This is a genomic window from Thalassobaculum litoreum DSM 18839 (assembly GCF_900102465.1).
GTDB lineage: Bacteria > Pseudomonadota > Alphaproteobacteria > Thalassobaculales > Thalassobaculaceae > Thalassobaculum > Thalassobaculum litoreum.
In genome coordinates, this window is sequence record NZ_FNBW01000012.1 from 1 (window position 1) to 57,299 (window position 57,299).

Annotated in this window: 50 protein-coding genes (1 of these 50 running past the window's edge); 19 read left to right on the forward strand and 31 right to left on the reverse strand. The window is 66.4% G+C overall.

The annotated features are described in order from the left end of the window. The coding region (locus BLS34_RS18060) for a transposase (RefSeq protein WP_139189384.1) at positions 1-325 on the forward strand (325 nt) is incomplete at its 5' end. 167 nt (positions 326-492) lie between these two features. On the opposite strand, the gene BLS34_RS18065 is transcribed toward BLS34_RS18060, so the two are convergent. From BLS34_RS18065 to goxA, 6 genes are all read right to left on the reverse strand, one after another. Beyond that, positions 493-2,508, reverse strand: a complete 2,016-nt coding sequence (locus BLS34_RS18065) for an ATP-binding protein (protein WP_028795816.1) — start codon at positions 2,506-2,508, stop codon at positions 493-495. Positions 2,509-3,289: 781 nt separating this feature from the next. Next, positions 3,290-4,885, reverse strand: coding sequence for a flavin monoamine oxidase family protein (locus tag BLS34_RS18070; protein WP_093152561.1), 1,596 nt, complete (start codon positions 4,883-4,885; stop codon positions 3,290-3,292). A 31-nt stretch (positions 4,886-4,916) separates the two neighbouring features. After that, the gene (locus BLS34_RS18075) at positions 4,917-7,670 is read right to left on the reverse strand and encodes a multicopper oxidase domain-containing protein (protein ID WP_139189386.1); all 2,754 of its coding nucleotides are present in this window, start codon (positions 7,668-7,670) and stop codon (positions 4,917-4,919) included. A 363-nt stretch (positions 7,671-8,033) separates the two neighbouring features. Then, complete coding sequence (locus BLS34_RS18080) at positions 8,034-8,510, reverse strand: RidA family protein (RefSeq protein ID WP_215906155.1); 477 nt, start codon at positions 8,508-8,510, stop codon at positions 8,034-8,036. Position 8,511: 1 nt separating this feature from the next. Then, positions 8,512-9,687, reverse strand: coding sequence for a glycine oxidase maturase GoxB (gene goxB, locus BLS34_RS18085; RefSeq protein WP_175474289.1), 1,176 nt, complete (start codon positions 9,685-9,687; stop codon positions 8,512-8,514). Further along, the gene (gene goxA, locus BLS34_RS18090) at positions 9,684-11,717 is read right to left on the reverse strand and encodes a CTQ-dependent glycine oxidase GoxA (protein WP_093152568.1); all 2,034 of its coding nucleotides are present in this window, start codon (positions 11,715-11,717) and stop codon (positions 9,684-9,686) included. The genes goxB and goxA overlap by 4 nt, the downstream gene beginning before the upstream one ends. Positions 11,718-12,068: 351 nt before the next feature. On the opposite strand from goxA, the gene BLS34_RS18095 reads away from it, so the two are divergent. Beyond that, a complete protein-coding gene (locus tag BLS34_RS18095) occupies positions 12,069-13,142 on the forward strand; it encodes a helix-turn-helix domain-containing protein (RefSeq protein WP_093152571.1) in 1,074 nt (357 codons plus the stop codon). A 258-nt stretch (positions 13,143-13,400) separates the two neighbouring features. On the opposite strand, the gene BLS34_RS25535 is transcribed toward BLS34_RS18095, so the two are convergent. Together BLS34_RS25535 and BLS34_RS25540 are read right to left on the reverse strand one after the other, a co-directional pair. Then, positions 13,401-14,156: a phytanoyl-CoA dioxygenase family protein gene (locus BLS34_RS25535; RefSeq protein ID WP_139189387.1), complete on the reverse strand. Its 756-nt coding sequence runs from the start codon at positions 14,154-14,156 to the stop codon at positions 13,401-13,403. A 270-nt stretch (positions 14,157-14,426) separates the two neighbouring features. Then, the gene (locus BLS34_RS25540; protein WP_139189388.1) at positions 14,427-15,323 is read right to left on the reverse strand and encodes an FkbM family methyltransferase; all 897 of its coding nucleotides are present in this window, start codon (positions 15,321-15,323) and stop codon (positions 14,427-14,429) included. A 342-nt stretch (positions 15,324-15,665) separates the two neighbouring features. On the opposite strand from BLS34_RS25540, the gene betC reads away from it, so the two are divergent. Together betC and betB are read left to right on the forward strand one after the other, a co-directional pair. Beyond that, entirely contained in the window at positions 15,666-17,174 is a 1,509-nt protein-coding gene (betC, locus tag BLS34_RS18100; RefSeq protein WP_093152573.1) for a choline-sulfatase, read from the forward strand. A 10-nt stretch (positions 17,175-17,184) separates the two neighbouring features. Further along, positions 17,185-18,645, forward strand: coding sequence for a betaine-aldehyde dehydrogenase (gene betB / locus BLS34_RS18105; protein ID WP_093152575.1), 1,461 nt, complete (start codon positions 17,185-17,187; stop codon positions 18,643-18,645). Positions 18,646-18,992: 347 nt separating this feature from the next. On the opposite strand, the gene metK is transcribed toward betB, so the two are convergent. After that, entirely contained in the window at positions 18,993-20,174 is a 1,182-nt protein-coding gene (gene metK / locus BLS34_RS18110; RefSeq protein ID WP_028795808.1) for a methionine adenosyltransferase, read from the reverse strand. Positions 20,175-20,266: 92 nt separating this feature from the next. Then, positions 20,267-21,961 (reverse strand): glycine/sarcosine N-methyltransferase, encoded by a 1,695-nt coding sequence (locus BLS34_RS18115; RefSeq protein ID WP_093152577.1) that lies wholly within the window; start codon positions 21,959-21,961, stop codon positions 20,267-20,269. Between the two features lie 633 nt (positions 21,962-22,594). Here BLS34_RS18115 and BLS34_RS26695 point away from each other — a divergent pair. The 6 genes from BLS34_RS26695 (at position 22,595) to BLS34_RS18140 (ending at position 26,374) form a co-directional block, all read left to right on the forward strand. After that, on the forward strand, positions 22,595-22,723 hold the full coding sequence (locus BLS34_RS26695) for a hypothetical protein (RefSeq protein ID WP_281169189.1): 129 nt from the start codon (positions 22,595-22,597) through the stop codon (positions 22,721-22,723). Next, positions 22,720-23,508 (forward strand): MotA/TolQ/ExbB proton channel family protein, encoded by a 789-nt coding sequence (locus tag BLS34_RS18120; protein ID WP_175474290.1) that lies wholly within the window; start codon positions 22,720-22,722, stop codon positions 23,506-23,508. The genes BLS34_RS26695 and BLS34_RS18120 overlap by 4 nt, the downstream gene beginning before the upstream one ends. Further along, the gene (locus tag BLS34_RS18125) at positions 23,444-23,893 is read left to right on the forward strand and encodes an ExbD/TolR family protein (RefSeq protein ID WP_093152580.1); all 450 of its coding nucleotides are present in this window, start codon (positions 23,444-23,446) and stop codon (positions 23,891-23,893) included. Before BLS34_RS18120 ends, BLS34_RS18125 begins: the two co-directional genes overlap by 65 nt. 10 nt (positions 23,894-23,903) lie before the next feature. Continuing rightward, a complete protein-coding gene (locus BLS34_RS18130) occupies positions 23,904-24,341 on the forward strand; it encodes an ExbD/TolR family protein (RefSeq protein WP_093152582.1) in 438 nt (145 codons plus the stop codon). Beyond that, on the forward strand, positions 24,341-25,411 hold the full coding sequence (locus BLS34_RS18135) for an energy transducer TonB (RefSeq protein WP_093152584.1): 1,071 nt from the start codon (positions 24,341-24,343) through the stop codon (positions 25,409-25,411). The genes BLS34_RS18130 and BLS34_RS18135 overlap by 1 nt, the downstream gene beginning before the upstream one ends. Positions 25,412-25,489: 78 nt before the next feature. Then, complete coding sequence (locus BLS34_RS18140) at positions 25,490-26,374, forward strand: intradiol ring-cleavage dioxygenase (RefSeq protein WP_093152587.1); 885 nt, start codon at positions 25,490-25,492, stop codon at positions 26,372-26,374. Between the two features lie 66 nt (positions 26,375-26,440). On the opposite strand, the gene BLS34_RS18145 is transcribed toward BLS34_RS18140, so the two are convergent. The 7 genes from BLS34_RS18145 to BLS34_RS18175 form a co-directional block, all read right to left on the reverse strand. Further along, positions 26,441-27,943: a bifunctional metallophosphatase/5'-nucleotidase gene (locus BLS34_RS18145; protein ID WP_175474291.1), complete on the reverse strand. Its 1,503-nt coding sequence runs from the start codon at positions 27,941-27,943 to the stop codon at positions 26,441-26,443. A gap of 131 nt (positions 27,944-28,074) precedes the next feature. Continuing rightward, positions 28,075-28,770 carry a glutathione S-transferase N-terminal domain-containing protein gene (locus tag BLS34_RS18150; RefSeq protein WP_093152591.1) on the reverse strand — a complete coding sequence of 232 codons (696 nt, stop codon included), beginning with the start codon at positions 28,768-28,770 and terminating at the stop codon, positions 28,075-28,077. Continuing rightward, positions 28,767-29,972, reverse strand: a complete 1,206-nt coding sequence (locus tag BLS34_RS18155; RefSeq protein WP_093152593.1) for a CaiB/BaiF CoA transferase family protein — start codon at positions 29,970-29,972, stop codon at positions 28,767-28,769. Before BLS34_RS18155 ends, BLS34_RS18150 begins: the two co-directional genes overlap by 4 nt. Before the next feature lie 166 nt (positions 29,973-30,138). Next, complete coding sequence (modC, locus tag BLS34_RS18160; RefSeq protein WP_093152596.1) at positions 30,139-31,236, reverse strand: molybdenum ABC transporter ATP-binding protein; 1,098 nt, start codon at positions 31,234-31,236, stop codon at positions 30,139-30,141. Beyond that, on the reverse strand, positions 31,233-31,916 hold the full coding sequence (gene modB, locus BLS34_RS18165; protein ID WP_093152598.1) for a molybdate ABC transporter permease subunit: 684 nt from the start codon (positions 31,914-31,916) through the stop codon (positions 31,233-31,235). The genes modC and modB overlap by 4 nt, the downstream gene beginning before the upstream one ends. A gap of 12 nt (positions 31,917-31,928) precedes the next feature. Beyond that, positions 31,929-32,687, reverse strand: coding sequence for a molybdate ABC transporter substrate-binding protein (modA, locus tag BLS34_RS18170; RefSeq protein ID WP_093152600.1), 759 nt, complete (start codon positions 32,685-32,687; stop codon positions 31,929-31,931). Positions 32,688-32,787: 100 nt separating this feature from the next. Continuing rightward, positions 32,788-33,153, reverse strand: a complete 366-nt coding sequence (locus tag BLS34_RS18175; RefSeq protein WP_093152603.1) for a winged helix-turn-helix domain-containing protein — start codon at positions 33,151-33,153, stop codon at positions 32,788-32,790. A gap of 255 nt (positions 33,154-33,408) precedes the next feature. On the opposite strand from BLS34_RS18175, the gene BLS34_RS18180 reads away from it, so the two are divergent. The 7 genes from BLS34_RS18180 to BLS34_RS18210 all read left to right on the forward strand — a co-directional run bounded on the left by BLS34_RS18180 (position 33,409) and on the right by BLS34_RS18210 (position 40,772). Further along, positions 33,409-34,659, forward strand: coding sequence for an amino acid ABC transporter substrate-binding protein (locus BLS34_RS18180; protein ID WP_084619054.1), 1,251 nt, complete (start codon positions 33,409-33,411; stop codon positions 34,657-34,659). Positions 34,660-34,785: 126 nt separating this feature from the next. Next, on the forward strand, positions 34,786-35,685 hold the full coding sequence (locus tag BLS34_RS18185; protein ID WP_028795795.1) for a branched-chain amino acid ABC transporter permease: 900 nt from the start codon (positions 34,786-34,788) through the stop codon (positions 35,683-35,685). Further along, positions 35,682-36,746: a branched-chain amino acid ABC transporter permease gene (locus tag BLS34_RS18190; protein ID WP_028795794.1), complete on the forward strand. Its 1,065-nt coding sequence runs from the start codon at positions 35,682-35,684 to the stop codon at positions 36,744-36,746. The genes BLS34_RS18185 and BLS34_RS18190 overlap by 4 nt, the downstream gene beginning before the upstream one ends. Continuing rightward, complete coding sequence (locus BLS34_RS18195; RefSeq protein WP_093152605.1) at positions 36,743-37,501, forward strand: ABC transporter ATP-binding protein; 759 nt, start codon at positions 36,743-36,745, stop codon at positions 37,499-37,501. Before BLS34_RS18190 ends, BLS34_RS18195 begins: the two co-directional genes overlap by 4 nt. After that, the gene (locus tag BLS34_RS18200; protein WP_175474292.1) at positions 37,501-38,370 is read left to right on the forward strand and encodes an ABC transporter ATP-binding protein; all 870 of its coding nucleotides are present in this window, start codon (positions 37,501-37,503) and stop codon (positions 38,368-38,370) included. Before BLS34_RS18195 ends, BLS34_RS18200 begins: the two co-directional genes overlap by 1 nt. Positions 38,371-38,526: 156 nt before the next feature. Beyond that, the gene (gene tcuA / locus BLS34_RS18205; protein WP_093152607.1) at positions 38,527-40,029 is read left to right on the forward strand and encodes an FAD-dependent tricarballylate dehydrogenase TcuA; all 1,503 of its coding nucleotides are present in this window, start codon (positions 38,527-38,529) and stop codon (positions 40,027-40,029) included. Between the two features lie 14 nt (positions 40,030-40,043). Then, positions 40,044-40,772 carry a GntR family transcriptional regulator gene (locus BLS34_RS18210; protein ID WP_093152609.1) on the forward strand — a complete coding sequence of 243 codons (729 nt, stop codon included), beginning with the start codon at positions 40,044-40,046 and terminating at the stop codon, positions 40,770-40,772. Between the two features lie 105 nt (positions 40,773-40,877). Here the strand turns inward: BLS34_RS18210 and atpF are convergent, their stop codons facing one another. The 8 genes from atpF to BLS34_RS18250 form a co-directional block, all read right to left on the reverse strand. Continuing rightward, the gene (gene atpF, locus BLS34_RS18215) at positions 40,878-41,360 is read right to left on the reverse strand and encodes a F0F1 ATP synthase subunit B (protein WP_028795790.1); all 483 of its coding nucleotides are present in this window, start codon (positions 41,358-41,360) and stop codon (positions 40,878-40,880) included. Next, positions 41,360-41,968, reverse strand: a complete 609-nt coding sequence (locus tag BLS34_RS18220) for a F0F1 ATP synthase subunit B family protein (protein WP_051245062.1) — start codon at positions 41,966-41,968, stop codon at positions 41,360-41,362. The genes atpF and BLS34_RS18220 overlap by 1 nt, the downstream gene beginning before the upstream one ends. Positions 41,969-42,028: 60 nt before the next feature. Beyond that, positions 42,029-42,253, reverse strand: a complete 225-nt coding sequence (locus tag BLS34_RS18225; RefSeq protein WP_028795788.1) for an ATP synthase subunit C family protein — start codon at positions 42,251-42,253, stop codon at positions 42,029-42,031. A gap of 63 nt (positions 42,254-42,316) precedes the next feature. After that, entirely contained in the window at positions 42,317-43,042 is a 726-nt protein-coding gene (locus tag BLS34_RS18230; RefSeq protein WP_028795787.1) for a F0F1 ATP synthase subunit A, read from the reverse strand. A 3-nt stretch (positions 43,043-43,045) separates the two neighbouring features. Next, positions 43,046-43,441, reverse strand: coding sequence for an AtpZ/AtpI family protein (locus tag BLS34_RS18235; RefSeq protein ID WP_093152612.1), 396 nt, complete (start codon positions 43,439-43,441; stop codon positions 43,046-43,048). A gap of 202 nt (positions 43,442-43,643) precedes the next feature. Beyond that, the gene (locus tag BLS34_RS18240) at positions 43,644-47,111 is read right to left on the reverse strand and encodes an AAA family ATPase (RefSeq protein WP_093152614.1); all 3,468 of its coding nucleotides are present in this window, start codon (positions 47,109-47,111) and stop codon (positions 43,644-43,646) included. A gap of 24 nt (positions 47,112-47,135) precedes the next feature. Next, positions 47,136-47,699: a thioredoxin domain-containing protein gene (locus BLS34_RS18245; RefSeq protein WP_211228967.1), complete on the reverse strand. Its 564-nt coding sequence runs from the start codon at positions 47,697-47,699 to the stop codon at positions 47,136-47,138. Between the two features lie 166 nt (positions 47,700-47,865). Further along, positions 47,866-48,435, reverse strand: a complete 570-nt coding sequence (locus tag BLS34_RS18250) for a DUF721 domain-containing protein (protein ID WP_175474293.1) — start codon at positions 48,433-48,435, stop codon at positions 47,866-47,868. An 84-nt stretch (positions 48,436-48,519) separates the two neighbouring features. On the opposite strand from BLS34_RS18250, the gene mutY reads away from it, so the two are divergent. Continuing rightward, positions 48,520-49,596 carry an A/G-specific adenine glycosylase gene (mutY, locus tag BLS34_RS18255; RefSeq protein WP_093152619.1) on the forward strand — a complete coding sequence of 359 codons (1,077 nt, stop codon included), beginning with the start codon at positions 48,520-48,522 and terminating at the stop codon, positions 49,594-49,596. A gap of 98 nt (positions 49,597-49,694) precedes the next feature. Here the strand turns inward: mutY and BLS34_RS18260 are convergent, their stop codons facing one another. From BLS34_RS18260 to BLS34_RS18285, 6 genes are all read right to left on the reverse strand, one after another. After that, positions 49,695-51,341 carry an ABC transporter ATP-binding protein gene (locus tag BLS34_RS18260; protein WP_093152621.1) on the reverse strand — a complete coding sequence of 549 codons (1,647 nt, stop codon included), beginning with the start codon at positions 51,339-51,341 and terminating at the stop codon, positions 49,695-49,697. 10 nt (positions 51,342-51,351) lie between these two features. Continuing rightward, positions 51,352-52,428 carry an ABC transporter permease gene (locus BLS34_RS18265; protein ID WP_051245059.1) on the reverse strand — a complete coding sequence of 359 codons (1,077 nt, stop codon included), beginning with the start codon at positions 52,426-52,428 and terminating at the stop codon, positions 51,352-51,354. After that, positions 52,425-53,510, reverse strand: a complete 1,086-nt coding sequence (locus tag BLS34_RS18270; protein WP_028795780.1) for a microcin C ABC transporter permease YejB — start codon at positions 53,508-53,510, stop codon at positions 52,425-52,427. The genes BLS34_RS18265 and BLS34_RS18270 overlap by 4 nt, the downstream gene beginning before the upstream one ends. A gap of 67 nt (positions 53,511-53,577) precedes the next feature. Next, positions 53,578-55,434: an extracellular solute-binding protein gene (locus BLS34_RS18275; RefSeq protein WP_093152622.1), complete on the reverse strand. Its 1,857-nt coding sequence runs from the start codon at positions 55,432-55,434 to the stop codon at positions 53,578-53,580. Positions 55,435-55,549: 115 nt separating this feature from the next. Further along, positions 55,550-56,329 carry an inositol monophosphatase family protein gene (locus tag BLS34_RS18280; protein WP_093152624.1) on the reverse strand — a complete coding sequence of 260 codons (780 nt, stop codon included), beginning with the start codon at positions 56,327-56,329 and terminating at the stop codon, positions 55,550-55,552. A gap of 23 nt (positions 56,330-56,352) precedes the next feature. After that, positions 56,353-56,955 (reverse strand): c-type cytochrome, encoded by a 603-nt coding sequence (locus BLS34_RS18285; protein ID WP_028795777.1) that lies wholly within the window; start codon positions 56,953-56,955, stop codon positions 56,353-56,355. Positions 56,956-57,235: 280 nt separating this feature from the next. Between BLS34_RS18285 and BLS34_RS18290 the strand changes: the two genes are divergently transcribed. Continuing rightward, positions 57,236-57,299, forward strand: partial view of a 3-deoxy-manno-octulosonate cytidylyltransferase gene (locus tag BLS34_RS18290; RefSeq protein WP_093152625.1) — the 5' end (the start) only. Its footprint extends 683 nt past the window's final position; the window shows 64 of its 747 coding nt (coding positions 1-64); it begins with the start codon at positions 57,236-57,238; its stop codon lies off the right edge, out of view.

A 57,299-nucleotide genomic window follows, 5' to 3' on the forward strand; every position in this document is an offset into this window, starting at 1 on the left:
GGCCTTCACCGCCTATGTCGAGCAGGTCTTGGTACCGACACTGCGGTCAGGCGACATCGTCGTGATGGATAACCTTCCGGCTCACAAGCCCGCCGCAGTCCGCGACGCGATTGAGCGGGCCGGCGCCGAGCTCCGCTTCCTGCCGCCCTACAGCCCAGACTTCAACCCGATCGAATTGGCCTTCTCCAAGATCAAGGCGCTACTCAAAAAGGCCGCCGCCCGAACCCTACAAGACCTCTGGGACGCAATCGCTCAGGCCATCGATGCCGTCACGCCGGAAGAGGCCAGAAACTACTTCACCGCTACAGGGTACGATCATGAGTGATCCGAAAACGCTCTAGTTTCGATCACCGATGCAGTTTCCAAGCGATTATTTGAGGATCCCTGTAACAAAATTCGGTCGATCGAAGCTGCCAAAGCTCCCCTCAGTCCGTTCCACGAACGCTGACGTCAGAATGGCCTTGGGAGGAAGGCAGCGGATCGAAGTACGCCTCAAGCCTTAACGAAATCGCACCAAAAGGTGCTGCCCTCGCCCACAACGCTCTCCACCCCGATTTCGCCACCCATGCGCTCGACCAGGCTTTTGGCGATGGTGAGACCGACGCCGGTCCCTTCTCCTGCGATCAGGGCCTGACCTTTCACGCGGCTGAAGATGTTGAAGATTGTGGCCTGCTGGTCCTCCGGGATACCGGGACCGGTGTCGGCGAACCGGAGTCTCACCTTCGTCGGCCCTGTCTCACCGAAGTCTATGGTCACGCGCCCGCCCCGGTGGTTGTACTTGATTGCGTTGGACAGGATATTGACCAGCACCTGACGGACCCGCGCGGGATCGGCGAAACATTGTACGTTCTCACGCTGGGCCGTCTTGTCGACTATTTCGACGTCGTGGCGCATGCCGAGGAAGCGGACCTGCGCCAGCGCTTCTGACAGCACCGCCTGAAGCGACATCGTTTCGGCGGCGATCCGGAATTCCATCTGCTCCGCGTGGGTGAGTTCGAGCACGTCCGTCACGAGGCCGTAGAGCTGATGTGCGGCCGTATGGATGTCGGTAAGCTGGTCCTGCTGCTTCTTGGAGAGCCGGTCGCCGCCAGACATCTTGAGGATTTCGGTGAAGCCTATGATCGCATTGAGCGGGGTGCGGAACTCGTGCGACAGGCTCGCCAGAAAGACACTCTTTGCTTTCGCGGCTTGTTCTGCCTTTGCCTTGGCCTGGAGCAGATCCCGCTCAAGCTCCACGCGCGCAGTGATGTCCTGACAGGTTCCGAAGACAACGATGTCTTTCGATGCGCCGCGCTCGAGCTTGAGGTTGGCTTCGACCCAGATCACCTCGCCGTTCTTGCGGATGAGCCGGTAGACTTCCGGGCCCAACGCCTCCGCGCCGTCGTCGATCCCCTTTTGGATCCAGCCCATGACCCGGTCATGGTCGTCAGGGTGATGAACGGTGTCCGCGATCTCCTGAAGAGACGGCTCGTAACGTTCCTCATAGCCGAGAAGCGTACGCATGCCGTCCGACCAGGTAACCGTGGGCTGACCGAGGGTCCAACTGAAATTCCCGATGCGCGCGAGCCGCTGCGCCTCCGCAAGACGGTCCGAGCTCGTTCGCAGCGCGCCGGTCGCCTCCTCAACCCGGCGCCTCAGAACAAGAGCTGAGAGGACCGCGACGGTGCCAATTACGGCGAGAAACAAGGCCGCCGCGATCAGCCAATCGGGAATCCGGATGACGTCCGCCGGGCTGAACCACTCCTCATAGGCGTCAAAATAGGACGAGCTCGGATCCGTCTGAAGCTGCACGAGACCCGCATCGAACGACGCGACCACGCTCTTCGGGACGGAGGGCGAAAAGGCGAAATAGAGCGCCGACGTGCTGAAGACGAACTGGGCGCGAAGGAGGCCCGAGCCGGCCTCCCGGCTTTCCCCGAAAAGATGGTTCACGATCGCGATGTCTGCTGCCCCGGACAAAACGGCCGCAAAGCTTTCCTTATGGCTCCCGGTCAGGACGTAGTCGATCGTCCAGCCGTTCTCCTGGGCGTACTCGTCGAGCTTCGTGGCCTGAATGCTGCCGTTGAGGACCGCGACGCGACGCCCGTCCAGATCCGCAAGGCCGCCTAGCACTAAGCCCGGCGGTATATAGAGATAGGACCAACTGTAGAGAGCAGGGGTCTCGCCGAAACGGAACCGCTCGGCGCGAGCCTCGGAAAACGCGACGTCCGGCATCACGTCGAGCTCCCCGCGCTCCAGAAGCGACAGGCACTCGTCCCAGACGCACCGACGATAGACGATGTCTCGACCGATGCGCGCTGAGAGGGCCGCCAGTATGTCGGGGAAGAAGCCAGATGCCTCCCCGCTCTGTGTGACGAAGAGCTTCGGCGCATTGTCGTAGACGCCGACGGTCAGTGGCTTCTGGTCACCGACGGCCGCAGCCGACGTCGTAAGGCCGATCGCGAGGAGCACAAGCAACCAGCCGCGCCTCCGCAGCGCGATGCGCCACCAACTTCCGCTGCAGGTCATCTTCAAGCCGAGCCCCCTTGCGTCCGTAACTCTCCACCCGGTCAACTTGGACTCTCTGGTCAGTCACCACCATCAGCTTCAAGGACACCATTAGTACATATGGCGGCGCGCCTCCAATTCACGAGATCAGAGGGATCGACGGCGCCGGGATCATTGGATGGGTTGGAAGCGGGAACTGATTGAGACGGGCCAGGGCCCGGCCTCGCGGTGGCGCGGCTCGGTGAGATCGTCGATCTGGCAAACGTCGAAGACATCGGTCTCAACCACGGCACTGTGCAGCGGGTGCTCGGTGACTTCCTGCGCGCTGTCGTGGCACTCCAGGAGGTAAGTCTGCGGGCGAAGGCGACCGTCGGCGCCGGCTCGACCCGACCCTGCGGCTGAAGGACCGTCGGCTTCGCAGGATCCAGAGCCTCCAAGGCACGTTGACGATCCGTGTCCCACGCTTGGCGCGCATCGGGAGAGCGGGACCGGTGCCGCCGTTGCTGGTCGGATCGGCACGCTCGACCGCCTGCACTGGCGGCTTTGGAATGGCCAGACGGACAGGGTCCGCGACGCGCTCACGCAGATCGAGCGCCAGCCCGTCGAGTGCGCACCGCCATCGGCAATCTCGGGGACTACATCAATGGCCAGAGCTCCTAATCTGGTCGACTACGCCCGGCGCCAGTGGGCCGGGCAGCCGGTCGGTACGTCGCCCTTGGAGGGCTTGGCATATGCATCGGTGTACCGGCAAGCGGCCTGACCCACGCGTTCCAATCAGTCCCTGGCCGCACGCAGTCGCGCCTTACTGTGACACTCGATCCACAATCGCCTGGACGGCCAGATCGGCGGATCGGATGGCACCCTCTTTCCAGCCCCACCAGTAGCTCAGGAAGTCGCCGGCCAGCATGACATTGCCTTCCGGCACCGTCAGACGGGCATAGGCTTGCGGGTCCAGTTCGGGCGGGTTGTTCTGCCAGCCGCCGGGGAAATGCGGCATGTTGTGCCAGGCGATAGAGAGCGCTCGGTCGCGGTGCACCCAATTCGAGAAACCCGGGTGCAGCTTCTCGCCGCCCTCCAGCGCCAGGGCGACACGCTCGGGATGGGACAGCGCGCCGAAGAGCTGAGCGTTGGCGCCACTGTTGTAGGCGCCGGTCAGGACGCCGGTCTTCGAGAAGTAGGAGTCCGACGGATACCAGAGCTGGGTGATCGGGTGATCCGTCCAGCTGATGCCGCCGTAGATCTGGTCGTTCTCTTCCCAGAAGCGGTGGGTCGCCTGCCAACCGAGCTTGAAGGCAGGCGTATCCTGGATGCGGGTCAGCGCATCCGCATAGGCCGGACGGAAATTATTCTTCACTCGGGCGAGAACCGATGGCGCCATGGTCGAAATGCAATAGTCAGCCTGCTCCCGGCCCTTGGCGTGCACAACCACGACACCGGTTTCGGTGTTCACGACCTCGCGGACCGGGCTTTCTGTCACCACGAGGTCCCTGACGGTGCGTCCGCCCGGGATCGCGGCCGCCAGAAAGCCCTTCACGATCATGTCCATGCCGCCGACCGGCTGCATCAGGCTGGTCTGCCAGTAGTCGGTCATGTCGTTGAAGAGCCCGTTCCGCCAGAAGTCACTGTCGAGCAGTGTCTTCAGCTCAAGATCCGGATACAGCGTTCCCGGATCGCGGCCGGCGCCCGGCGGAACCGAATAGCCGGCCCGGCTTGAGCTTCGGTAGACGAGCCGGTCACCCTGGCGGTTCAGCGCACCGAACTGTTCGAGCATGCCCTTGAATGCGGCGTGGTCCTCGGCGGTGATCGACGCATCCAGAGCCGCGGGGTCCGGCACCTTAGCCAACATCTCGCTCAACCGGCCACGCAGGTCGTGTTTGATGCGCCGCAGTTGGACGGGTTGGCCGCCGAGCGCTTGGTCGCTCTGCAGGAGATTGGCCCGGCTCGCGAAGATGTAGGGCTCCATCGCGACGCCGAGCGTGCGGCAGTACTCAAGCACGGCGGTATGATGATGCGGTATGCGCCCGGGGCCGGCGTTCAGGTACAGCCCGTCGTCGAAACGGCAGACCATTTTCTCCCGACCGACCTCGGCATAGCTGTCTCCGGGTCGTACCGTCAGGCTCCTGCCGCCGATATGTCCGTTCGCTTCGACGATCTTCACATCGAAGCCGGCCCGCGCGAGCTGCAGGCCCGCCGTCAGCCCGGCCATCCCAGCTCCGAGGATCACCACGCTTCGTCCGGCGCCGATATCGGCCGGCCTCACCGGTATTCCGGCATGGGCAGGCGGGATCGCCAGCAGGCCGAGCGTTGTCAGACCGTGATAGGCCGCGCCGGCTCCGCCGAGGGCAGCAAGCCGCCCCAGCAGACCCCGTCGGGTCATTGGTCGTCCGTTCCAGTTCATGTCGGGTACCTCTCCCTGCCATTGACGCCAGCTAACGCGATACCGCCCAGGGACGGGTGACGATCCCACCCCCGATATCGAAATAAGAGACGGATTGCCGGTCCGGGGCGATCGCCGCGATCAGACCAGTGACCGGTGTGTCGGGGTCGGCTGCGGTGATGAGCCCGGTGGCGACGACCAGGCCGCCCTCGAGCGATCGCTGACCCGGGAACGGGGTGAAGAGGGCAACCGATCGCAGCATGCGGGTGCGGTCGGCCACCGCCTCTTCATGGTTATGACCGCCGGGGCCGACATACTCGAGAACGGCGACCTCCGGATCCTGCCGGCTGGTGCCGCGGGTGACGATCACCTGTGCCCGATAGGACTCCTCGACCACCGGATTGAATCCGGGCTCGGAAAGCGGGGGATAGGTGGCGAAGCCCGCGCCGACCAACCCGACGGCGACATTGGTGCCGTCGGTGCCGGGAAGCGGGTCCACCAGCTCTGCGATCACCGCGCCTTGTCCTTGGGGTGCGCAGATCGACAGCTTCAGGTCCCGGTCCAAGGCGGCATTGCCGGTGGCGGACGCAAAATTGCCGATGCCGGCCGCCGCTTCGGTGAGGAACTGTCCGCTCAGCACCGCCACCCGGTTGCGTACGCCGGGGCCGTTGCCGACAACGATGTCGTCCCAGTTGTCGCCGTCGATATCGCCGACCGCGACCCGGATGCCGCCGACCCGGTAGGAGACGTCGAAGACCGGGACTTCCAGCTTGAGTTCGGCTTTCCAGCCGTCATCGCTCTTCACGATGTCGTACACCGCGACCGAAGGCCGGGTTCCCGACCCGGATCCGATCACGATCTCGTCCACCGCGTCGCCGTCGATATCGCCGAGCGCCACGCTCGCGCCGTCGCCGGCCCCGCCGAACGGTCGGATCTCCAGAACGGTCTCGGATGGGGACGCCGGATCGATCAGGCGGACCAGCGGTTCGCCCCGCGACGCGGCGACCGCCAAAAAGGCGCCGTACCCACCCAGCGCGTTGCCGATCCCAGCGCTCACGCCGCCGCGGTAGGCCGGATCGAATGCCTGGAAGCGGGAGACTTCCCGACCGCTTGCCGCCTCGACGACGCTCAGCTCCGGCGGAGTGCCGGGACCCGCGCCGACGGCGACCAACTCTTCGGTGCGGGGACGGGAAATCACGACGGACGCCATCATGCCGCTGTCCTCGTGCAGCAGCATGTGACAGTGCATGACGAACTTCCCGGGAAAGGCGGAGGCCTTCATCTTCAGGTGCACTTTGCTGCGACCTGGCAAGGTCAGGGTGTCCATGACCCGGCGGAAGGGATAGATGATCGGGTTCGAGGGCAGATCCGTGCGCAGCTTGGTCAGCGCCTGGTCCTGATAGTACTCGATCCGCTCGATGATGAAGTCGCCCTGGTGGATGTGGATCGGATGCGCCACCTGGGAGTAGGTGCTAACGATCCAGCGCTCGATATCTCCGGAATAGCCCTGGATCACGGCGTTGTTCGGGAAGTAGCCGAAGTTGACCCGGCCTCTCAGATACTGTTCGTCGAAATCGAACGCGATGTCGCGGGTCAGGACCGGTTCGGCCTCGATCAGCGCCGGTGTCTTGGTGGGGGCGAATTCCGGAACCGCGCGCGCCACCGCTTCCCCCGCAACCTCGACAGTAGCCAGCACCAGCGTCGGCACGAAGGCCTGGGGGGGCTGGAAGGTCAGCATCGCCGGCAGGTTACCGACTTGCCGCCCATAGGCGTAGTCGACCACATGGATCAGATGGTAGGTGCCCGGTTCGGACGGCGCCGTCACCGCCCAGGTCAGGCGCTCACCCGGGCCCACGAAGAAATCCTCGATAGGGTCCCGGTGCTTGATCAGATGGCCGGCCAGCGGCACATACTCGTCGTTCCCGTCCTGCGCCAGGATCGTGGTGCGGAACAAGGGGGTGGAGGGATCGACGGTCCCGTCAGCACCGATCCGCGCCAATGCCAGCGAATAGGAGGCGGAGACATTGACGTTCATGGCGGTCCAGATCTGGGTCTCGTTCGGCCGCATCGCGATGGTCGGGTTGAGCTGACCGTTGACGAGGTGACTCGGACGATAGTCCGGCGCTGTTCTCGGCGCGCCGACTGCCGCAGCCGGGTTCGGGTCGGTGAGCGTCGGGCTTGTGTTGTTTGCGACCGGTCCAAGAATGAAGAGGTCCGGGTCTTCCCGGCTGGGGGCGAGTGCCATTCCACTCAGGACAAGCTGCTGAGAGACCAGCCCTTCGACCAGCGGTCGATGCATCGGTGCGACCACGCCGCCGACCTGGATCAGCCCCGCCAGCCCGCCGAACACCTGCGGCGCGGTCGAGCCGTGCATGTGCGGATGATACCAATTCATGCCGTCCGAATGGGTCGCACCGAGGCGCATTTCGGTACGGTAGCTGTGGCCCGGTCGGAAGGCGCGGTAGACGTTGTCTCCTTCGCCGGCGGGGCTTACCAGAAGCCCGTGGGTGTGCAGGTTCGAGGCATCCGGCACCGGCTCGGTTGGGTCGAAATGCAGGTCGCTTGCCTGCAGCACCTCGTTTGGAATCCGCTGGTCCTCGATCCTGAGGCGCAGGGTGTCGCCGGCCTCCAGCATCAGCGTCGGTGCCGGGAAGATCCCGTTATACGACGAGACCACGCCACCGACCCGGCTCTGGCCTTCGAAACTTGCCACCCGATAGGGTCTGGATCCCATCAGCATGGGCGCGGCGGCGGTCCCGGTAATGAGCCGGAGCTCAGCATCGAGGACGCCGTCGACGGACCGCAAAGCCCGGTCTCCGGAGGTCAGATCCAGCAGAGGGCCGTCGGATGGCAGAGGCCCGCCGTCGAACGGTGCGATCGCCACCCCGATCCGCGGTTGGTAGTAGACGACCTCGCCGCAGGGCAGGAAGACCTGGTCGGCGGGCCTCGGTGGACAATGCGGTCTCGGCAGCGGGCCCTCCGCAGCCTGCGCCGGGATCGGAAGGCAGATGCTCAGGCCGATGGTTATCGCGGTCCGGACGACCGCCGCCCGGAGCCTTGGCACAGGTGCAGAGGTGGGCGTCTTCGTCCTGGCTGTCGTCGAAAGTCCGGTCATCACCACACCTCACACTGTTCCGCCAAAGTCCGCTCAACGGACGGCGGTCGCCCGTCAGTCGGCGAGCACGGCGTTACATTCGATCTCGACGCTCGCGCCAAGCGGGAGTGCCGGGACGATCACTGTGGACCTCGCCGGAGGGTTTGTCGGGAAATACTCCCGATATGCCTCGTTCATCTTCGGGAAGTCCTCGATATCTGCCAGCAGCACCATGCATTTGACGGTGTTCTCAAACGACCCGCCGGCCAGCTCCACATACTCTTTGATATAGGCGAGCGACTGGCGTGCCTCGGCGCTGACGCCGCCCGGGACGAGTTCCGCCTTGCCTGGCACATGACCGAGAACGCCGGAGACGTAGATCGTGTCGCCGGCGCGCACGACAGCTGAATAGGGGAGGCCGGGCAGGTTGTGGTCGGGGTACGCCTTGATCTCGCCGGCCCGACCAGGGGTCGGCATCCCAGCGGCCGCGACAAGAACCGCGAACGCCGGCAATGCGAGGGCCCAGGCCCTGAAATTCTTGGGGAGCTTCATGTCATCCTCCTGTTGTTAATTCGGTTTGCCGCCCTTCGGTCGAGCGGATCGGCTCGGGTTGGGCGTGGTGTGCAGGGGTGTTGCGCCGTGTCCAGAACGGGTGCCGGGCGAAGCGACGCTCGCGTCGGTAGATCGCCGTCTGCTCCGCTCGGAACCGGGCGACACCATCGGCCACCCGGTCGGCATAGGCATCCAGTGCCGCCGTATCGCCGGCCAGAGACCGAGACACGGCCTCGGCAGCGTTGATGGCGGTCCAGAGAGCGGTCGTCATGCCATGAGCGGAGAGCGGATCGAACGCCGCCGCGGCATCGCCGACCGCGATCCAGTCGGGTCCGGCGGCGCGATCGAGCCAAGTCGAACCGGCGCTCGTCAGGTCGGGTACCTGCGCGATCTCGAACCCGCCGGTGTCTATCCATTTCGAGATGTAGCAGGTGTCGGCGATCAGCCGGCCCCATGCCTCCTGATCGCGTCCCAGGCCACGTGGCAGAAGATCCGGATCGGTGTAGTGGTTGACCGCCAGACAGCCATCGGCGAGTAGGCTGGCATACCACCAACCGTCCGGGACGGCCTCGATCAGCGTGGTTCGGGTCGGATCGATATCGGATGATCGCTGCCTCAGGAAGGCGACGGCAGCGATCATCCGATCCTGGCGCCGCATGACCGTCATCCGACGTCCGATCAGGCTCGACCGACCAGTTGCGTCGACCAGCAGGCCCGCCGTCAGCGTTCCGCCGTCGATGGTTCTCAGCCACCAACCGCTATCAGTTCTGCAGGCCGTGTGGACGGACGTGGGCAGGCGTGTCGCGCCCGAATCTAACGCAAGGCCGAGCAGGTCCTTCTCGAAGGCATTGCGGTCGATTGCCGTGCCGAGACCGCCTGGTAGGGCCATCGCGCTGCGTTCGAGCAGCGCCCGTGTGCCCCAATTGGAGAAACTCGTCTCCATCCGTCGATGGACCGGCCTGTCGAGAAAGCGACCCGCGCCCAGCGTTTCAAGCAACGGCCGGGCCGCTGCGGCGAGGCTCTCGCCCGCGCGCGGCCTGTCCTCGCGCGGCGGCGCGATCCAGAGAACCGGCAATCCCCGGAGACGGAGGGCGGCACTGGCTGCCGCGCCGGCGATACCGCCGCCGATAACGGCCACCGTACCTTCGGACAGGGAACGGGCCGGGTCGGCGGTCATGGCAGTTGCCCCATCCCCGGGGTCCATTTCATCCGGATCTCGATATTGCCACGGCCGACCTCGACGAAGAGATCCTCGGGGATGCCATCGGGGCGCGCACCGTCGGTGGGTCCCGGCCTCTTCACCACGAAGCCCATCTCCTGCCACAGGGTGATCATGTTGATGATGCCGTCCCAGTAGCTGGCGTTCGCGTGATAGCCGACCCCGGGAACGCCCCGCGCCCACCACACCCGATTCTCGAAGAACTTCACCCGGTCGGCATCGGACAGGTCGGTGCGCATCAGCTGCTCGTAGAATTCCTCCGGCAGCACATCGACCGGCAGCAGGGCCGGCCACCAGACCGGGACCGGAAAGGCGTCCTGCATGGCGACCCGCTGGCAGCTGAAGGCATCCGGTTGCCAGGGAAGTCCCATCCACCGTGTCAGATCTCCCGGCATCTGCGGGCCGATCGGGATCGTCTCGTTTCCCTTGTGTTGCGTGGCAGCATCGAAATCGAGAATTCGCCCGACGTCCTGCAACAGGGACGGGCGGCTTCCCCTTGCGATGCGGAACGGCTCGGCCGCAGTGTCGGTATGGCGTCGATAGAGCGGCGCCAGTCGCAGGTAGTAGGAAAGTTCCACGCCCGGATGAAAGGCACCGCCCGAGCACGGTTCCAACGCTGCCTCAGTCAGGGCCGAGGGCTGGAGAGCCGCCGGCAACTGCTCGATCCGCTCGACGACGTCCAGGTCAGCATCAGCGAAATCGTCGACGAAATCGCCGGCCGCCCAGCGTCTCAGGTACTCGTACTGAAGCTTCGGAAACTGGAACCACTGGAGCGGGCTGCCGTCATGGTCGATCCCGTCGCCGGTCATCAGGGGGATCTTGAGGTGCTCGTCCTTGTAGGCATCGTCGCCCAGATTGTCCGGGTTGCGGAAGGCGTCGAACACCGCGAGCCGCAGCGGCGCATTCTCCGGACGCGGATCCGCCAGTTTCGCGATGAAGGCCTCGCTACCGAGATCTCCGATATCGAGCCAGGCTTCCCGCAGATTTGCCGCTGCGGAGACCCATTCCATAAGGGCTGCCCGTCGGAAGGTCGGGTAGACGTGCTTGCGGAAGGATATCGGGCCTTCCGGGATCTCCTCCCAGCCCTGCTCCCAGTTGAGGCTCGCGATGACGTCGTAAAGTGTGCTGATGGGCGGAATTTCAGGGGCGAAGTTCGGTCCAACGCAGGCGACCCAGGCGCCGTCCGCCTGTAACGTCCGCCCGTCGTCCAGGGTCACGGTGGCGTCCACCGGTCCATCGCACCAGTCGTCGTACCAGCCGTCATTGTCGGCGAAGCTGGTGATCGGGGCGTTCTGCGGCGAGCCGGCCACACCGTCCGGCGGCATGACGATCAGCCGGCCTTTGTCGTCCGTGCGCACCTGCCCGAGTCCGACATCCAGGCTTTCCCAGAAGCGGCCGACCATCCTGTAGTCGGTCAGGTCGCCGGCCGCGTTGACATCGGTGCCGCTGATCGTCACCGGACCAGGGTCGATCACAAGCATGCGCTCCCGGTCCGCATCGCTCTGATAGGCGCGGTTGCGCTGACGTCCCGGCAAGCCCGGCGCCGTGGCTCCATTGTCGAGGGGATTGCTGAAACCGTACCAGGCCGCCTTGGTGTTGGCGACGTGGACCCGCCAGGAGATCGTCGCCTCGGTCGTGGTTATCTCGCCGATGACGCGATCCCGATCATCAAAGGCGTAAATGCGGAATCTCTGCGCCTGTTTCTTGATACGGTCGGTACCGTCCTTGAAGCCGCCCTCGGGCTGCGGCGGTACGCCGGGCAGTTCGGGGGCCAGAAACCATTTCGGACTGCCGCCGACACGGGAGATTCCCAGCGCAGGATAGATCGCCACACGTGCGATCCGTGCCCCCTCGGGCGCGGCCTCCGCCGGTGTGGTTGCGGCGACTGCCGGCTTGATCGGTAAGGGAAATCCGAGACCGGCGATCCAGGCCGCCGTTCCGGCGCCGGCCAGAAAGTCCCTCCGGCGGGTCTCTGTCTTGTCTGGCATTCCAATCCCCATGCTCTGCACGCCATTGGCTGGGGAGTATGGGGAGCCGTCGATACCGCCACCTACCGTATGTCCGGATTTCTCACACGGTATGTCCGGAATATCCGACAGTGCTCAGGATTTGGCGGTCCCAGACAGCAATGAAACAAAGCTGCTCGGTTCGATGGTGAAGGACGTCGCAAAGAGTCCTTGCATCATTAAGGGTCTTAGAGTGCGAAGAGCTGAGGAGCATCAGGCATTGGGACGTAGGCGATCATCAGGTTAGTCTTTTGACGGTGGCTGGCGGCGTTCCAGAAGATCTCTTCGGTCGGCTCCGGTTTCAGGAAGTCGACCTGGCGGGAAGGACCAGAGATGAGGAAAAAAGCGGGCGCCATCCTGGCACAAGAAAGCATCCCCGTTCCACATGCGCATTTCAAACTGGACGGTGTACCGGAGCGGGAACGCTTCGACGTCTGGCGTGAGAGCATCTCCTGTGTCTTCGAGGTCGAGGCTGATCGCCAGGTTCGCAACGACAATTTCCACGCTGAGATCGATGCGAACATGTTCGGCTCGATCATGCTTGCGCGCACCAGAACCCTACAGCAGCGCTGGGAACGCTCGCCCCGGCTGATGGCCCGCGACGGTATGGACCACTACATGATCCAGCTGTACGAAAAAGGCGACATGCTCTGGGAGACGAAGACCGGCACACGGAGCTTCCCGACCGATGGTCTGGTGATCTTTGATCTGGCGCAGCCGGCCGTCTCGCGGACGAACAATTTCGCGAACATCTCCCTGTTCATTCCCCGAAGCATGCTGGAGGATCAGCTCACATCGGCAGACGACCAGCACCTGCGCGTGCTCACCGGCGAAGAGCCGATGGTGCAATTGCTGCGCGACCATATGAGTTCACTCAAGGCGCTCTCGAGCCGGATGACGGCGCGGCAAGGCGCGGAGATTGCGCCGGCGACGGTGGGCCTCGCTGCGGCGTGCCTTAACGCCGCCGCATCTCCCGACAGGCCGAACCAAGCCTCCGGCGTTGCCTTCGCCAAACTGACACGCGCGCGGCGACATATCGAAGCCCGCTTGGATGATCCCGACCTGTCGGTTGATCTGATCTGCCGCAACCTGGGGATATCCCGCACCAAGCTATACGAACTGTTCGATTCCTTCGGAGGCATCGGCACCTATATCCGGGACCGACGGCTGAGACAGGCCTTGGTCGCGCTGGCAGACAAGACCCGGGCACACCACTCGACCTACGATATCGCCCTGGCGGCCGGCTATAGCAGCGATGCGGCCTTCGTCCGGGCGTTCCACCGACGCTATGGCGTCACCCCGAACGATGTTCGCCATGCCGGATATGCCCCAAGAAGCTCAGAGCATCATGACCGACCCGGCCTGGACCGCCGTCACGAGGACTGGGTGAAGCATTTGATGATCTAGAGCCAAATCCGACCATATTGAATCATTTCATGATTCAATATGGTTGGTGAATTTGTCTCTAAAACAATGAGATAGAGCAGAGTCACGCACGCTGACGCGATCACGAAGTGATCCCGTCACCGCACGATCTGCTCTAGATTTTAGCTTTCATTGGGTTGGGGATGAACTGCGAACGCTAAGGAGGGGGATACGCAAAATGCATAGATAAGTAGGCCAGTTGCTTCTGACGACCGAGCCGCCAGTCGATGCGACCGACTCTTAAGTGCCCGACTCTCGCCTATAGTCGAAGTTCCAACCGGATCCGTCGTTTTGCGGAACCGCATATTCGTATTTACCGGACCGATAATGCTTCGGCAGCGCCGAGCGCTGGCCAATTCTGAACTCAATCGAAAGCCGATAGTCGCCGCCTTCTGGAAGCTTTTGCGTGCTATGTAAGGTTGTCTGATGGAACAGCAACACGGAGCCAGCCGTAACAACGGGAGTCGTTACCAAAGAGTCGATCGGCGCGCCATAGATCCGCTCAAGATCTGCTTCGGTATGTACGGTCGGTCCACCCATTTTATTTTGATTAAAAGCGTTGATAAAAACCCGGATATCACATTCCGGACGCAAGAACGTCAAGCCGGGTGCGGTTTCTCCGACATCGACGGTTGGCACCCAGAAGTTGAGCGTTGTGCTCTCAGTTCCCATGAACTGACCATCGAGATGGAAAGCCAGGTGACTGTCGTACTGGCCGGGTTCATGGAAGCGAAATGCGCATTCATGCATTAAAAAGACGGGCTGATCCCGTAGCACTTTCTCCGCTACTTGCAGGCAAGGAGATGCGCAAAACATACTCATAATCGACTCGCGGATTTCAGCGCCGCGTTCACCTTTATGTTCATCGATCATCGCGAAGTTAGCGGAGTTCTGATACTCCGGTTTCATTTCATCAGGAAAAGCAGAGTTGAGAAGGTCGGCGAGTTTTCCGACTTCTTGTTTTGTAAATGCATCCTTCAAAACAATAGGAAACATGGTACCTCCATGAAATCTGCCGATACAGCATAAACCATACAGATGCCGACCGCATTGAACGCCCGGTACCCTTGAGCGCAATTGATCTGCTCCGACAGGACGCGCTGGACGGATAAGGGGCCGAGATTCGTCCTGGGTTTTCCCTTGATGATGGTGTGGCTGCCAGAGCTGAGAATCAAGCGGAACCGGCTCGAGAGCCGGTCAGGTGTGGTCCATGAGCACAGGCTTCTTTGACTTATTTTTCGCATGAGAAGCGATCAACGACGGGCGCTAGTCAGTTGCCACAGGCTCGGGTCTTTCAGGTCCAGCGCGCCAGCCGGCCATGTTCCATCCAGGTAATTCGTTAATGAAGCCGAATATCAGAAAATACCGAGCCGGTTCATAGTGAAATTTATCGGTAAATGGTGCCAGGAATGTTTCTTCGTCGACAAAGTCATCGCGAACGAAGTACGCATTTGATCCACCGACTCCACAGCCGACAAGGGAGTATTTCTTAGATTTCATCAATCTTGTATAAGCCGTTAGTGATGCACTAAAATGATCATCTCCCTGAAATATATGATCGGAGTTGTACGGCATCACCCAGTCGAACGGGGGAGGGAATTTCGCATTGTATTCAACGACAATAACTCTTGGGTTTACCTGATCAATTACCGAGAGTACGTGGTAGTCATTGCCATCGATATCAACGCTTAAAAAATCAATCTCCCTGTCATCGATCACGGAACTGGGCCAAATTACCGAATTGACATTATCTTTATTTATGTAGCAGCACTTTGCTTCAAGGCGGGTGCCAATACTATTGAGAAAATTGCCGTTAATGTAGTTAATGTTTTCTTGATTTCCATCAATCCAAATACCGGACCATCCCTGTTTAAGAAGATAGCGGGTGTTATTTTCCAGTCCATACCCGCATCCAATTTCGATGAATGTATGATTCCTGATGCCAATCCTGCGGAAAATTTCTTGTATTATGCCATCTTCATCCACTTGCCCGTATACTTTGAAGCCTGACCGTATAAGGCTTCGTGGATCTTCATATTTCTGGTCTTTTATAATATCTCTATAACATTGGTAGGCGGCTGGGATCGTGCTGTAAACGCTGTCGAATGTTTGCTGATCGGCCCATCTTCCAGTCCATCTTTGAGGGTATTGCTTCTGGTTCATCGCTCTCTCGCTAGTAGGGCCCCAGCCGCGGGCGCAGATCTGTTGGAAACTTTTAATACTCTAACCGCGGTTGATATGCCTTCGCAAATTACTCTCCAATTTGAATGGACGTTTTCGGATCAGATTTCCTGGGTCGGAAAACAAACGACGTGGAGTCCGACCGGTGACCGGCTCCCGATCCGCCGCTCCCGGTCGCCTCGACGCAAGACTGTGGCCCCGGGCCATGGTGAATGGGCCTAGTCCCAGCCCTTTGCCAGCCTGCCACTTTTCGGCTAGGGACGGGATGTCGGCGTTCCATGTTCGCCTGCCGCCGACCCCGAAACCCGGACCCGGAAGCACCCCATGGCGCGCCCCAACATCCTCATCCTGATGGTCGACCAGCTGAACGGAACCCTGTTCCCGGACGGACCGGCGCCGTGGCTGCACACCCCGAACCTGCGCCGCCTGGCCGAGCGCTCGACCCGTTTCGCCAACGCCTACACGGCCTCGCCGCTCTGCGCGCCGGGACGGGCGTCGTTCATGTCGGGCCAGCTTCCCTCGCTGACCGGGGTCTACGACAATGCCGCCGAGTTCTCCTCGGCCATCCCGACCTATGCCCATCATCTGCGCCGGGCCGGCTACCAGACCTGCCTCAGCGGCAAGATGCATTTCGTCGGCCCGGACCAGCTCCACGGTTTCGAGGAGCGGCTGACCACCGACATCTACCCGGCCGATTTCGGCTGGACCCCGGACTACCGCAAGCCCGGGGAGCGGATCGACTGGTGGTACCACAACCTCGGCTCGGTCACCGGCGCCGGCGTGGCCGAGATCTCCAACCAGATGGAGTACGACGACGAGGTCGCCTACCACGCGGTGCGCAAGCTCTACGACCTGTCGCGTGGCCGTGACGGGCGGCCCTGGTGCCTCACGGTCAGCTTCACCCATCCGCACGACCCCTATGTGGCCCGGCGCAAATACTGGGACCTGTACGAGGACTGCGAGCACCTGCAGCCCACCGTCCCGGCGATGGATTACGAAGACCACGACCCGCATTCCCAGCGGATCTTCGACGCCAACGACTGGCGCAGCTTCGACATCACCGAGGAGAACATCCGCCGGTCCCGCCAGGCCTATTTCGCCAATATCAGCTATCTGGACGACAAGATCGGCGAGATCCTCGACACCCTGGAGCGCACCCGGCAGGAGGCGATCATCCTGTTCGTCTCCGACCACGGCGACATGCTCGGCGAGCGCGGATTGTGGTTCAAGATGAGCTTCTTCGACGGTTCGTCGCGGGTGCCGCTGATGATCTCCGCACCCGGCATGGCGCCGGGCCTGATCGCCGCCCCGGCCTCCACCCTGGACGTCACGCCGACCCTGGCGGAACTCGCCGGCATCTCCATGGAGGAGGTCACGCCCTGGACCGAGGGCAAGAGCCTTGTCTCCGTCCCGGGCGGCACACCGCGGCCGGGCTCGGTCGCCATGGAATACGCCGCCGAAGGCTCCTACGCCCCGCTGGTCGGGTTGCGCCGGGGCAGGTGGAAGTACACCCGCTGTGTGCTCGACCCGGAGCAGTTGTTCGATCTGGAGGCCGATCCGCACGAACTGACCAATCTGGCCGCCGATCCGGCCCATGCCGACACCCTGGCCGAGTTCCGGGCCGAGGCGGATGGGCGCTGGGACCTCGCCCGGTTCGACGCCGAGGTGCGCTCCAGTCAGGCGAGGCGCTGGGTGGTGTACGAGGCCCTGCGCAACGGCGCCTATTACCCCTGGGACCACCAGCCGCTGCTGAAGGCGTCGGAGCGCTTCATGCGCAACCACATGGATCTCAATGTGGTCGAAGAGAACCAGCGCTTCCCGCGCGGCGAATGAGGAACCGGCAATGACCTACGACGCACAACCCAAGGCCAGCCATTTCATCGCTGGCAAATACGTGGAAGACAGTGCCGGCGACCCTCTGGACGTTGTCTATGCCGCGACCGGCGAGACCATCGCCCGCCTGCACGCCGCCACCCCGGCGATCGTGGACAGGGCCCTGGCCTCGGCCAAGGCGGCGCAGGCCGGCTGGGCGGCGATGAGCGGAACCGAGCGCGGCCGGGTACTGCGCCGCGCGGCCGACATCCTGCGCGAGCGCAACCGCGAGCTCTCGGTGCTGGAAACGCTCGATACCGGCAAGCCGCTGTCGGAGACCCTGGTGGCGGACGCGACCTCCGGCGCCGACGCGCTGGAGTATTTCGGCGGGCTGGCCGGCAGCCTGACCGGCGAGCATGTGCAGCTCGCGGGCGGCGATTTCGTCTACACCATGCGCAAGCCGCTGGGCGTGTGCGTCGGCATCGGCGCCTGGAACTATCCGACCCAGATCGCCTGCTGGAAGGCCGCCCCGGCGTTGGCCTGCGGCAACGCGATGGTGTTCAAACCGTCGGAAATGACGCCGCTCTGCACCCTGAAGGTGGCGGAGATCCTGATGGAAGCGGGCGCGCCGGCGGGGGTGTTCAACGTGGTCCAGGGCTACGGCCCGGTCGGGGCGGCGCTGACCACCGATCCGCGGGTGGCGAAAGTCTCGCTCACCGGCTCGGTGCCGACGGGGCGCAAGGTCTACGCGGCGGCGGCCGAAGGCATCAAGCACGTCACCATGGAACTGGGCGGCAAGTCGCCGATCCTGGTATTCGACGACGCCGATGTGGAGGCCGCCGTCAGCGGCGCCATCGTCGGCAACTTCTACAGCTCCGGCCAGATCTGCTCCAACGGCACCCGGGTCTTCGTACAGAAGGGGATCAAGGAGGCGTTTCTGGCGCGCCTGACCGAGCGGCTGGCCGACGCGGTGATCGGCGACCCGATGGACGAGGCGACCACCTACGGCCCGATGGTCTCCGAACGCCAGCTCAAGATCGTCGAAGGCTACATCGCCAAGGGGATCGAGGAGGGCGCGCGGCTGGTCGCCGGCGGCAGGCGGATCGACCGGCCCGGCTGGTACCTGGAGCCGACCGTCTTCGCCGATGTGACCGACGGCATGACCATCGCGCGGGAGGAGATTTTCGGCCCGGTGATGTCGGTGCTGGACTTCGCCGACGAGGCCGACGGGATCGCCCGGGCCAACGCCACCGAGTTCGGCCTGGCCGCCGGCGTGTTCACGAAGGACCTCGCCCGCGCCCACCGGGTGGTCGGGCAGCTGGAGGCGGGGAGCCTGTACATCAACGCCTATAACCTGACCCCGGTGGAGGCGCCGTTCGGCGGCGTGAAGGCGTCCGGCGTGGGGCGCGAGAACTCCAAGGAGGCGATCCACCATTACTCCGAGGTGCGCTCGGTCTATGTCGCGGTGAACGCGCCGGAAGCGCCGTATTGAGGGGCAGGCCCCTGCCACGTCCTCTCACTCCCCGGATTCATTCCGGGGCCCACGCGTCGCCCGCCTCGGGCGTGAGAGGGTCTCTCCCCGACGACTGAGGCAACCCAGGGGTAGACCCCGGAATAAATCCGGGGAGTGCAGGAATAGGTAATGGGAACGAAGAAAGGCCCGCGCCGGGGGTGGCGCGGGCCTTTCCTTTTTGGTCGCCGTCTTCCCGGGCTTGCCCCGGGATCCAGAGAGCGGCGCGATGGAACGCCTCCGATAAATCGTCGACGCTCCGGCGTGCGGCGCCCTCGACCCCGGCGCGGAGGCCGGGGAGACGGGAGAGGGCGATCTATCGCCCGCCCTCAGTCCGCCGCTTCGGCGCCGAACTCGCGGGCGAGGTCGTTGGCGATGTCCGTGCGCTCCCAGCCGAAGCCGCCGTCCTTTTCCACCGGCCGGCCGAAATGGCCGTAGGCGGCGGTACGGGCGTAGATCGGCTTCAGCAGGCCCAGATGCTCGCGGATGCCGCGCGGGGTGAGCCGCACGCGCTCGCGCAGGATCTTGCCGAGACGGTCCTCGTCGACCCGGCCGGTGCCCTGGGTGTCGACATAGACCGCGACCGGCTCCGGCACGCCGATGGCATAGGCAAGCTGGATCACGCATTTGTCGGCCAGCCCGGCGGCGACCACGTTCTTCGCCAGGTAGCGCGCGGCGTAGGCGGCCGAGCGGTCGACCTTGGTCGGGTCCTTGCCGGAGAAGGCACCGCCGCCATGGGGGGCGGCCCCGCCATAGGTGTCGACGATGATCTTGCGTCCGGTCAGGCCGGCGTCGCCGTCCGGACCGCCGATCACGAAGCGGCCGGTCGGGTTCACCAGCAGCCGGTCGTCCGGCAGGGTCCAGCCTTCCGGCAGGGCCTGGGTGACGAACGGCTTCACCATGTCGCGCACCGTGTCCTGGTCGACCGCGCCGTCATGCTGGGTCGAGACCACGACGGTGTCGATGCCGACCGGCTTGCCGTTCTGGTAGCGCAGGGTGACCTGGCTCTTGCTGTCCGGGCCGAAGCGCGGCTCCTTGCCGGACTTCCGGGCCTCCGCCATCAGCCGCAGGATGCGGTGGGAGAACTGGATCGGCGCCGGCATCAGCTCTTCGGTCTCGTTGCAGGCATAGCCGAACATGATGCCCTGGTCGCCGGCACCTTCTTCGGCCTTGTTGCCGGCATCGACGCCGAGCGCGATGTCGGAGGACTGGGCGTGCAGGCGGTTGACGATCTCGCAGGTCTCCCAGTGGAAGCCGTCCTGCTCGTAGCCGATGTCCTTGATCGCCTCGCGGGCGATGCCCTCGACGTCCTTCAGCACGGCCTCGGGGCCGCGGACCTCTCCTGCGATGGTGACGTGATTGGTGGTCGCTAGGGTTTCGCAGGCGACGCGCACGTCCTCGCCGGTGGCCAGGAAGGCGTCGAGCACGGAGTCCGACACCCGGTCGCAGACCTTGTCCGGATGGCCCTCGGAGACGGATTCGCTGGTGAACAGCCACGTTCTGTCAGTCATGTCTGACGGTCCTTTGTTGTTGTCGGGAAGAGGCGCCGGGGCGGGGCTGCGGTTCTGCGCGCCACGCCCCGACGCCGAATTGTCGGGATCGCTCAGTCCGGCTTGCGGAAGATCTGAATGCCCCAGGCGAGATAGCCGGCATCGGCCGCCTTCACCCAGTTCTCCAGGCCGACGATCATCTTGTCGAGGTAGTCGACCGACGCGCCGCTGTCGCGCAGCTTGTCGTAGTTGGCCACCAGATCCTCGCGCACCCGGTCGTAGTGGGTCCGGAGCTGGTTGGTCATCTCGCGCTGCTCGACGGTCTCCAGGCCGACCGAGGAGGCCGCCTCGCGGTAGAACCGCATGGAGCCGAGCGAGGTGAGCTGGAGGCGGTCATAGACCGGCTGCAGCACGCCTTCCGGCACGTCGTCGGCCTGCATCGGGTCGGTGAAGATGAAGTAGCCGCCCGGCTTCAGCACCCGGTGCACCTCGGCCAGCACCTTGGCGCGCTGGTCGGAGTGCAGGATGGCGTCCTGGCTCCACACCACGTCGTAGCTGCCTTCGGGTTCCGGGATGTCCTCGAACACGCCGTGGATGACCTTGATCTTGTCGGCCAGCCGGTCGCGCCGGATCTTGTTCCGGTTGGTGTCGTTCTGGATCTCGGAGATGTTCAGGCAGGTCGCCGTGTTGCCGTAACGCTTCACCAGACGGCGCATCGCCCCGCCATAACCGGCGCCGATGTCGAGCACCCGGGTGTTCTGGTCGAGGCCTGGCAGCGCTTCCGCCATCTTGTCGATGGTTGTGTCGCTGGCTTCGCGGATCACCTTGGTGTCGTCATAGATGCCGACATGCAGATCCTCGCCGCCCCACACCATGCTGTAGAAGGTGTCGGCGTCCTCGCTGTCGTAATAGTCCTCGGCCACGTCGCGGACATCGGTCTCGCCTTCGTCGCGACTGCCGCCGCCCCAGCGCACGACGTGCAGGGTCGACTTCTCCGCCACGTGGATGAAGAAGTCCGGCTCGGAATCCGCGTAGGTCTCCTGGAAGTCGCCATAGGTGCGCACGCGCTGGAAGCCGGCTTCCGACAGCAGGCGGCGCACGTAGTTCTTACGGATCGGGCACATGTTGAGCGTGTACTCGGAGCCGTCCGGGAAGCTGTACTTGAAGCGGGCCAGGCCTTCGTCGATATGCTCCGGCTCGGCCGTCACCTTGTCGCCGGCGTAGTAGAACTTGTGCTTGGTGCTGAAACCATGGTCGAGGATGGAGTCGTAGTTGCGCTGGTCGAGGATCAGGATCCCGTCATGCTTCAGCGCGGCATAGAACTCGGCCAGGGCACGGCGCCGGTCGGCCTCGGTGTGCAGGTGGGTGAACGAGTTGCCGAGGCAGATGATCGCGTCGTACTTGCCCTGGATGTCGCGGTTCAGCCAGCGCCAGTCGGCCTGCACCGTCTTCAGGATCAGGCCGCGGGCCTGGGCGTTCTGAAACGCCTTGGCGACCATCGCCGCCGATCCGTCGGCGGAGGTCACATTGAAGCCGGCCTCCTGCAGACGCACCGAGTGGAATCCTGTTCCGCAGGCGACGTCGAGCACGGTCTCCTTGCCGCGGGCCCGCAGCACGTCGATGAAGAACTGGCCTTCGCCCTCGGCCCGGGCGCGCCAGTCGATCAGCTCGTCCCACTTCTCCACGAAGGACATGATGTACTCGCCGCGATAGAGGTCGGTGTCGCGGTTCTCAAGCGGGTTCTCGCCATATGCCTGTTCGTCGAGTTGTAGCTCGGCGTTTGTCGTCTGTCGGGCGGTCTGCTCCATGATGGCCTCCGGTCGTTGTGGGGGACCGGGCGTCCGGGGGTGCATAAAAAGGTGCCAACCTTCGGCTCTTCCTACGGCCTCCCGGCCCGATCGCGGGTCTGGACCGTCCCGCGGTAAGGTCCGCGCGGAACGGTGATGCGAAATCTTGATCCGGTCGCGACTACCCCGGACGGCGACCTCGGAAAGGCCGCGCGGCCCGGGCCGCGGCGGTCTTGCTGGCGGGCGCTTTCGTCCCGCGTTCTTGATTTTGGCGTGACGGGGATGGGATCGCCGCCCGCAGCCTGCTGCACCGCCTCCGGACAAAGCTCGGAGACAACCGACCTAGGCGCGTGTCGGTTGCATCATGTTTAGTGTCCTAATTTCGACATAACAAGCCGGAATACGACACAAAACCGGGTTGACATCGCCTAGTGGATTGATCGCATTCGATAAAGCCGGGCTGAAAAAATCTCATATTCTCCCGTTATTTAGCTCTGGCCGGGGGTGCGTTCAGCGCCAATCGGGCACCGCGACGCACGCTGAGCGCGCCTTGGGTCGGCGAGGCGCCGCAGCGCAGCATCTAGATGCTTGCGAATGAGAGTCGCTCGCAATAAAGTCCGCAACGACCGATTTCCGAATCAAGGAGCCGAGAACATGCGCAGGCCCCCGTGCGCGATCCGCCTCGACGTCCGCCAGCCGGACGACAGGCAGCCGGACGACAGGCAACTGGGCGACCGAACGAGGGTCGGCCACGTGGTGTCGGCATGGCAGGTGGCGGCATGAACGATACGACCGATGCCGCTGTGACCGACGCCGCCGATGCCGCGCGGGCCGTCGGCGCGGCGGAGCCGGACTGGTTGACCAGCCTCACCGATATGCTGGCGGCGGGAGGCCCGGTGGTGGCGATCCTGCTCGCCATGTCGGTGATCGCGCTGGCCATCGTGCTGGTCAAGCTCTGGCAGTTCCGGTCGGCGCGCCTGGGCGACCGGAACTCTGTTCGCAACGCCCTGGCCCTGGTGCGGGCCGGCCGGCCGCATGACGCGCTGTCGCTGGTGCGCAGCAAGCGCAATCCGGTGGCCCAGGCGGTCGCCCGGACGCTGATCGGCCAGTTGCGCGGCCTGCCGGACCACAAGGTCCGCGAGGAGGCCGTGCGCTATGGCGGCGACATGCTGGAGGAGCTGCGGGGCTATCTACGGCCGCTGGAGGTGATCGCCTCGCTGGCGCCGCTGCTGGGTCTGTTCGGCACCGTGCTCGGCATGATCGGCGCGTTCCAGCAGTTGGAGGCGGCCGGCAACCAGGTGAACCCGGCTGTGCTGTCCGGCGGCATCTGGGAGGCGCTGCTGACCACCGCGGTCGGCCTCGCGGTCGCCATTCCGGCGGTTGCGGCCCTGAACTGGCTGGAGCGTGTCGTCGAGCGCACCGCCCACGACATGGACAGCGCCATCACGGGCGTCTTCACACAGGATCTCTCCACGATGGTGGGGGAAAGCGACGGTCATGGCTATGAGCGCGAATTCGAACGTGGACGAGGGCCTGCCCGACTACGCACCGCCGCGGCTGGCGAATAGCGGGCGGCGGCGCCGGTCGGTCATCAGCCTGACGCCGCTGATCGACGTGGTGTTCATCCTTCTGGTGTTCTTCATGCTGGCGTCCAGCTTCCTGGACTGGCGGACGATCGATCTGGCGGCTCCGGCTTCGGCCGGGGCCGGCGCGTCGATGACCGGAGCCATGCTGCTGGAGGTCCGGCAGGACGGGCTGCGCCTGAGCGGGCACATGGTCTCCCTGGACGAGGCCGAGAGCAGGATCATGGCCAAGGTGCGAGAGAAGCCGGATCAGCGGGTGCTGATCAAGCCGGCGGACGGCGTGGTCCTGCAGGACACGGTGCGCGTGCTCGACCGGCTGTCGGCGGCCGGCGTCGCCAACATGTCCTTCGTGCGCACCGGCAGCCGGTAGGAGGTGCGCCGTGTCTCTCGCCAACCAGTCTCTCGTCCAACAGTCTCTCGGGCGCCGGCGCCCGAAGAACGAGGATGACCGCATCCTGCCGCTGATCAACGTGGTCTTCCTGCTGTTGATCTTCTTCATGCTGGCCGGCCGGCTGGCGGCGTCCGACCCGTTCCGGATCGACCCGCCGGTCTCCGCCAGCGAGGGACTGGTGACGGTGGAGGATCTGCTGGTCCAGTTGGGCGTCGACGGCCGCCTCGCCCTGAACGGTGAGGAGATGGGCGAGGAGGCGCTGGGCGCCGCCGTGGCCGGGCGGATCTCCGACGGCGGCCCGGCTCCTGTGCGGCTGAAGGCCGACGGCACGGTCCCGGCCACCCGGGTGGTCGCCATCATGGAGGTTCTGCGAACCGCCGGCGTGAAATCCGTCCAGCTCCTGACCCTCCCCGCCGGAGACGGATGATGCGGATCCGCTCGCGCCATATGGGCCTGGCGATCGGCGTCGCGCTGGCGATCCATGTCGCCGCCGCCATCGCCATGGTTCTCGAGCCGGAAAAGAAGGGTGCGGCCGCCACCGGCATGGGCGGCATCCAGGTCTCGCTCGGTCCCTCCGGCGGGGCGCCAGGCAGCGTCGCCCAGGTGGTGAGCGAGGTCGACAAGGCCGACCCCGTCGACCCGACCGCGGCCCCGGTCGCCAAGCCCGACACCGTCCGACCGGAGACGGCAGATCCCCAGGAAACACCGCCCGAAACGGCGCGGCCCAGCGAGCCACCGCCGCCGGCTCCGGTGGATGCCGCCGTCGAGACCGCCGAGGTCGTGCAGCAGGTCGACGAGGTCATCGCCATCGCCAGGCCCGAGAAGGTGGAGACCCCGCCGCCGCCGGAACCGGTGAAGATCGAGCGTCCGGAGCCGGCCGAGACGCCGGTGGAGCTGAAGCCCGAGCCGGTCACCGTCGCCCGGGTCGAGCCTGAGGCGCCGCCGGTGGAAACCCCGCCGATGCCCGTGACCCGGCCGGAGCCCCCGACGCCGCAGAAGCCTCCGAAGCCGCAGAAAACCGAGGCCGAGCCGACCCCGGCGCCGCAGCAGACCGCCGCCCTGGCGGTTGAGGCCCCGGTTGAGGCCCCGACCAGTGCCCAGGCGCAGCCCGCCGCGTCGCAGACCCAGGGCGCGGCCGGCCGCAGCGGTGTCGGTCAGTCCCCGCTGTCCGGAAGCGCTGAGTCGAGCAGCGGCGGCGGCCGGCCGGGCGTGTCGGTCGACTACGCCTCGATCCTGCAGGCCTGGCTGGAGGACCATAAGGAATACCCCCGGCGCGCCCGCAGCCGGCGCCAGGAGGGGGTGGTGATGCTGTACTTCGTCATGGACCGGGCGGGCCATGTGCTCGAGTACCGGATCGACCGCAGCTCCGGCCACGACCTGCTCGACCGCGAGGTTGAGCAGATGATCCGCCGTGCCCAGCCGCTGCCGCCTCTGCCGGCGGAGATGGCCCAGGCCCGTCTGGAACTGGTGGTTCCGGTGCAGTTCCAGCTGCGTTAGGCGCATCGCTGGGGCACGCCGATTGTCGCGACCGTCCGATCCTCTTTATCCTGGCGGAAACTGTCAGGGAGGCGGGACATGCCGGGTACCGAGGGTTCGACCAGTTATTTCACCGAGGACACCTCCGTGGAGACGGTGCTCGCCCGCATGGGCGAACCGGAGAACCCGCGCCTGGCCGAGGTCATGCGCGCGGTCATCGCCCACCTGCACGCGGTGGTGAAGGAGGTCGAGCCGACCTATGCCGAGTGGATGGCGGCGATCCGCTTCCTGACCGAGACCGGCCGGATGTGCGACGACAAGCGTCAGGAATACATCCTGCTGTCTGATGTGCTGGGCGTGTCGATGCTGGTGGATGCGATCAACACGCGGCGGCCGGAGGGCGCGACCGAGAACACGGTGCTCGGCCCGTTCCATGTGGAAGGCGCGCCCGATCTGGCCATGGGCGACACCATTTCCCAGGACGGGATCGGCGAACCGCTGGTCGTCAGCGGTCGGGTGGTGGATGGTGACGGCAGGCCGGTCGAGGGGGCGGTGATCGACACCTGGCAGACCAGCCATGACGGCTTCTACGACCTGCAGCAACCGGAGCAACAGCCGGAGAACAACCTGCGCGGCATCTTCCGCACCGGCGCCGACGGCCGGTTCTCCTACCGGTCGGTCAAGCCAAGTTTCTACCCCATTCCCGACGACGGCCCGGTCGGCCAGCTCCTGCACGGACTGGGCCGCGGCAACATCCGCCCGGCCCACCTGCACTATATCGTCAGCGCGCCCGGCTTCGAGACGGTGACGACCCATATCTTCGTCCATGACGACGCGTATCTGGACAGCGACGCGGTGTTCGGCGTGAAGGAGAGCCTGATCCGCACCTTCATCCGCCACGACGACCCGGCCCGGGCGGCGGAGTTCGGCGTGGCGAACCCGTTCTGGACGGTGGAGACCGACTTCGTCCTGGTGCCGGTGTAACGTCTCATAAGAAAACGGCCCGCACTGGAAGATGCGGGCCGTCTTGTGTCCGAAGAGGTGGGGTGGTCAGTCGACGCGCTTGATGCGGCCGTTCACCGTTGGCGAGATCGTGCTGCGCTGGATCACGTAGTCGATCACCTGGGTGGCCAGCAGGCCGCCGGCGTCCTTGTCCACCAGAACCTTGCTGCCCTTGAACATGCCGTAGCCGTCGCCGCCGGTGCCGACATAGTCGTTGGTGGCCAGGGTGTAGACCTTGTTGTCGTCCAGCGGCTGGTCGTGCACCAGCACCTGCAGGATGCGCTGGCCGACCGGCTTGGAGGCGTCGAAGCTGTAGGTCATGCCGGAGACTTGCGGGAACCGGCCCTGGCCGTCCTCGATGCCGCTCACCCCATGCTCCAGGGCCTCGCGGACCTGCTTGCCGGTCACCTCCAGCTTCACCGTGGTGTTGCCGAAGGGCAGCTCGGTGAGGACCATCTTGCGGGTGATCTGGGTCCCGGCGGGGTAGAGGGTGTCACCGCGGATGCCGCCGCCATTGGCGATTGCGATATCAGCGCCGGTGGCCTCGCGGCTGGCATCGGCGACCAGATTGCCGAAGGTGGTTTCCTGCGACCGGATTGCGGCCCGGCGCGTGTCCAGATCGACGCCGCTGGAGCCGATCACCTGGCCGAGTTCGCGGTCGAGGGCGGCGGTGTACTCGTCCACCTGGGCCTGGACCGTCGGCTCGGGCGTGACGTCTGCGGTCGCCACCAGGTCGAAGGACGGCGACCAGACGAGGCTCATCTTCCCGCGCTTCTCGACCTTGTCCATGACGATCACGGTCTTGGCGATGAACTCCCCCTGGGAGCCTGACGAGGCGGTCATGTCGCGGCCGTCATAGACGATGCGGGCGAGGTGGTCGTGGCCGCCCAGCACCAGATCCACGTCCTTCACCGAGCGGGTCAGGCCCCGCTCCAGGGACTCGCCGCCATGGCTGAGCACGATGACGAAGTCGGCGCCCAACTCCTTGACGGCGCCCGCGGCGGACGTCGCGGATTCGGTGTAGTCGGCGAACGCGACACCCGGCCCCGGGCTGGCCAGGAAGGTGGTGTCCGGCGTGGTCAGGCCGATCAGCCCGATCTTGTAGCCGTTCATGTCGATGATCTGCGGACCTTCGACGCCGGGGAAGGGGTTGCCGTCGAGGGTGACGTTGCTGGAGATCCAGGTGAAGTCGGACTCCGCAACCCGGGCCTTCAGCACCTCGTCACCGAGGTCGAATTCGTGGTTGCCGAGGGTCGCGTATTGGATGCCGACCTGTTCGGCCAGCTCGATCATGTGCGCGCCCTTGTCGATGCCGCTCATCAGCGAGGGCGAGATCAGGTCGCCGCCGAAGGTGACCAGCACGAAGGCGCCTTCCGCCTCCGCCGCCTTCTTCTCCGCAGCGATGACGGAAGCGACCTTGCCGGCGCTCTCCATCTTGTCCCAGTCGTTGAGGTGCAAAAGCACCAGTTTCAGCGGCTCGGCGGCCGCGGGTCCGGCAAGCGCGGCCACGGCCACGAGCGCGAACGTAAATGTGCGCAGGAAGGAGAACATCATCGACTCCATCGATCAGCGGAAGGCGGAAGAACCCGACTGTAACAGTACTGTAACCCGCGGGTTGCACCAACATGCGTTGGCAACCGATCGTAGCTGATGGTGGTGACGGTTTGGCGGTGGAGGGGGACCTACCGCTTCACGCTCGCGCCGCTCTGGGTGAAGAGGATCTTGCGCTCGGCGTCGTCGGGCGGGGCGGAGCGGCGGAACTCCTTGCCCAGATCGACCGCCCGCTGCACGGCGGGCCGGTCCTTGATCGCCGCCCGCCAGCGGCTCACGTTCGGATAGGCCTCCAGCAAGGCCCCCAGCGGCTTGGCGATCAGGACCCAGGGCCAGCAGATCATGTCGGCGATGGTGTAGCTGTCGCCGACGATCCACTCCCGCCCCTCCAGCCGGCGTTCCAGGACGGAGACGCAACGGTCGTATTCGTTGAGATACCGGGTCTTGGCGTAGGGCACGTCCTCCGGCGCGTAGTTTACGAAATGGCTGAGCTGGCCGGCCATCGGACCCTGGTTGCCGGTCTGCCAGAACAGCCATTCCAGCACTTCCTTCTCGCCCACCGGATCGGTGGGGATGAAGCGCCCGGTCTTGCGCGCCAGGTAGTGCATGATCGCCCCGGACTCGAAGACGGAGACCGGGTCTCCCTCCGTCCCATGGTCGACGATGGCCGGCATCCGGTTGTTCGGGCTGATCGCCAGGAATTCCGGCGTGAACTGGTCGCCCTTGGAGATGTTCAGCGGGATCAGCTTGTAGTCGGTCCCCAACTCCTCCAGCAGGATCGCGACCTTCCAGCCGTTCGGCGTGGGCCAGTAGTAGAAGTCGATCATGCCGCGTCCTCCTCCTTGGTGCCGGCCACCCCGTCGGCGCGCAGGGCGGCGATCTCGTCGGCCGTGAAACCGGCGGAGGCCAGTAGCGCGTCGGTATCGGCACCGAGGACCGGCGCGCCGTGGGACAGGTCCGGCTCGCTGACCGAGAAGGTCGCCGCCGGGCGAGCCTGACGCACCTTGCCGGCCTGGGGGTGGTCGAGCTCGACCACGATGCCGGTCGCCCGGATCTGCGGATGGTCGATCATGGCCGAGCGGGTCAGCACCGGCGCGCAGGGCACGTCATGGGTCTCCAGCCGTTCCAGCCAATGGGCCGAGCTGTCGGTCGCCAGCACCTCCTGGGTCAGGGTGAGCCGGTCGTCGATGTTCTCGTGCCGCAGGGCCGGGGTGAGGAAGCGCGGGTCCTCCAGCCATTCGGGTCTTTCCAGGGCGGCGGTCAGCGATTTCCACTGCTTGTCGGTGTTCACCGCCACGGTGATGTGGCCGTCGGTGGTCTCGTAGATCAGGTCGATGAAGCTGGCCGCCTTCTCCTGGGCGAACTCGCCGCCGACGAAGGTCTGGCTTCCCATGTCGGAGTGCCACAGGAAGTCGATCACGCTGTCCAGCATGGAGACCTTCACGTGCTGGCCCTCGCCGGTGCGCTCGCGCTTCAGCAGGCCGGCGGTGATCGCCTGGGCTGAGGTATAGCCGGTCAGCTTGTCCGGGATGATCGTGCGCACGAGCCGCGGACGGGCGTCGTCCGACCCGCCCTGGATCGAGGTCAGGCCCGACAGCGCCTGGACCAGCGGGTCGTAGACCGGCTTGTCGGCATAGGGGCCTTTGTCGCCGAAGCCGCTGATCGAGCAGTAGACGATGGAGGGGTTCGCCGCCCGCACCGCCGCCTCGCCCAGGCCCATGCGGTCGACCACCCCGGGGCGGAAGTTCTGCACGAAGGCATCCGCGGTGGCCGCCAGCTTCAGCACCGCCGCCACGCCGCGCGGGTCCTTCAGGTTGAGGGCGACCGACTTCTTGGAGCGGTTGTTGTTCAGGAACGATGCGGAGAAACCGCCGCGCCGGTTGGCCATGGCGCGGGTGAAGTCGCCGCCGGCCGGGTGCTCGATCTTGATCACCTCGGCCCCCTGGTCGGCCAGCATCATGGTGCCGAGCGGGCCGGAGACCACGTTGGTCAGGTCGATGATGCGGAAGCCTTTGAGCGGTCCGGCCATGGCGTGCGGTCTCCCCCGTGTTGCCCTCCTGCGTGGATGCAAGGTCGTGTGCAGGCGCGCGGAGTCAACCACTGCGGCCCATGAACGGGTACCGAGAAGGCGCGGAAGAGCTATTCGCGAAATAGAATTAATCGAAGCGTCGATTGGGTCTGTTTCGGCAAGGCGGCTACCGCCCGTCGAACGAGATGGTCTTCACCAGGGCAAAGACCGGAGTACCGGGCGTGAGGCCGAGCTCGGCGACCGACTCCCGCGTGACCCTGGATCGCAGGCGCACGCCGCCGGGGATCTCCACCAGGGTCTCGGCATAGGGTGCATCCTCGGCTGCGGCGATCTCGACGATGTGGCCGGACAGCCGGTTGCGGATGCTGATCCCCTCCGGCGGCCGGGTCGCCAGCGCCACGTCGCGGGCCCGGATCCGCAGGCGCACCCGTTCGCCGACGGCCACCTCGACCCGGGGGATCGACACCGGCTGGCCGGCGAGGTCGAGGCGGGTGAGCTGATAGCCGGTGTCGTGTCCGGTCACGGTGGCCGTCAGCAGCACCCCGGCCTCGAACCTGCCGGTGGCCGGCTCCAGATCCAGCCGCTCCAGGATCGATCCGACATCGCCCTCGGCGATCACCTTTCCGGCGGAGAGCATCACCATGCGGTCGGCCAACCTGCTCACTTCGGCAAGGTCGTGGCTCACGTAGATCGCGGGGATCGGCAGCGCGTCGTGCAGCCGCTCGAACGTTGTGAGGATGTCGGCCCGCGACGCCTCGTCCAGGGCGGAGAGCGGCTCGTCCATCAGCAGCAGGCGCGGGGCCGACAGCAGCGCCCGGCCGATGGCGACGCGCTGGCGCTCGCCGCCGGACAGCCGGTCCGGTCCGCGCTCCAGCAACCGCTCCAGGCCGAGCAGGGCGACGGCCTCGTCGAAGCCGATCACCGGCGTCTGATCAGCGGCGCGGCGGGCGCCGTAGAGCAGGTTGCGCCGCACCGAGAGATGCGGGAACAGGCTCGCCTCCTGGAACACGTAGCCGACCGCGCGCCGGTGGGGCGGGACGCGGAGGCCGGCCGCGTCGTCCTGCCAGGTCTCGTCGCCGACGGCGAGGCGGCCGGACAGCCGGGCCAGTCCGGCCATGGCCCGCAGGACCGTCGTCTTGCCCGAGCCGGAGGGTCCGAACAGGGCGGTGATGCCCTGCATCGGGGCGGTGAAGGCGACGTCCAGGGAGAACCCGCCCATAGTGCCGGCGAACCGCGCGTCGATGCGGTCGGACAGAGAGGTCATGGCCGCGCCCGCCCGATGCGCTTCTCCAGCACCAGCATGGCCAGGATCACGGTGAAGGCGAAGGCCACCATGCCGCCCGCCAACAGATGTGCCTCGGTCCAGCGCAGGGTCTCCACGTAGTCGTAGATGGCGATCGACAGCACGCGGGTCTCGCCGGGAATGTTGCCGCCGATCATCAGGATCACCCCGAACTCGCCCATGGTATGGGCGAAGCCGAGCACCGCGCCGGTCAGGAAGCCGCGCCGGGCCAGCGGCACCGCCACGCTCCAGAACGCGTCCCACGGCCCGGCCCGCAGGGTCGCGGCGACCTCGAGCGGCCGGTCGCCCATCGCCTCGAAGGCGTTGCGGATCGGCTGGACGACGAAGGGCAGCGAGTAGACGACCGAGCCGATCACCAGCCCGGTGAAGGTGAAGGCGAGCGACCGGGCGCCGCCCAGCGACGCGATCCAGCCGCCCGGCCCGTCGGGACCGAGCAGAATCAGCAGGTAGAAACCGAGCACCGTCGGCGGCAGCACCAGGGGCAGGGCGACGATCGCGGCCACCGCCTCCTTCCAGCGGGCCGGCGACCGGGCGAGCCACCAGGCGATCGGCGTGGCGACCACCAGCAGGACCAGGGTGGTCACCGCCGCCAGGATCAGGGTCAGGCGGACCGGGGACCAGAGCTCGGCGAAGTCGGGCATGGGGCGCTTCCCTCAACCGCCCGGCGCGTAGCCGTATTTGTCGAGGATCGCCAGGGCCTGCGGGCCCTTCAGGAAGGCCATGAAGGCGAGGGCGGCGTCGCGGTCGGCCGCCGATTTCAGCAGCACCGCGTCCTGGGCGATCGGGTCGTGCAGGTGATCCGGCACCATCCAGCGCGAGCCGTCGTCATGGCCGGCGACCTGCGAGGCGGCGACCAAGCCGAGCCGGGCGTTTCCCGTGGCGACGAACTGATAGGTCTGGGCGATGTTGGCGCCCTGCACCAGATCCTCCGCGAACCGGTCGCGCTTGCCGAGATGGGTCAGCACCTGCATCGCCGCCGCACCGTAGGGCGCGGTCTGCGGGTTGGCGATGGCGAGCCTGCCGAGGCCGTCGCCGTCCAGGGTCTCGGGGCCGGTGACCAGCCCCGTCTCTCGGCTGTACAGCGCGAGCCGCCCCTTGGCGTAGGTGAACAGGTGATCGGGGTCGCCCATACCCTCGGCGACCGCGCGCTGCGGGCGGGTCTGGTCGGCGGCGAGGAAGATGTCGAAGGGTGCGCCGCCGGTGATCTGGGCGAAGAGCTGGCCGGTGGAGGCGAAGCTGAAGACCGCGTGATGCCCGGTCGCCGTGTCGAAGGCGGCGCCGATCTCCTTGGCCGCGTCGGTGAAATTGGCGGCGACCGCGACCCGCACATCGCCGGCCCGCGCGGCGGCCGCCGCGGCGACGAGAAGCAGGGCGAGAAGCAATACCTGGGCGAGGCGGCTCAGCGTGGACATCGAAGTCCGATATGTCTAATTGAACATATCGGGACGGTGTCACGTCGCGAGACCCCGGTCAACCGGCGTTCGGCGGCCGGCGCCCGTTCCATCGGAGGGCTCATTCCTTCTGGAGCGCGAGCAGGCGTTGCAGCTCCGCCAGTTCGGACTTGGTGGCCGCGGCGGCCTGGTCCTCCATGCGCCGGTAGAGGTCCAGCACGGTCTGGCCAAGCTCGGTCAGCTCGGCGCCGCCGCGGGCCGATCCGCCGCGGGTCGTGGTCACCAGCGGGGTGCCGAAATCCTCCTTCATCCCTTCCACCAGGACCCAGGCGCGCTTGTAGCTCATGCCGAGACGGCGCCCGGCCGCGGCGATGGATCCGGTTTCGACGACGCCCTGCAGCAGGTCCGCCTTGCCGGGGCCGACGGCGACGTTCGGGGCGATGACCACCCTGAGGCGGGGGCCGAGAGTTTGGTTCCAGGGACGCATGGCGGGAGCTTAGCCGGTCTCAAACGCCTTGGGCAGCGCGGCGTGAATGCATCGTATACGGTCCTTGGGCGGTAATATTAAATCCTTTGAATCCATATAGATGGATTAAATATTTCAAAACTCCTTCCCAGCGGGGTGGGGATTTTCTAGTGTTTCGTACATCGCACCGTCGGCATCAGAACAGGCGGGCGGGTTCGCAGGACCGGCAAACGGCCGCGAACCGACATAAGGAACGAAGCTAAGGGAGGCAGTTCCATGATCATCACGCGCAAGCATCTGCGCACCATGACCGCTGCGGTCGCTGGTGTCGCAGCTCTCGGCATGGCCGCCACGGCGCAGGCCAAGGTCGAGGGCGACACCATCATCCTTGGTGCGGCGATCTCGCTGACCGGCAAATACGCGACCAACGGTGTGCATGCCCAGAAGGGCTACGATTTCGCGGTCGACAAGATCAACGAGACCGGCGGTGTCACCGTCGACGGCAAGTCCTACAAGCTGAAGGTCGTCTACTACGACGACGAGTCGACCCCGGCCCGCGGCGCTGAACTGGCCGAGCGGCTGATCAACCAGGACGGCGTCAAGTTCATGCTTGGCCCGTACAGCTCCGGCCTGACCAAGGCGATCGCGCCGGTGACCGAGAAGTACAAGATCCCGATGGTCGAGGCGGAGGGCGCCTCGCGCTCGCTGTTCACCCAGGGCTACAAGTACATGTTCGCGGTGCTCTCCACCTCCGAGCAGTACCTGGCCAGCGCCATCGAACTCGCCGCCGAAGTGGCGGAGAAGCAGGGCAAGAAGGCGTCGGACGTGACGATCGCCATGGCCTTCGAGAACGATCCGTTCTCGCTCGACGTGCGTGCCGGCGTGGTCGACGACGCCGAGAAGTTCGGCATGAAGATCGTCGTTGACGACAAGCTGCCCCGCGACCTGTCCGACATGACCTCGACCCTGACCAAGGTGAAGGCGCTGAAGCCCGACCTGCTGGTCATCTCCGGTCATTCCAAGGGGGCCGCGACCGCCGCCCGGCAGATCCAGGAGCTGAAGATCGACGTGCCGATGGTGGCGATGACCCATTGCGAGGCCGCCGACATCACCGCCAAGTTCGGGGCCGGTCCGACCGAGGGCATTCTCTGCCCGACCCAATGGTCCGAAACGCTGGCCTACAAGGACGACCTGATGGGCACTGCGGCGCAGTACAACTCTGACTTCCAGAAGGCCTATCCGGAATACTCGACGGTGCCGTATCAGACCGCCATGGCCAGCATGGCCGTGCAGGTCTGGGCCGACGCCTTCGAGCGGGCCAATTCCTTCGACACCGAGTTGCTGCGCGACGCGTTGGCGGACACCGAGATGCAGACCTTCGCCGGCAGCGTGAAGTTCTCGGAGGCCGGCAACAACATCGCCAAGCCGATGGTGCTGCGTCAGATACAGGACGGCGAATATCTCGTGGTCGCGCCGACCAAATGGGCGGCGGCCGAGCTGCGCTATCCGCGTCAGCCCGAGTATTGATCGCACCCTGACCGACGACGGCGGGAGAACCTGCGTTCTCCCGCCGTTCGCGTTGCCGTGCACCGGGGCCGCCGGTCCGCGTGAGACCGAGCGTCCGCGCCGCCGTCCCGGAACAGGAGCGAGAGCATGATCGACAATCTCCTTCTTCTGACCCAGGTGCCGATCCTCGGTGTCGACCTGGTGATCCAGGGGCTGTTCATCGGCGCCATCTTCGCGCTGGTCGCCTATGGCCTCGCCCTGGTCTGGGGCGTGATGAACGTCAAGAACCTGGCGCAGGGCGACATGGTGATCCTCGGGGGCTACATCTCCTATCAGGCCACGCTCTGGGGTTATCACCCGATCGTCGCCCTGCCGGTCGCCATCGTCGTCATGTTCATGCTCGGCTGGCTGATCTACGCGGTGATCATCCGCCGGGTGGTCGACCGCGACATGTTCACCTCGCTGCTTGCCACCTTCGGGCTCAGCCTGCTGATCCAGCAGATCCTGAACCTGATCTACGGCCCCGAGGTAAAGGTGGCCGATGCCGGCTTCGGCGATTTCGAGCTCGGCACCTTCATCGTCATCCAGAACGTGCGGCTCTACAGCCTGCTGATGGCGGCGGCGCTGGCGCTGGCGATCGTGATCTTCATGAAGAAGTCGCGCATGGGCCAGGCGATCCGCGCCACCGCCCAGGACGCCCGCGCCGCCCGGGTTCTCGGCATCGACACCGATCAGGTCTACGCCTTCACCTACGCGCTGAACGCCGCGATCTGCGGCGCCGCCGGGGTGCTGGTGGCGATGATCTGGGTGATCCAGCCCTATTACGGGATCGTCTACTCGATCCGCGCCTTCATCATCGTGACGGCCGCCGGCCTCGGCAATCTGCCCGGCGTGATCCTGACCGGCTTCGGCCTCGGGGTCTGGGAGAACGTGGCCGGCTTCGTGTTCGGCGCCGAGTTCGCGGTCGCCGCCGTCGTCCTCATGCTGGTGGCGGTGCTGATGTACCGCCTCGTCCAGCTCTACCGCGTGCGCCAGGTGGTCCGATGACGTCCTCAGCCTCTCTCGACCTCAAGCTCTACGGGGTTCTGATCGCCGTGGCGGTGCTGGTGCCGCTGTTCGCGCCGAACTACATCCAGACCGTCGCCGTCATGTGGCTGATGATCCTGATGGCAATGACCTGGGACATCACCGGCGGGCAGATGGGTTACAACTCGCTGGGCAACGTGGTGTTCTTCGGCATCGGCATGTACGCCTCGGCGATCGTGCAGATCTCGCAGTTCAGCGACGTCGCCGACTACACCGCCTCGTTCGGCGCCATCGTCGTCGACTTCACCCCGGGCCAGTACTTCACCGGCCTCGGCCTCGGCCTGGCGGCGGGCGGGATCGCGGCCGCGATCTTCGCGCTCCTGATCGGTCCGGCGATGCTCGGGCTGCGCGGGCCGTATTTCGCCATCGGCACCCTCGGCCTCGCCATCGCCGTGGCCGAGCTGGTGTCGGGCTGGGAGTATGTCGGCGGCGGCGGCGGCATCTCCATGCCGGTCTATCCGGGTCCGCCGGCGGCCGGCCCCTTCACCTTCTACATCCTGCTCGGGCTGCTCACCCTGGCCGCGCATCTGTTCGTGCGCTGGCTCTACTCGACCCAGTTCGGCCTCGCCATCAACGCGATCCGCGACGACGAGGACAAGGCGGAGGCGATGGGCATCCACACCAACCGCTACAAGACCATCGCCTGGGCCGTCGCCGCGTTCTTCATGGGCGTGGGCGGGGCGATCTTCGGCAACATGTCCGGCTTCATCGAGCCGCTGGAGGTGGCGTTCCCGACCACCACCTTCGGCATCTTCATGGTCGCCATGGCCCTGCTCGGCGGCAAGGGGACGCTGTGGGGGCCGGTGCTGGGCGCGGTGCTGTTCCACATCGTCAAGCAGGTCACCTGGACCTATCTGCTCGGCTGGCAGTGGGTGGCGCTGGGGGCGATCATCATCATCAACATCGTCTACTTCCAGCAGGGCATCCTCGGCTGGGCCCAGGACAAGTGGCCGGAGGCCTTCGGGCTGACGGTCGACAGGGGCGGGGCGGCACGGCCGGCCGCCGGGGAGGCTGCGGAATGACCGGTGAAACCGCCAACGTCATTGAGGTCCGCGGCGTCTCCAAGTCCTATGGCGGCGTGCAGGCCAATACCGACATCTCCATCGACGTGCCGGACGGCATGATCACCGGGCTGATCGGACCGAACGGCTCCGGCAAGACCACCCTGTTCAACTCGATCGTCGGCTACCATCCGATCGACAGCGGCTCGATCCGGTTCCAGGGCAAAGAGATCTCCAAGCTGCGGGTGCCGGACATCGCCCGGCTCGGTATGCTGCGGACGTTCCAGCAGACCCGGATCTATTCGAAGATGAACTGCATGGACAACATGCAGATCTCGGTCAGCCACCGGGACACCTCGCCCTTCGCCATCTTCGCCCTGCGCGACCGGGGCGAGATCGTCGAGGAGGCCGAGCGGCTGCTGGAATTCGTCGGCCTCTACGAGAAGCGGTTCCTCATCTCCGGCGACCTGAGCTTCGGTCAGCAGAAGCTGCTCGAATTCGCCATGGCGCTGATGAACCGACCCAAGGTCCTGCTGCTGGACGAACCGACGGCGGGCATCAACCCGACCCTGATCAACGGCCTGATCGACCGGCTGAAACGGGCCAACGAGGAGCTCGGCGTCACCCTGTTCGTCATCGAGCACAACATGCGGGTGATCATGAACCTGGCCGGCAAGATCTCCTGTCTCGCCCATGGGGAGCTGCTGGCCACCGGGACACCGGACGAGCTGCAGAACGATCCCCGCGTGGTCGACGCCTATCTGGGAGCGCATTGATGAGCGAGCAGACCGGAACCGACCGCAGCACCCGCGGCTATGGCAGCGGCGACGTCTCCACCGTGATCTCGGTGGAGGACGTGACCAGACAGGCCCGGGCCATCGCCGAGCAGGGTCCGAGCGTCGCCGAGCTGGACGCCCTCTGCGTGGGCGAGCCGTTCGTCGAGATCAACGATCTGCGCGCCGGCTACGGCAAGATGCAGATCCTGCACGACTTCAACCTGCGGGTCGGCAAGGGCCAGTCGCTCTGCCTGATCGGCCCGAACGGGGCGGGCAAGTCGACGGTGCTGCATTCGGTCTTCGGCTTCACCAACATCTTCTCCGGCAGCATCGTGGTCGGCGGCACCGACGTCACCCGGATGAGCCCGCAGCAGAAGCTGCGTTCCGCCGGCATCGCCTACATCCTGCAGGACAAGTCGGTCTTCCCCGGCATGACCGTGGAGGAGAACCTGCTGATGGGCGGGTTCCTGAAGGACAAGCCGGCCGAGGCCAAGGCGGCGGCGGAGCGGGTGTTCGACAGGTACGACCGCCTCGCCGCCCGGCGCAACAAGCCGGCCGGCGTGCTGTCCGGCGGCGAGCGGCGCCTGCTGGAGATCAGCCGGGCCCTGGTGATGGAGCCCGACGTGCTGCTGGTCGACGAGCCGTCCATCGGCCTGGAGCCGCGCTTCATCGACATGGTGTTCGAGATCCTGAACGACCTGCAGCGGGTCGACGGCAAGACCATCGTCATGGTCGAGCAGAACGCCAAGAAGGGTCTGGAGTTCGCCGATCTGGGCTATGTGCTGGTCTCCGGCGAGATCGCCCTGGCCGGACGCGGCGACGACCTGCTGGAGAACCCGGAAGTCGGCCGTCTTTTCCTCGGCGGCTGATCCCTCGCCAGAAGTCCCAACAATCCGCGCATGCCGATGTTTGCGACGCTGGACAGCGTGCCGGACTGGATTGTATACAAAGATATACAAGCAGTTTGACCTAAGGTCCGGGTATCGCGGACCGGGCGCGTCGGCGCCGCAGAAGGAGAGGAAGTCATGGCTGAATGGGATGTCGTCGTTGTCGGTGCCGGTAACGCCGCACTTTGCGCTGCCCTGTCGGCGCGCGAGTCCGGGGCCTCGGTCCTGGTGCTGGAGCGTGCCGACGAGGACGAGGGCGGCGGCAACACCCGGTTCACCGCCGGCGCCATCCGCACGGTCTACAACGGGGTGGACGACCTGCGCGCCCTGATGCCGGACATCACCGACGAGGAAGTGGCGATCACCGATTTCGGCACCTACACCTCCGACCAGTTCTTCGACGACATGTTCCGGGTCACCCAGTACCGCTGCAACCCGGATCTGGCCGAGACCCTGATCACCTCGTCCTACGACACGCTGATGTGGATGAAGGGCAAGGGCGTGCGCTTCCAGCCGATCTGGGGCCGCCAGGCGTTCAAGGTCGACGGCAAGTTCAAGTTCTGGGGCGGCCTGACCGTGGAAGCCTGGGGCGGCGGCCCGGGACTGGTCGACGCACTGTGGAGTGCCGCCAAGAAGAACGGCATCGAGATCCGCTACAACACCCGGGCGCTGGCGCTGGAGTATGACGACGTCAAGGTCAGCGGCGTGAAGGTGAAGGGGCCGAACGGCGTGGAGACCATCGACGCCAAGGCGGTGGTCCTGGCCGCCGGTGGCTTCGAGGCCAATCCGGAATGGCGCACCCGCTACATGGGCCCGGGCTGGGAGCTGGCGAAGGTGCGCGGCACCCGGTTCAACACCGGCGACGGCATCCGCATGGCGCTCGACATCGGGGCCTGCCCGTACGGCAACTGGTCCGGTGGCCACGCGGTGGGCTGGGACTTCAACGCGCCGGAATTCGGCGACCTGGCGGTCGGCGACAACTTCCAGAAGCACTCCTATCCGTTCTCGATCATGGTCAATGCCGAGGGCAAGCGCTTCGTCGACGAGGGGGCGGACTTCCGCAACTACACCTACGCCAAATACGGCCGGGTCATCCTCAACCAGCCGGGCCAGATGGCGTGGCAGATCTTCGACCAGCAGACCGTCCACCTGCAGCGCGACGAGTACCGCATCCGTCAGGTGACCAAGGTCACCGGCGAGACGCTGGAGGAACTGGCCGGCAAGCTGGAAGGGGTCGACAAGAACGCCTTCCTGGCCGAGGTGAAGGCCTATAACGACGCGGTCCAGACCGACGTCGAGTTCAACCCCAACGTCAAGGACGGCCGCGGCACCAAGGGGCTCTCGGTGCCGAAGTCGAACTGGGCGGTGCGCATCGAGCAGGGGCCGTTCGAGGCCTATCAGGTCACCTGCGGCATCACCTTCACCTTCGGCGGCCTGCGGATCGACGACCGCGGCCAGGTGGTCGATGTGGACCTGAACCCGATTCCCGGCCTGTACGCCGCCGGCGAGCTGGTCGGTGGGCTGTTCTACTTCAACTACCCGGGCGGCACGGGCCTGATGTCCGGCGCGGTGTTCGGCAAGCTGGCCGGCGCCGGTGCCGGCGAGGAGGCAACTTCGGGTCGTGCCAAGGCCGCGGAGTAAGGCATACTCGCCCCATGGCGCGGGGTCCGAAAAAGCCTGAAAAAGCAGGCAAGGAACCCGGCGGCGGTGACGCTGCCGGGCAGTCGATTACCGAGTCGCGGGGAGAGTGGGCCTACCACCGCCTGCGGCAGGCGATCCAGGCTGGCGAGCTGAAGCCGGGCGAACGGATCCGCGAGATCGAAATGGCGAAGCGGCTGGATGTCAGCCGCACGCCGGTCCGCGAGGCGCTGCGGCGGCTGGAGGCCGACGGGCTGCTCACCTTCGTGCCCTATCGCGGCATGATCATCGCCGAACTGGACCACCAGGCGGTGATGGAGCTGTACCAGATGCGCGAGGTCCTGGAGGGCACGGCGGCAGGCCTCGCCGCCCGCCATGCCTCGGAGGCCGAAATCACCCTGCTGCGCGACCTCATGGCCGCCGATCCGGGCGACGGCGACCCCAGGGCCCTGGCCACGCATAACCGGCAGTTCCACGGCACGCTCTACCGCGCCGCCCATAACCGCTATCTGCTGAAGACCTTGAACGTGCTAAGCGACGCCATGGCGCTGCTGGGCATGACCACCCTGTCGCTGACCGGCCGGTCCGGCACCGCGCGCCAGGAGCACCAGGAGGTGCTGGAGGCGATCGAGGCGCGGGATCAGGCACGGGCCGAGGCGGCCGCACGCTATCACATCCGCGAGGCCCAGCGGGCCCGCCTGCGGCTCATGTTCGACGGCCAGAAGCCCGAGGCCGACGTCGAATAGGGCTGCCGCCGAATAAACCTGCTGCCGAAAAAGAAAACGGCCCGGGGATGGGATCCGCCGGGCCGTTATCCGTGTCGTGTCCGAGTGCCCTGACGGGCCGCTCCGTTACTGGAGGCGGGTCGGGATCTCCTCGATGGCGCCGGCGACCAGCTTCTTCTGGGTCGCGGCGTCCATGTTGTCCTCGATCAGGCGCCGGGTAGCGGCGACGGCAAGGTCAACCATCTGCGCCCGCACTTCCTGAAGCGCCTTGGCCTCGGCGGCCTGGATCTTCTCCATGGCGACCTGCTCGCGCCGGGCGAGAGACTGCTCCAGCTTCGCCTCGGCCTCCTCGCGCAACCGCACCGATTCGGTCTTGGCGTGCTCCAGGATGGCCTCGGCCTCCTGCAGGGCGTCGCGCTGGCGGCGCTGGTAATCCGCCTTGGCGGCCTGGGCCTCCTCGCGAAGCGCCTGGGCCTCGTCGAGCTTGCGCTTGATCTCCTCGGCCCGCTTGTCGAGGCCGGCGACGATCGGGCGCCAGCCCTTCCAATAGGCCAGGGCCAGGAACAGGACGAAGGAGACGGCAACCCAGAATGTCGGATCGCTGAACATCAGGCGCCTCCCTGCATCGCGGCTTCAACCGCCTTGCCGACCTTGGCGTCGCTCACCTTGATGCCGGTCAGCTTCACCGTCGCCTCGGCGGCGGCTTCGCTGGCCACGGACTTCAGGCTCTCCAGAGCCTCGGTCCGCTGCTCGGCGATACGGGCCTCGGCGGCCTTGGTGGTCTCGGCGGTCTTCTTCGCCGCCTCGGCCTCGGCCGTGGCGTGGGAGGCCGCGATCTCGTCCATGGCCTTGCGCACAAGGGCATGGGCCTCGGACCGGGCGTCGGCGACAGCCTTCTCGTACTCGGCCTTCACCGCTTCCGCCTCGCCGCGCAGGCGGTCGGCGGTCTCGATGTCGTCCTCGATCCGCTCCTGCCGCTCTTCCAGCACGTCGGAGATGCGCGGAATCGCGACCTTCGACATGATGACGTAGAGCAGGATAAAGCTGACGATCAGCCAGAAGATCTGGGTCGGGTAGGTCGTGGCGTCGAGCTGCGGCAGGCCGCCGCCTCCGCCACCCTGGGCGTCCGTCGCCGCCCAGGACGGCACGGCTGCAGCCGCCATGGCGGCTGCGAGGCCGATGCGCCGAGACCAGCGGGTCACGCTGTTGGCGATCATGTCGTCATCCTCCTGACGGGGGTCGAGGGTGCCAGCCGGACAGCGGGCACCCGAACCGGATCAGGTGAACAGGATGAGGAACGCGATCAGCAGCGCGAACAGCGCAACGGCTTCCGTCAGGGCGAAGCCCAGAATGCCGATGCCGAAGACTTCGCCGCGGGCCGCCGGGTTACGGGCGATCGAAGCGATCAGGGTCGAGAAGATGTTGCCGATACCGACACCGACACCCATCAGGGCGATGACGGCAAGACCGGCTCCGATCATCTTGGCGGCTTCGAGTTCCATGGGTCTTATCCTTCCGTTCGTTGGGAGGTTAGAGTCAGGGTTGATGTCTCGCGACGGGACCGATCAATGCAGATGGATCGCGTCGTAGAGATAGATGCAGGTCAGGATCGTGAATACGTAGGCCTGCAGCACGGCGACGAGGATCTCGAAGCCGGTCAGCGCGACCAGGACCAGCAGCGGCGCCACGCCGAACACCCCGAGGGCGACGACGAAGCCGCCGAACACCTTCATCATGGTGTGGCCGGCCATCATGTTCGCGAACAGTCGCACCGACAGGCTGACCGGGCGCGACAGGTAGGACAGGATCTCGATCGGGATCAGCAGCGGGGCCATGTAGACCGGCGCGCCCGACGGGAAGAAGAACGTGAAGAAGTGGAAGCCGTGCTTGATCAGCGCGACGATCGTGATCGCCACGAAGATCGTGATCGCCATGGCGAAGGTCACGATGATCTGGCTGGTGAAGGTGTAGCTGTACGGAATCATGCCCAGCAGATTGCCGACCAGGATGAACATGAACAGCGAGAAGATGAACGGGAAGTACGGCCGGCCTTCCGGACCGACATTCTCGCGCACCATGTTGGCGATGAACTCGTAGGACAGCTCCGCCAGCGACTGGATCCGCGTCGGGACCAGGTGACGGCCGCTCATCGACTGGGTCAGGAACACGCCGACCACGAAGGTCGCCAGGATCATGAACAGAGCCGAGTTGGTGAAGGAGATGTCCATGCCCGCGACATGGAGCTCCGGGCCAATGGTCTTGATCTGGAATTGTTCGACCGGAGACGCCACCTTCTACCCCTCTTTGTTTCCGCCGTCCGGCGATTCGCCGTCCGCTTGCTTCGACCCTGTCGGGCCAATCCCGTCCGCGTCCTTGGTGTAGCCCACCGAGAGACCCTGGCCGGTTGCCGCACGGTAGACGTTCATCATCCCGCCCGCGGCGCCAAGAAAGAAGAACACGATCAACATCCAGGGGGTAGTCCCCAGCCATTGATCGAGCCCGTATCCAATTGCCGCCCCCACCACGACGCCGGCTACCATCTCGACGCCGACGCGGAAGGCAACACCGATCGCGCTGTTGGGAAGACCCGGCTCCAGATCCTTGTTCAGCGACCCTTTCCCGCCGCCTCGCGCCCGCTTGACGCGGTCGGCAAGGCTGCTGAGCGAAGGAGGGGAGTTCTTGTCGTCCATTCCCCAGACCCGGAAGAGCGGGCTCCGCTAACGGTTGATCCGGACCCCGGCGCACCCATGGACGCGACGAATCCCGTGCTTGCCGGACCCCCAGCGAAGCGGCGCCACCATACGCAGGGGCCTTTGGGGTGTCAAGGCTGCGACCGCACTGCGAAAAGCCGGGCAAGCGTTTGATTATAAATAAAAAATATTGCGGCGGTTTTCAGCCGGCGTCGCGCAGCCTCTCGGCGCGGGCCAGATCGACGGAGACGAGCTGGCTGACACCGCGTTCCGCCATGGTGACGCCGAACAGCCGGTCCATGCGCGCCATGGTCATCCGGTGGTGGGTGATGATCAGGAACCGGGTGCCGGTCTCCTTCACGATGTCCTGCAGCAGCGCGCAGAACCGGTCGACGTTGGTGTCGTCCAGCGGCGCGTCCACCTCGTCCAGCACGCAGATCGGCGAGGGGTTGGTCAGGAACACCGCGAAGACCAGGGCGGCCGCCGTCAGGGCCTGCTCGCCGCCGGACAGCAGCGACAGGTGCTGCATCTTCTTGCCCGGCGGGCTGGCCATGATCTCCAGCCCGGCCTCCAGGGGATCCTCCGCCTCGGTCAGCTTCAGATGCGCCTCGCCGCCGCCGAACAGCCGCCGGAACAGGGTCTGGAAGTGGCCGTTCACCAGGTTGAAGGCGGCCAGCAGGCGCTCGCGGCCCTCCTTGTTCAGCGCGGCGATGGCGCTGCGCAGCCGCTGGATGGCGCCGATCAGGTCGTCGCGCTCGCGCTCCATGCCCTCGATCTGCTCGGTCAGTTCCTCCAGCTCGGTCTCGGCCCGCAGGTTGACGGGGCCCAAGGCCTCGCGCTCGCCGGACAGCCGGTCCAGGCTGCGCTGGGTCTGCTCGGCGTCGGGCAGGGGGGCTTCCGGATCGATGCCGGCCTTGGTCAGGATCTCGTCCGGCGCGCAGTCCAGCCGCTCCTGGATCCGCTCGCGCTCGACGCGCAGGGTCTGGTTGATCTGCTCGAGCTGGGATTCGGCGCGGATCAGCGACTCGCGCGCCTCGCCGGCGGCGCGGTCGGCCTCGCGGGCGACCCGGTCCAGCTCGGTCTGCCGGCTCTCGGCGGAGACCAGGGCATCGGCCGCCTGCCGGCGCTTCGCCTCCGCCGCCTCGATCAGGGCCACGACCTTCTCGCGTTCCGCCGCGATCTCCTGCGGCCGCGAGGCGAGGCGGGCGATCTCCGCCTCCTCGCCCTGGCGGCGCGTATCGAGATCGGACAGGCGGGTGTCGGCCCGCTCGCGCCGCTGCTCCCAGGACTTGATCTCGCCTTCGGTGGCCGAGAGGCGGGTGCGGCGGGATTCGGCCTCGCGCACCAACCGGTCGTGTTCGGTACGGGCTTCAACCAGCTCGGCGCGGCGCTCGGACAGGGCGGCGCGCAGCCGGGAGGAGTCCGCGCGCAGGGCCTCCACATCCGGCAGGGTCTTCAGCTCTTCCGCCGCCTGACCCTGGGCGGTGACCGCCTCCTCGCGCTCGCCGGCGAGCCGGGCGGCTCCATCGTCCAGGGCGGCGAGCTTGGTGTCGACGGCGGCGACCCGGGATTCGATCTCGGCGGCGGCGGATTTCGCCTTGGACAGGGCGTCGGAGGCCGCGTTGCGGGCGCGCCGCGCGGCCTCCACCGCGTCCTCGGCTTCGGCCAGCCGCGCCGCCGCGTGTTCGGCCTCCGAGCGGGCCACGTCCAGGGCGCCGCGGCGGTCGGCGAGCTGCCGGTCGAGCTCGGCCAGACGGTTGCGCCTTTCCAGGCGGATGGCGGCGGCACTCGGCGCGCCCGGGGTCTGCACGAACCCGTCCCAGCGCCACATGCCGCCCTCTTTGGTGACGATGCGCATGCCGGCCGCGAGGGCCGGCTGGGCTGCGGCCGCGGCGGCCGGATCGGCGGCGATGCCGGTGCGGGCGAGGCGGGCGGCCAGCGCGGCGGGAGCCGTCACCTTCGGGGCCAGGGGCTCGACGCCGGCCGGCCACTCGGCCCCGCCCGCATCCGCACCCTCGCGCCAGCCGCCGGCGGTCGGCGGGGCCTCTGCGTCGAGGGCGGGCGCCTCCAGATCGTCGCCCAGCGCCGCACCCAGGGCGGTCTCATAGCCCGGGGCGACGGTGACCGCATCGACCATGGGCGCGGCCTCGCTCTTGGCCTGCATCAGCAGGCGGCGCAGGCCGGTCGCCTCGGTCTCCAGCTCCGACACGGCCGCGTCCATTTCCCGGGCGGCGGCACGGGCGGTCTTCTCCGCCTCCTGGGCGTCGTCGCGTGCCTCCTGGGCCGCGGGAATGCCGGCGTCGGCGGCGTCCGCCGCGGCAGCGGCCTCGGTGACGGTCTGTTCGGCGGCGGTGCGCTCGGCTTCCGGCACGGCCTGTCGAATAAGCTCGGCCCGGCGCTCGGCCAGGTCGGCCTGCTGACGGTCCAGCCGGGAGATCCGCTCTTCGGCCTGGCGCAACTGGCGTTCCAGGGCGGCGCGGCGGGCGTCGGCGACCGCGATCTCCTCGGTCGTCTTGTGGACCGCCTCCTCGGCCTCCTCGGCGTCGCGGTTGGCCTGGGTCAGGGCGGCACCGCTCGCCTCCTGGGCCTCCGCCTCGCCCTCGCCGGCGGCGATCAGTTCGTCGCGCTCGCCGGTCAGCCGGGCGAGGGCGGTCGCCGCCTCCTCCACCAGCGTCTTCTCGCGGGTCACGTCGTCGGCGATCTGGCGCAGACGGGTCTCGGCCTCGCTGCGGGCGGTGGCGATCCGGCGTTCCTCGGCGTCCAGCTCGCTGCGGGTGACGGTCAGGTGCTGCAGCTCGGCCGAGGCCTCCGCCTCCCTCTGGCGCAGACCGGGCAGGCTGGCGGCGGAATCGGTCTGGGCGGCGCTGGCGGCGGCGGCCTCCTGGGTCAGCGCCGTCACCTTGTCGCGGGCGGCGGCCAGGGCGGCACCGGCCTTGCGCCGTTCCTCCATGGTGTGGGTCCAGCGGGCGTGCAGCACGATGGATTCGGCCTGACGGATCTTCTCGCTCAGCTCGCGATAGCGCTGGGCCTGCCGCGCCTGACGCCGGAGGGCGGCGCGCTGGCCTTCCAGCGCCTTCAGCACGTCGTCCAGCCGTTCCAGGTTCTGTTCGGCCGCCCGCAGCCGCAGTTCCGCCTCGTGCCGCCGGGTATGCAGGCCGCGGATGTTCGCCGCCTCCTCCAGCAGGGCGCGGCGGTCCGACGCCTTGGCCTGCACGATGCTGCCGATCTTGCCCTGGCTGACCAGGCCGGCGGAGCGCGCGCCGGTGGCGGCGTCGGCGAACAGGAGCTGGACGTCGCGGGCGCGGACGTCCTTACCGTTCACCCGGTAGTGGGAGCCCTTCTCGCGCTCGATCCGGCGCACCACCTCCAGCTCGTCGGCCGAATTGAACTGGGCAGGCGCCCGGCGGTCGTCATTGGCGACGTACAGCCCGACCTCGGCCATGTTGCGGGCCGGGCGCTGTTCGGTGCCGCCGAAGATCACGTCCTCCATGCCGCCACCGCGCATCTGCTTGGCGGAGGTCTCGCCCATGACCCAGCGCAGCGCCTCGACAAGGTTGGACTTGCCGCAGCCGTTCGGCCCCACCACACCGGTAAGCCCTTCCTCGATGAGCAGCTCGGTCGGCTCGACGAAGGACTTGAACCCGGTCAGACGCAGTTTGCTGAAATGCACCGTGGTGGGTCTCCGAAAGAGAGGTTAGGCCAGCTTGCCCTCGATCACCGTCTGGAAGGTCTCGAAGGGCTCCGCGCCGCGGATCACCTCGTCGCCGATCACGAAGGTCGGCGTGGAGTTGACGTCGTAGGTCTTCTGCGCGGCGATCCGGCCGTTCAGGATCGAATCGAGCAGGGCGTCGTCGGTCATGTAGGCGTCCGCCGTCTCCGCGGAGATGCCGGCGAGCCGGCCGATCTTCTTCAGCGCGTCGATCGGGTTCTCCGCCCGGGTCCAGGACGACTGCTGCTTGAACAGCATGTCGATCAGAGCGAAATACGGCTTACCGTCGATCGCCCGGGCCATGGCGGAGGCGCGCAGGGCGTACTGGTCGAGCGGGAAATCGCGCATCTCGAACTTCAGCTTGCCGGTGTCGACATAGGTCTCGACGATCGGCTTGTAGCTCTTGGCATGGAACGTCGCGCAATGCGGACAGGTGAGCGAGGAATACTCGATCATGGTCAGCGGTGCGTCGGGATCGCCGAGCACCCGCGGCTGCGACGCCGCGTCCAGATCCACCTCGACCGCCGCGTGGGCGAACGACGGGACCATCGCCGTCCCGACCAGACCCCCAGCCAGACCAAGTATCCCAAGATTTAGTGTTCTGCGATGCATGTTCCGCTCCCGGACACCAGATGTTGATGACAATACGCCGAGTCCCCTCGACGCGGCAAGTTTCCCGATTAGGGTTGGATTGCGGCCATTTTCCGGCCCTCCTTCACGTCCCGTCGGCCGGTCCGGCCGGGGCGCGGGCGCTCACCGCCTCGCCCAGGGCCCGCAGCCGGTCCCGCAGTTCCGGATCGTGCACGCCGACCACCCGATCCAGGATGGCGGTTTTCTCGCGTTCCGCCAGGGGGCGCAAGGCCGGGCGCCGCGATTTCGGCGGCTTCGGCAGCAGCCCCTGCCGGATGGTCATCCGCGCCACCGCGGCCCAGCCGAAATGTCCGTTCACCCGCTCGATGATCTGTGGTGCCAGGTGCTGGATTTCCAACGCGCTGCCGGGCAGGGCGACGATCTTCAATGTGGCGCCCTCGCGCCTGCCGCGCGGAAAGTTGAGCGACTCGGGGGCGCAGCACCGGGCCAGGTCGGCCCCGACGATCTGCGCCCAGTCGCGCGGAATCCGTCCCTCCACGAAGCCGCGCTTGCGGAACAGCGGATCGGTCAGGCCCGGCGCCAGATAGGACAGGGCGCGCAGGCCGCCGCGGCGCACCTTCGCCGCTCCGTCCGTCTTGTTCGGCGCGGTGTTGTCCGGCGCGGCTTTGTCCGGCGCCGTCTTGTCGTTCGCCATCGCGACCCTCCTGTCCGGCGCGATTTCTGCACGCGTCATCCATACATATGGCGCGGTCGCCGTCACACGCTATCTTCTCCGGCGATGACACGCACCGCCGCTCAGATCTCCTCGCCCGACCTCGCCCGCCGCCTGCTCGCCTGGTACGACCGGCACCGCCGCCGCCTGCCGTGGCGGGCCGAGCCGGGCGAACTGGCCGACCCGTACCGGGTCTGGCTCAGCGAGATCATGCTGCAGCAGACCACGGTGGCGACGGTCGGTCCCTATTTCCAACGCTTCACATCGCGATGGCCGTCGGTCAAGGCGCTCGCGGCGGCCGATCTGGACGAGGTGCTGACCGAATGGGCCGGGCTCGGCTACTACGCCCGGGCGCGCAACCTGCACCGCTGCGCCGGCGTGGTGGCCATGGAACACGGGGGCCGATTTCCCGACACCGAGACGGGGCTGAAGACCCTGCCGGGGGTCGGCGACTACACTGCCGCCGCAGTCGCCGCCATCGCCTTCGGCCGGCCGGCGACGATCCTGGACGGCAATGTGGAGCGGGTGATCGCCCGCCTGCGCCTGGTCACCGACCCGCTGCCCGGCGCCAAGCCCAAGCTGAAGGCGCTGGCGGCGCAGATCACCCCGACGGAGCGGGCCGGCGACTATGCCCAGGCGATCATGGATCTGGGGGCCACCGTCTGCACCCCGCGCAAGCCGAAATGCCTGACCTGTCCCTGGTCGGACGCCTGCGCCGCACGGGTGGAGGGCGTGGCGGAAGACCTGCCGGCCAAGACCCCGAAGAAGGCCAAGCCGACCCGGCGCGGCACCTGTTTCTTCCTGGTCGATGCCGATGGCGCGATCCTGCTGCGCCGCCGGGTGGAAAGCGGGCTGCTCGGCGGGATGCAGGAGGTGCCCTCCTCTCCCTGGATCGAGGGGGCGGAGACCGTGGCGGTGTCGGACCATGCCCCGCTGTCCGGCGTGACGTGGCGGCAACTGCCGGGGATGGTGCGGCACACCTTCACCCATTTCCATCTGGAGCTGACGGTGCTGGCCGGCCGGGTCGAGACCGGGCCGCAGGTCGCGGATGCCCGCTGGTGGCCGGTCGACCGGCTGGGCGAGGCGGCCCTGCCCACCGTCATGGCCAAGGTCGTGCGCCACGCGATGGGGCATCTGACCTAGTGCCTTTCCCGATCACCCGTGATCTGGAAAGGCTCGCACTCTATTGAAGATAGAGCAGAGTCACGCGAGCAGATGATTCCATCTGATCGCGATCTGCTCTAGGTCCGGACCGCCCCGTCCTCGTGCGCCTCCAGCTCGAAGGCGGCGGCCATCAGCGCCTTGGTGTAGTCGCGCTTGGGGGCGTCCATCACCTGGTCGGTGGGGCCGTGCTCGACCACCTTGCCGTCGCGCATCACATAGACCCGGTGCGACATGGCGCGCACCACCTTCAGGTCGTGGCTGATGAACAGATAGGCCAGCCCGTGCTTCTCCTGCAGGTCGCGCAGCAGCTCGACGATCTGCGCCTGCACGCTCATGTCGAGGGCCGAGGTCGGCTCGTCCAGCACCACCAGCTTCGGGCGCAGCACCATGGCGCGGGCGATGGAGATGCGCTGGCGCTGGCCGCCGGAGAACTCGTGCGGATAGCGGTCGCGCAGGGCGGGGTCGAGCCCGACTTCGCGCAGCACCTCGTCGATCCGCCGATCCCTGTCCTCCTCGCTCTTCAGGCCGAGTTCGGAGAGGTCGTGCACGCCCATCCCCTCGCCGACGATCTCGGCGATGGAGAGCCGCGGCGACAGGCTGCCATAGGGATCCTGGAAGACGATCTGCATGTCCCGGCGCAGGGCGCGCAGCTCGCGCTTGCCCATGCCCTGGACCTCGCGGCCGAGGAAGGTGATCCGGCCGGTGCAGGCCGTCAGCCGGAGGATCGCCATGGCCAGGGTGGTCTTGCCGGAGCCGGATTCGCCGACGATCCCGACGGTCTCGCCCTGCTTCACGCCGACGGTGACGCCGTCCACCGCCTTCACGTGGCCGACCGTGCGTTTCAGGAAGCCGCGCTGGATCGGGAACCAGACCCGCACGTCGGAGGCCTGGAGCACGGTCTTCGCCCGCTCCGCGACGGGCTCGGGCGCGCCCTTGGGTTCGGCCGCCAGCAGTTTCCGGGTATAGGGATGCTGGGGGTCGGTGAAGACCCGCTCGGCCGTGCCGTGTTCGACGATCTCGCCGTCGGTCATCACGCAGACCCGGTCGGCCACCTTGCGCACGATGCCCAGGTCGTGGGTGATCAGCAGCACCGCCATGCCGAGTTCCCGGCGCAGCCGGTCGAGCAGGGCCAGGATCTGCGCCTGGATGGTGACGTCCAGTGCCGTGGTCGGCTCGTCGGCGATCAGCAGGTCCGGCTCGTTGGCCAGCGCCATGGCGATCATTACCCGCTGGCGCTGTCCGCCGGAAAGCTGGTGCGGATAGGAGGGGAGCCGGCTTTCCGGATCCTTGATGCCGACCAGATCCAGCAGTTCGAGAATCCGCGCGCGGGCCGCGTCGCCCTTCAGGCCCTTGTGCAGCTCCAGGATCTCGCCGATCTGCTTTTCCACCGTGTGCAGCGGGTTCAGCGAGGTCATGGGCTCCTGGAAGATCATGGCGATCTCGTTGCCGCGGATCCGCATCAGGGTGCGCTCGTCCGCGCCCATCAGCTCCTCGCCCTTCCAGGTGACGCTGGAGGCCTCGCCGTGATGGGCGAGCGGATAGGGCAGCAGCCGGACCGTCGACAGCGCCGTGACCGACTTGCCGGAGCCGGACTCGCCGACGATCGCCAGGGTCTCGCCCTTGGCGATCTCGAACGAGACGCCGCGCACGGCCGGCGCGTTGCGCCCGAAGCTGACCGACAGGTCGCGGACCTGCAGGATCGGGGTGTCGGCCGTCTGGTTCATGGGGCCGCGCTCATGAGGTGAAGGTCTTTCGCGGGTCGAAGGCGTCGCGCACCGCCTCGCCGACGAAGATCAGCAGGCTGAGCATGACGGCCAGCGTGAAGAAGGCGGTGAGGCCGAGCCACGGCGCCTGGAAGTTGTTCTTGCCCTGGCTCAGCAGCTCGCCCAGGGACGGCGAGCCGGGCGGCAGGCCGAATCCCAGGAAGTCGAGGCCGGTCAGCGCGGTGATCGATCCGTTCAGGATGAACGGCAGGAAGGTCAGGGTGGCGACCATGGCGTTGGGCAGCACGTGGCGCACCATGATCACCCGGTCGCTGACCCCGAGCGCGCGGGCGGCGCGCACGAAGTCGAAATTGCGGGCGCGCAGGAACTCCGCGCGGACCACCCCTACCAGACTGGTCCACTGGAACAGCAGCAGCAGGAACAGCAGGGTCCAGAACCCGGGCACGATCAGCGCCGACAGGATGATCAGGATGTAGATGAAGGGCATGCCGCCCCAGATCTCGATGAAGCGCTGGAACAGCAGGTCGATCCAGCCGCCGTAGAAGCCCTGGACCGCGCCGGCGGCGATGCCGATCACCGAGGCGCAGATCGTCAGCGCCACGCCGAACAGCACCGAGATGCGGAAGCCGTAGATCACCCGGGCGACCACGTCGCGGGCCTGGTCGTCGGTGCCGAGCCAGTGCCGGGCGTCCGGCGGGGTCGGGGCCGAACTGCCGAGATCGAGGTCCACCGTGTCGTAGGCGAAGGGGATCACCGGCCAGACCATGAACCCCTTCTCGTTGATCAGCTCGGCGACGAAGGGGTCGCGGTATTCCGCCTCGGTCGGGAAATCGCCGCCGAAGGTGGTCTCGGGATATTCGGCGAAGATCGGCACGTAGAGGCCGCCGTCATAGGCCACGAGCACCGGCTTGTCGTTGGCGATCACCTCGGCGAACAGGCTGAGGACGAACAGGACCAGGAAGATCCAGAGGCTCCAGAACCCCCGCCCGTTGCGCCGGAAGTTCTCCCAGCGCCGCCGGTTCAGCGGCGAGACCCTGAGGCCCAGGACCCGGGGTATCGGACGCGCCGTCTCCTCCGCTGCGCTCATGCCGCCCTCGCCTCGAAATCGATGCGGGGATCGATGATCACGTACATCAGGTCGCCGAGCAGGTTCAGCAGCAGGCCGAGCAGGGTGAAGATGTAGACGGTGGCGAACATCAGCGGATAGTCGCGGCTGAGTGCGGCCTCGAAGCCGAGCAGGCCGAGTCCGTCGAGCGAGAAGATGATCTCGATGAACAGCGCGCCGGTGAACAGGATGCTGACGAAGGCCGACGGGAAGCCGGCGATCACGATCAGCATGGCGTTGCGGAACACATGACCGTAGAGCACCGCCCGTTCCGACAGGCCCTTGGCCTTGGCCGTCATGACGTACTGCTTGTTGATCTCCTCCAGAAAGGAGTTCTTGGTGAGCATGGTCAGGCTGGCGAAGCCGCCGACCACCATGGCGGTGACCGGCAGCACCATGTGCCAGGCGTAGTCGACGGCCTTGCCCCACAGCGATAGCTGCGCCCAGTTGTCGGACACCAGGCCCCGCAGGGGAAACCACTGGAAGTAGCTGCCGCCGGCGAACAGCACGACGAGCAGCACGGCGAACAGGAAGCCGGGGATGGCGTAGCCGACGATCACTACGCCGCTGGTCCAGACGTCGAACGGTGTGCCGTCGCGCACCGCCTTGCGCACCCCCAGCGGGATGGAGATCAGATAAACCAGCAGGGTGGTCCACAGCCCCAGGGAGATCGAGACCGGCATCTTGTCCAGGATCAGCTCGATCACCGATCCGCTCTTGAAGAAGCTCTCGCCGAAATCGAAGGTCGCGTAGCTCACCAGCATCTGGATGAAGCGCTCGTGCAGCGGCTTGTCGAAGCCGAACTGCCGTTCCAGACGCTCGATCAGTTCGGGATCGACGCCGCGTGCGCCGCGGCTGGTGCTGTCGCCGGAGGACTGGGCGGTGTCGCCGCTGTTCGTGCCGGACACCCGGGCCGTGGCGTCGGTGTTCAGTCCCTGCATCTGGGCGATGACCTGATCGATCGGTCCGCCGGGCGCGAACTGAACGATCACGAAGTTCAGCACCATGATCGCGAACAGGGTCGGGATCATCAGCAGCAGGCGCCGGAATATGTAGGCGGTCACGGCGGGGCTCCGTCAGGGACCGGGGTCAGTCGGCCGGGGTCGGTTGGCCGGGCTCGGTTGGCCGGGCTCAGTTGGCATTGCGCTTCCATTTGCGCACCGCCGCGTCCTTCTCGGGATCCACCCACCAGGTATCGGTGAAGCCGGTGGTGAGCGTCGGCTTTGTGTCCGGCCGGCCGAACCGGTTCCAGTAGACGATCTTGTCGGTGCGGCTGTGGAAATGCGGCACCAGGTAGTAGTTCCACAGCAGCACCCGATCGAGCGCCCGGGTCGCGGTGATCAGGGCGTCGCGGTCCTTGGCCGTCACCACCTGGCGCACCAGCGCGTCCACCGCCGGGTCGGCGATGCCGATGATATTGCGTGAGCCCGGCTGGCTGGCGCGCGACGAGCCCCAGAAATCGACCTGCTCGTTGCCCGGCGACAGCGACTGCGGGAACACGCCGATGGTCATGTCGAAGTCGAAGTCGCGCAGCCGGTTCTGGTACTGCACCGGATCGACCGTCCGCACGGTGGCCTTGATCCCCAGGCGCTCCAGGTTCTTGGCGAACGGCAGGGTGAAACGCTCGGAGGCCGCGCTGCCCAGCAGGATCTCGAACTCGAGCGCGGTGCCGTCCGCGTTCTTCATCACCCCGTCCTGGAGGCTCCAGCCGGCCTCGCGCAAAATTTCCAGACCCTCGCGCAGGTTCCCCCGGTTGTTGCCCGACCCGTCGGTCGCCGGGATGTGGAACTCCTCGGTGAAGACCTCCGGAGGGATCTGGTCGCGCAGGGGCTCCAGCAGCTCGAGCTCCGCCTCGCTCGGCAGGCCGGAGGACGCGAGGTCCGTATTGGCGAAATAGCTCTCGGTCCGGGTATAGGCGTCGTAGAGCAGCGCCTTGTTGGTCCACTCGAAATCGAAGGCGAGGTTGACCGCGTGGCGCACGGCCCGGTCGGCGAAGACCGGCCGGCGGATGTTCATCACGAATCCCTGCATTCCGGAGCCGCGCTCGTGCGGCAACTCCTCCTTGACCACCATGCCGGCGTCGCGGGCCGGGAAGTCGTAGGCGGTGGCCCAGCGCTTGGAGGAGTTCTCCTGGCGGAAGTCGAAGGCGCCGGCCTTGAACGCCTCGGTGGCGACGTCGCGGTCGCGGAAATACTCGTAGCGCACTGTGCCCCAATTATAGCGGCCGACCATCACCGGGACGCCGTCGCCCCAATAGTCCTCCACCCGCTCGTAGGTCTCCGACCGGCCGAACTCGAAATCCGCCACCTTGTACGGCCCGGAGCCGAGCGGCGCCTCGCTGAGCGGGGCGGAGAAGTCCCGGTCGGCCCACCAGTGCTTCGGCAGGACGTAGAGTTGGCCGAGAATGACCGGCAGCTCGCGGTTGACCACGCCGTCCTTGAACCTGAACAGCACCCGGCGCTCGGACACCGCCTCGACGGCTTCGACGTCGCCGTAATAGGCGGCGTAGAACGGCGCCCCCTTCTCGACCAGCATGGTGAAGGTCCAGACCACGTCCTCGGCGGTCACCGGTTCGCCGTCATGCCATCTGGCCGCCGGGTTCAGGTTGAACGCCACCCAGCTCCGGTCCTCGGGCATCTCCACGCTCTCGGCGAGCCGGGCGTATTCGCTGGAGGCCTCGTCGAAGGTCGCTTCCAGCAGGGTGTCGTAGATCAGGCCGATGCCGGCCGCCGGGGTGCCGCGGATGATGAACGGGTTGAAGCTGTCGAACGTGCCGCTCGATTCCATCGTCAGCAGGCCGCCGCGCGGCGCGTCGGGATTGACGTAGTCCAGATGTTCGAAGTCCGGCCCGTATTTGAGATCGCCATGGATCGCGATGCCGTGGCGCGGCGCGGCGGTGTAGTCCTGTGCCGCGGCCGGAGGTGCCGACGGTCCGGCGAGGGCGGCAAGGATAGCCAAGGGGATGGCGGCGAAACGGGCAATCGTCATCAATCTGGCTCTCCCGATGGGCAGTGCGTCACCCATCATTAACATCAAGCTCTTGGCGGAAACATGGCAGCTCGACGGATAAAGTCGAGCGCCCGCGTTTCGATTGTCGGGCCGATCAGGCGGAGAGGATGGCGACGGCGGCGGCGTGCAGGGCCGGATCGCGGGCCGCGACGATGCGCGACGTGGAGCCGAGCGTGACCGGGGCGCCGGTCCAGTCGGTCAGCAGGCCGCCGGCGCCGGTCACCACGGCGGCGGGGGCGAGATAGTCGTAGTCGCTGAGGCTGGCCTCGACCACGAGATCGATGGTGCCGAGCGCCAGCAGGCCGAAATTATGACAGTCGCCGCTGAACAGGGTCAGCCCGCAGGCCTCCTTCAGCGCGGCGAAGCGGGGGGCTTCGACGGCGCTGAACATGTCCGGCGAGGTGGCGGTCAGGATCGCCTTGTCCAGCGGCTTGTGGACCGGCTTCATCAGTCCGCCGCCGTTCAGCGTGGTGGCGACCTCCGGTCCGCCGATCCAGCGCTCGTCGAGGATCGGACAGTCGATCACGCCGAGCACCGGCTCGCCCCGGCGCAGCAGGCCGATCAGGGTGCCGAAGGTCGGCCGGCCGGTGATGAAGGCCTTGGTGCCGTCGATCGGGTCGAGCGACCAGACGTATTCGGCGTCCAGATTCTTCGGGCCGAACTCCTCGCCGGCGATGCCGTGATCGGGGAAGCGGTCCTCGATCAGCGCGCGCAGGGCCTTCTCGACGCTGCGGTCGGCGATGGTCACCGGGCTGTCGTCGGCCTTGATGTCCACGACGACGCCGGTACGGAAATAGTCACGGATGATCGGCCGGGCCGCGTCGGCCAGCTCGGCGGCGAAATCCGCCGCCGCCTCGAGGGTGAACCCGCTCATGGTCGGACCCGCGGAAGTCGGGATCAGCCGCCCGACGCCGCCTTGAACTCTTCCTCGGCCTTCTGGATCTCCTCGTCGGACGGCAGTGCCGCCGGGGAGTCGGCCATGCTGCGCAGATAGGCGATCACGTCGGCCCGCTCCGAGGCCTTCTTGAACCCGGCGAAGTTCATCTTGGTGCCGGGCATGTAGTCCTTCGGCTTGTGCAGGAACTTGTTCAGCGAGGAATAGGTCCAGACCGCCGGGTCGGAGAAGTTCTCCATGGCGTCGGAATAGGAGTAGTCGTCGCGGTGAGCCTTGTCGGCCATCACCACGCCGTAGAGGTTCGGACCGACCTTGTTGGCGCCGCCGTTCTCGAAGGTGTGGCAGGCCGCGCACTTCTTCGTCAGGCTCTCGCCCGCGGCGACGTCGGCGCTGGCCAGCATGCCGACGATCGGCTCGACCGGCTCGGGGCCGGCCGGGGCCGCCGTCTGAGACGAGGCGCCCTCGGCGACCTCGACCTTGAAGGCGTTCTCTTCCAGGGTGTTCGGATGGACCAGCGCGTCCGCGATCTTTCCGGTCGCCATCGCCAGCAGTCCCGCGCACAGGATGCCTGCGATGATCTTGTTGCCTTCGAGCGACGTCGCCATGGTGTTCAGCCCTCTTCGTATCCCACCCGGGCCTGCGTCACTGCCGTGCCGGGCCCCGCGAAAACTTGTGCGCGTAACCATAGTGGCGGGCGCCGAAACTGTCGACCATGGGGCCGACGTTTCGGCCTCAGCCGGGTCACGCGGAACACGACTTACCTTATCCCCGCGCGCTTGCGCAACTCCGCGCGATCGGCGTATCACCGCAAGCTCGCGTGGCATATCGCCGCAAACGCGTGTCCGGGGCTTTCCCGGGCCTGCAGAACAGGAGCCTTTGGCCGGCATGAATCCGATTCTCATGATCCCCGCCCGCTTGGCCTCGTCCCGCCTGCCGAACAAGCCGCTGG

Excerpts from the sequence above, each read along its gene's own strand:
- BLS34_RS18185 (WP_028795795.1), top strand. The coding sequence starts at position 34,786 with ATGATCGACAATCTCCTTCTTCTGACCCAGGTGCCGATCCTCGGTGTC.
- BLS34_RS18225 (WP_028795788.1), bottom strand. The coding sequence starts at position 42,253 with ATGGAACTCGAAGCCGCCAAGATGATCGGAGCCGGTCTTGCCGTCATC.
- betB (WP_093152575.1), top strand. The coding sequence starts at position 17,185 with ATGACCTACGACGCACAACCCAAGGCCAGCCATTTCATCGCTGGCAAA.
- modC (WP_093152596.1), bottom strand. The coding sequence starts at position 31,236 with ATGACCTCTCTGTCCGACCGCATCGACGCGCGGTTCGCCGGCACTATG.
- BLS34_RS18265 (WP_051245059.1), bottom strand. The coding sequence starts at position 52,428 with ATGAGCGCAGCGGAGGAGACGGCGCGTCCGATACCCCGGGTCCTGGGC.
- BLS34_RS25540 (WP_139189388.1), bottom strand. The coding sequence starts at position 15,323 with ATGAACCAGAAGCAATACCCTCAAAGATGGACTGGAAGATGGGCCGAT.
- BLS34_RS18135 (WP_093152584.1), top strand. The coding sequence starts at position 24,341 with ATGCGGATCCGCTCGCGCCATATGGGCCTGGCGATCGGCGTCGCGCTG.
- mutY (WP_093152619.1), top strand. The coding sequence starts at position 48,520 with ATGACACGCACCGCCGCTCAGATCTCCTCGCCCGACCTCGCCCGCCGC.
- BLS34_RS18200 (WP_175474292.1), top strand. The coding sequence starts at position 37,501 with ATGAGCGAGCAGACCGGAACCGACCGCAGCACCCGCGGCTATGGCAGC.
- BLS34_RS25535 (WP_139189387.1), bottom strand. The coding sequence starts at position 14,156 with ATGTTTCCTATTGTTTTGAAGGATGCATTTACAAAACAAGAAGTCGGA.
- BLS34_RS18120 (WP_175474290.1), top strand. The coding sequence starts at position 22,720 with ATGAACGATACGACCGATGCCGCTGTGACCGACGCCGCCGATGCCGCG.
- BLS34_RS18175 (WP_093152603.1), bottom strand. The coding sequence starts at position 33,153 with ATGCGTCCCTGGAACCAAACTCTCGGCCCCCGCCTCAGGGTGGTCATC.
- modA (WP_093152600.1), bottom strand. The coding sequence starts at position 32,687 with ATGTCCACGCTGAGCCGCCTCGCCCAGGTATTGCTTCTCGCCCTGCTT.
- BLS34_RS18285 (WP_028795777.1), bottom strand. The coding sequence starts at position 56,955 with ATGGCGACGTCGCTCGAAGGCAACAAGATCATCGCAGGCATCCTGTGC.
- BLS34_RS18140 (WP_093152587.1), top strand. The coding sequence starts at position 25,490 with ATGCCGGGTACCGAGGGTTCGACCAGTTATTTCACCGAGGACACCTCC.
- BLS34_RS18080 (WP_215906155.1), bottom strand. The coding sequence starts at position 8,510 with ATGAAGCTCCCCAAGAATTTCAGGGCCTGGGCCCTCGCATTGCCGGCG.
- BLS34_RS18220 (WP_051245062.1), bottom strand. The coding sequence starts at position 41,968 with ATGATCGCCAACAGCGTGACCCGCTGGTCTCGGCGCATCGGCCTCGCA.
- BLS34_RS18260 (WP_093152621.1), bottom strand. The coding sequence starts at position 51,341 with ATGAACCAGACGGCCGACACCCCGATCCTGCAGGTCCGCGACCTGTCG.
- BLS34_RS18280 (WP_093152624.1), bottom strand. The coding sequence starts at position 56,329 with ATGAGCGGGTTCACCCTCGAGGCGGCGGCGGATTTCGCCGCCGAGCTG.
- metK (WP_028795808.1), bottom strand. The coding sequence starts at position 20,174 with ATGACTGACAGAACGTGGCTGTTCACCAGCGAATCCGTCTCCGAGGGC.
- BLS34_RS18275 (WP_093152622.1), bottom strand. The coding sequence starts at position 55,434 with ATGACGATTGCCCGTTTCGCCGCCATCCCCTTGGCTATCCTTGCCGCC.
- BLS34_RS18115 (WP_093152577.1), bottom strand. The coding sequence starts at position 21,961 with ATGGAGCAGACCGCCCGACAGACGACAAACGCCGAGCTACAACTCGAC.
- modB (WP_093152598.1), bottom strand. The coding sequence starts at position 31,916 with ATGCCCGACTTCGCCGAGCTCTGGTCCCCGGTCCGCCTGACCCTGATC.
- goxB (WP_175474289.1), bottom strand. The coding sequence starts at position 9,687 with ATGACCGCCGACCCGGCCCGTTCCCTGTCCGAAGGTACGGTGGCCGTT.
- BLS34_RS18210 (WP_093152609.1), top strand. The coding sequence starts at position 40,044 with ATGGCGCGGGGTCCGAAAAAGCCTGAAAAAGCAGGCAAGGAACCCGGC.
- betC (WP_093152573.1), top strand. The coding sequence starts at position 15,666 with ATGGCGCGCCCCAACATCCTCATCCTGATGGTCGACCAGCTGAACGGA.
- BLS34_RS18125 (WP_093152580.1), top strand. The coding sequence starts at position 23,444 with ATGAGCGCGAATTCGAACGTGGACGAGGGCCTGCCCGACTACGCACCG.
- goxA (WP_093152568.1), bottom strand. The coding sequence starts at position 11,717 with ATGCCAGACAAGACAGAGACCCGCCGGAGGGACTTTCTGGCCGGCGCC.
- BLS34_RS18070 (WP_093152561.1), bottom strand. The coding sequence starts at position 4,885 with ATGAACTGGAACGGACGACCAATGACCCGACGGGGTCTGCTGGGGCGG.
- BLS34_RS18250 (WP_175474293.1), bottom strand. The coding sequence starts at position 48,435 with ATGGCGAACGACAAGACGGCGCCGGACAAAGCCGCGCCGGACAACACC.
- BLS34_RS18190 (WP_028795794.1), top strand. The coding sequence starts at position 35,682 with ATGACGTCCTCAGCCTCTCTCGACCTCAAGCTCTACGGGGTTCTGATC.
- BLS34_RS18235 (WP_093152612.1), bottom strand. The coding sequence starts at position 43,441 with ATGGACGACAAGAACTCCCCTCCTTCGCTCAGCAGCCTTGCCGACCGC.
- BLS34_RS18145 (WP_175474291.1), bottom strand. The coding sequence starts at position 27,943 with ATGTTCTCCTTCCTGCGCACATTTACGTTCGCGCTCGTGGCCGTGGCC.
- atpF (WP_028795790.1), bottom strand. The coding sequence starts at position 41,360 with ATGTTCAGCGATCCGACATTCTGGGTTGCCGTCTCCTTCGTCCTGTTC.
- BLS34_RS18195 (WP_093152605.1), top strand. The coding sequence starts at position 36,743 with ATGACCGGTGAAACCGCCAACGTCATTGAGGTCCGCGGCGTCTCCAAG.
- BLS34_RS26695 (WP_281169189.1), top strand. The coding sequence starts at position 22,595 with ATGCGCAGGCCCCCGTGCGCGATCCGCCTCGACGTCCGCCAGCCGGAC.
- BLS34_RS18065 (WP_028795816.1), bottom strand. The coding sequence starts at position 2,508 with ATGACCTGCAGCGGAAGTTGGTGGCGCATCGCGCTGCGGAGGCGCGGC.
- BLS34_RS18095 (WP_093152571.1), top strand. The coding sequence starts at position 12,069 with ATGAGGAAAAAAGCGGGCGCCATCCTGGCACAAGAAAGCATCCCCGTT.
- tcuA (WP_093152607.1), top strand. The coding sequence starts at position 38,527 with ATGGCTGAATGGGATGTCGTCGTTGTCGGTGCCGGTAACGCCGCACTT.
- BLS34_RS18245 (WP_211228967.1), bottom strand. The coding sequence starts at position 47,699 with ATGGTCCCGTCGTTCGCCCACGCGGCGGTCGAGGTGGATCTGGACGCG.
- BLS34_RS18180 (WP_084619054.1), top strand. The coding sequence starts at position 33,409 with ATGATCATCACGCGCAAGCATCTGCGCACCATGACCGCTGCGGTCGCT.
- BLS34_RS18150 (WP_093152591.1), bottom strand. The coding sequence starts at position 28,770 with ATGATCGACTTCTACTACTGGCCCACGCCGAACGGCTGGAAGGTCGCG.
- BLS34_RS18155 (WP_093152593.1), bottom strand. The coding sequence starts at position 29,972 with ATGGCCGGACCGCTCAAAGGCTTCCGCATCATCGACCTGACCAACGTG.